Raw genomic sequence first — 57,671 nt, 5'->3', positions numbered from 1 at the left:
GAGGTCCGCAGCCTGGACGAGACCATCGAGCTTGATAAGAAGTTCAAACACACCATCGAGGTCGTGGTCGACCGTATCGTGATTCGCGAGACGAGCCTCGGCCGTATCGCCGAGGCCGTCGAGCAGGCAACCAAGCTCGCTCATGGCAATGTGAGCGTATATCTGCTGTCCGATCGCGATGCGCCCGAGGACGCCGAGGGCGACCTGCTCGCATATTCCCTCGCGCTCGCCTGCCCCGAGCACGGTCACTCTATCGATGACCTGCAGCCGCGCGACTTCTCCTTCAACGCGCCCTACGGTGCCTGCCCGGAGTGCGACGGCCTGGGCTTCAGGAAGGTCGTGGATGCCGAGGCCCTTATCGAGGATCCGAACCTTTCTATCGAGGAGGGCGTGTTCGGCGGTTTCTTCGGCAAGTCAAACTACTACCCGCAGATCTTCCGCGCCCTGTGTATCCATCTCAAAGTCGATCCGACCACGCCGTGGAAGGATCTGCCTGCTCGCGTGCGAAAAATCTTCCTCGACGGCTTGGGCGACAAGAAGATGCGCGTCGATTACAAGACGCAGGACGGCCGGGACACGCATTGGTTCACCAAGTATGCCGGCGTGCGCAATATCCTGTACGAGCGCTATGTCGAGACGACCAACGAGAACACCAAGGCAAAGCTTGAGCGTTATATCCGCGAGGAGCCCTGCTCGACGTGTCACGGCGCCCGCCTGCGCCCCGAGATGCTCGCCGTCACGGTTGGCGGTAAGTCCATTTACGAGGTCTGCTGCATGAGTTGCCGTGAGTCCCTCGCGTTCTTCGACGCCCTCGAGCTCACCGAGCGCGAGGCCTTTATCGGCCACGCCATCGTCAAGGAGATCGGCGAGCGCTTGCGCTTCCTGGTCGATGTCGGCCTGGACTATCTGACGCTCGACCGCGCCTCCGCGACGCTTTCCGGCGGTGAGGCCCAGCGCATCCGCTTGGCCACCCAGATCGGCGCGGGCCTCATGGGCGTGCTCTACATTCTGGATGAGCCCTCCATCGGCCTGCATCAGCGCGACAACGAGCGGCTCATCGCCACGCTCGAGCGCTTGCGCGATTTGGGCAACACCGTGATCGTGGTCGAGCATGACGAGGACACCATCCGCGCGGCCGATTACGTGGTCGACATGGGTCCCGGTGCCGGCGAGCACGGGGGCAAGGTCGTGTGCACCGGGACGGCTGAGCAGCTCATGGCGTGCCCTGACTCGCTCACGGGCGCCTATCTCTCCGGCCGCCGCATGGTGCGCCTGCCCGAGGAGCGCCGCACTCCCGGTCGTGGGGCCCTCAAGATCACAGGCGCCAAGGCAAACAACTTGCATAACGTCACGGCTGAGATTGAGTTCGGCACCCTCACGGTGGTGACGGGCGTTTCGGGCTCGGGTAAGAGCTCTCTGGTGACCGACACCATCGCGCCCGCGCTCACCAATGCCGTGCACAATTCGACCCGCGTCGTGGGACCCTACAAGACGATCGAGGGCATCGATCAGATCGACAAGGTCATCGATATCGACCAGAGCCCGATCGGCCGCACCCCGCGTTCCAATCCGGCGACTTACATCGGCCTGTGGGACGATCTGCGTGCGTTGTTCGCGAGCGTGCCCGAGTCCAAGGCGCGCGGCTACTCGCCGGGTCGCTTCTCCTTCAACGTTCCTGGCGGCCGCTGCGAGGCCTGCAAGGGCGACGGCCAGATCAAGATCGAGATGCACTTCCTGCCCGACATCTACGTGCCGTGCGAGGTGTGCGGCGGCAAGCGCTACAACCGCGAGACGCTCGAGGTACGCTATCGCAACAAGACCATCGCCGATGTGCTCGACATGTCCGTGACCGAAGCGCTCGCGTTCTTTGGCAACATCCCGCAGATCAAGCGCAAGTTGCAGACCCTCTACGACGTGGGACTGGGCTACGTGCGCCTCGGGCAGCCGGCGACGACGCTGTCCGGCGGCGAGGCCCAGCGCGTGAAGCTCGCCAAGGAGCTGCACCGTAAGCAGACGGGCAAGACGTTCTACATCCTGGACGAGCCCACTACGGGCCTGCACTTCGAGGACGTGCGCCAGCTCGTCGATGTGTTGCAGCGCTTGGTGGACGCGGGCAACACCGTGCTCGTCATCGAGCACAACCTCGATGTGATCAAGGTGGCCGACCGCATCATCGATCTCGGTCCCGAGGGCGGTGACGGCGGCGGGCGCATCGTGGTATCTGGTACGCCCGAGAAGGTTGCTGCGTGCAAGAAGAGCTATACCGGCAAGTTCCTGGCGCCTCTGCTTGAACGTGACCGAGCGCGGATGGCCGAGATCGATGGCTAAGGCGCCCAAGGTTCAAAAGACGAACGCAATGCGTGAGTTGGAGCGCGAGGGCGTGCCGTATATCCTGCACACGTACGAGGACGACGGCGAGGAGGCCCGCGGCCTGGGTGAGTCTATCGCCGCGCAGCTGGGAGAGGATCCCGGACAGGGATTCAAGACGCTCGTGACGGTGGCGCCCTCGGGCAACCATGTGGTGTGCTGCGTCCCAGTTGCCGAGGAGCTCGACTTCAAGGCCGCTGCGAAGGTGGCGGGGGAGAAGTCGCTCGAGATGCTGCCCACCAAACAACTGACGGCGGTGACCGGGTATGTGCGAGGCGGCTGCTCGCCCATTGGACTGAAACGGCCGTTCCCGGTGATCTTCGATGAGACATGTTGGTTGTATGATGCGGTCTACATTTCCGGGGGACGTCGCGGTATTCAGCTCGAAGTGCCGGTTGAACCGCTGTTGACCTGCCTGAACGCCCTTACAGCGGACATCTGTCGAAGGTAGCGGAAAATCGGGTGGAATATGGGGCGCTTTCGTGCCGCGCCGCTATGTCGCAAACATGAGACAGGGCCTCTACCTGCGGTCTTATTCCTTCAGGTTCAAGCTGACCTTGAGAGTTGCCTGTGCGTTCTGTGAGGATCGACTGGCATTTTTACACGGCCCATACAATAGTGAATGTCAATTGTTTGCAATCCGGTCCGCGAAAGGACTCGTATATGAGACTTCACCGCAGCCCTTCCTTCGGCGCTCGTTGCGCCGTGATCGCGGGACTGACATGTGCCATCCTGGGCACTTCCATTCCTGTTCCGGCATATGCCGACTTGAATTCCGACCTGGCTTCCGCCCGCGCTCAGCTTGAGCAGATTGGCGTTGAGTACGCTGCGATCAACAGCGAGATCGCCGCTCTCGGCGACGATTTGCAGAAGACGGTCCAAGAGATTGAGAAGACGTCCGGTAGGCTTAACGCCGCCAAGGACGAGCTCGCTGGCTATACCGCCATGGGATACAAAGAAGGCGGCATCTCGCTTACCAAGGTGCTCGTCAACTCTACGAGCTTGAGCGATATGATGTCTCGCCTGTTTTATGCCAGCAAGGTCTCCAACGCGCAGGCAGAGTTGATCAACGAGGTCAAGGATCTTCAGGCCGACCTGGAGAAGCAACAAAGCGAGCAGCAGGCCGCCATGGATAACGCGAGCAAGCGTCTTGCCGAGCAGGCCGAAAATCAGGCTCGCGCAGCTGCCGTCGTCTCCTCGCTCGATGCGCAGCTTCAGGAGCAGCTTGCGGCAGAGGCCGCCGCTAACGAAGCGCTCCAGCAGGGCATGAACTCCGCACAGGATAACAATCAGCCCGGGATTGGCGGCGGTGTCGGTGGCCAGGACGCAGACCAAGGCGGTACTGCGCAGCCCGATCCTCAGCCCAGTCCCCAGCCCGTTCCCACGCCTCCTCCGTCGCAGGGTGGCGGCAACGCCGGTTCCGGCAACGCGGGTGGAGGCAGCTCTGGCAACGGGGGAGTGAGCACTGTTGGGGCTGCAGCTCTGAACGTCGCACTTCGCTATGAGGGCGCCCCGTATGTGTGGGGCGGATCATCTCCCGAGGTTGGTTTTGACTGCTCTGGCCTGACCATGTATTCCTATGCCCAGATTGGCATTTCCATTCCCCGCACTGATGGCGCTCAGCTTGCCGCTCTTCAGCGCCGAGGCCGTTTTACGACCAAGATCAGTGAGCTTCAGTACGGCGATCTGGTATTTTTCCCCGGTCATGTTGCCTTCTACGTTGGAAATGGCAATTGCTACGGAGCCCGTCGACCGGGAGTCGGCGCGAGCACGACCAAGATGGCCTACTTTGGAACGTTCCTCGGCGGCGGCAATTTTTAGTGTATGGACACATGATCAACGGGATGCGCCATTTCATTTCTCACTGCTGCGATTGTATGTCGGGCGGGGGTTTGCGCCCCCGCTGTTTTATTACGACGCGACGTATGTATTGAGAGTGAATGGGGGCGCACGATCGCTCTCGCTGGTAAAATCTTTCTGAATCGTGACGCGCATTGTCGTCAGCAGTATTCGAACATGATGGGCAAGCCCATGAGGAGATACAACATGGCACACTTTAAACGCACCTCCGCTGCCATTGTCGCTTCCGTGCTTACCGGATCTCTTGTTTTCAGCATGACTCCGGTTGCCGCTCGGGCTGCGTCGTCGACTGAGTTGCAGCAGCAGCTCGGCGCAGCGCAGGACAGGCTCTATGCTCTTTACGCTGCGGCCGAGCAAGCGGGGAATAACTACGCTACGGTCAACAACGACCTGAACGCAACAATTGAGGCAATTGAGAAGACCTCGGCAGAGATTGCCGAGGAAGAGCGACAGCTTGCGGAATTTCAGGACGAGCTGACGGGTATGGCGGTCGCGCAGTACAAGATGGGTGGGCGATCCAATTTTATTTCTCTTTTGGTTGGATCGAATAGCCTTTCATCGCTGATGACGAGCCTGCATTATGCCGATAAGGCGGCAGAGCACAAGCAGAGTGTCATTACGACAACCCGCGAGTTGAGGGAATCGCTTGAGCAGAAGAGAAGCTCCCTTGAGGAGGACAAGGAGAAGCAGGAAAAGCTTGTTGCCGACCAGGCCAAGAAGCTCGCGGCGGCGCAGGCGGCCGCGGACGAAGCTCAGGGTTATTACGATCAGCTCTCTGATGATTTGAAACAGGCGATTGCGGCCGAGGAGGAGGCCGCTCGTCAGGAAGCCGAGGCTGAGGCCGATCGCGTCCAGGCGCAGGGAGGGTCGAATGCCGGAACATCCTCTGGGGGGAATGCGCCCAATACCGGCAATTCGGGCGGCGGCGGCAATTCTACTGGTGCTGGATCCAACAGCGGCAATGTGTCTGGCACGCCGACGGGGAGTGCATCTGCGATGGTTGCCCGCGCTCAAGGCGTGATCGGTTCCGGTTATAGCTATACCGGATATAAGTGGACCGGCGATCCTCGGACCTCGTATTTCACCTGCTCTGGTTTGGTTGATTACGCCATGGGTCTTGCTCCATGGTCCAACAGCCCCGCCTCCTACATGAACAAGGTGAAGGCTCGTGGCGCTTGGACCTCAAACGTCGACCAGCTCAAATACGGTGACCTTGTCTTTTTCACCACGAACACATACTGCGGGCACGTCGGTATTTATGTGGGTGGCGGCAGGATGATTGATTCGATTCCCGGTGCTGGTGTCGGCTATCGCTCCCTCAGCTATATCGGTGGATTCATCGGCGGCGGCGCGATCATTTAACGACTATTGCGATAATGGTTGATGTGGCCCTAAGGCGTTGTGCCTGGGGCCATTTGCTTAATAGGAGGACAGTTCGTGTCAGAATCTGGCAAAACCAGAAACGCTCGGAGCGATCTTGAGAGCGTCGGCAGGTCAACTGCAATGATGAGCGGCCTGGTTATCGTGAGTCGCATTACCGGCTTCATGCGTACATGGGCTCAGGCCTACGGGATGGGCGCAACGCTTGTCGCCAGTGCGTTTACCGTTGCGAATAATTTGCCAAATGCTCTATATGAGCTTGTTATGGGCGGAATGCTCGTTACGGCCTTCCTCCCTGTTTACATCTCGGCTAAGAAAAACTTGGGGCGAGAGGGCGCGAGCGCCTATGCATCGAATCTTCTTTCGCTCGTGACCGTGCTCATGGCGGGACTCTCGCTGCTCTCCTTTATCTTTGCCGGGGAGATTATTTGGACTCAGGCGTTTAACGCAACCGCGGAATTCGATTTTAATCTCGCAACGTATTTCTTTAGATTTTTTGCCATTGAAATTGTTCTCTACGCCTTGTCATCTGTCATATCGAGCGTGTTGAACGCTGAGCGCGATTATTTTTGGTCTACGGCGGCTCCCATTGCGAACAATATTGTCATTACAGGGGCCTTTTTTGTATATGGCTGGCTTGCTGAGGTTGATCCCCAATTGGGGATACTCGTTCTTGCAGTTTCCAACCCTCTTGGGGTTTTGGTTCAGGTCCTGCTTCAATTACCGTCGCTCAGACGACACGGTATCAAGCTGAGCCCTCGCATCGACGTACGTGATCCGCTTATTCGCGAGACGCTTTCAATCGGAATTCCGACCCTCGTTGTTACCGGTGTTTCGTTTGCAACTACTTCTGTTCAGAGTTCTTGTGCGCTCTCGGTCAACCCCGCAGGGGCGTCAATTACATACTACGCTCGAATGTGGTACATGCTTCCTTATTCAGTTTTCGCAATTCCGCTGACCACGGCAATGTTTACGGAACTATCTACGTTTGTTGCTAGCGGCAAGCTGCGTGAGTTTGCGGAGGGAGTTTCTCGGGGGTCTGGCCAGATTCTGTTCATCCTCATACCATTTGCCCTGTATCTCATAGTTTTTTCGCCTTGTTTGGCACATGTTCTTGGGTCAAGTAAAATGACGCCTTCCGACACCCGGGCGCTCGCAAATTACATCGCGTGGCTTGCGTTGTCACTCCCGGGGTACGGCTTGTCGACGTATCTTCAGAAGGCCTGCTCATCCTTGCGTAAGATGAAGCTGTTTGCCGTTGCGGAGTGCATTGCCGGTGCAATTCAGATTGCCATTTGCCTGGTGTTTACGCCGAAGTTTGGATTTAATGTCGTCGCGGCCTCCTCGACGTTCTTCTTTATTTCCATCGATGCTGTCACGCTTTTGTTTTTGCGCAGGGAGTTGGGTCGAATTGGCATTGGGGCGATGTTAAGGTCTTCTCTTCGTGCCGTAGTCTTCGGACTTGTTGGCGCTGCGGCGGGGGCTGCCCTATTGGTTATTTTTGAGACGGGCTTTATGCCCCTGTCCTCTGGCGGTACTTTCCTTGCCATCGCCTATGCGATTCTCGCCGGCTTGCCGGCGTTGCTTGTCACCTTTGGCTTTGCGTCCGCTCGCGGGGTACCCGAGGCCTCATTCATTTCCTCCGTGGTTGATCGTTTCAGGCGCTAGCATTCTTATACCTTTGGTTGTTTGGGAGAAATAATGCATCGTGGTCAGTATGAATACCGAATTGCGGAAATAATGGCCGAGAAGACCGGAACTTCGCCCGACGATTGGTATTGCGTGTATCGTGCCCGTGAGGGAATGCAGGTCGTATTTGAATCGATTCGCGCACATGAAGGGAGTGGCGAGGTCCTGACTCAGCTGCTGACGTGCTGCACTGCGGTTAACCCGATTATCGCGGCGGGTCTTATTCCCGTGTACGGCGATATATCTCGAGACACTGCGTCCCTCGATCCGCGTCGACTGCCTGAGTCCACATCTCTCCGGGCAATTGTTCTACAGCACACGTACGGCATCGTGGATGCCTCCGACTCGAGGGATCTGGTCCGCGCAGCGCATAGTCTCGGGGCCCTTGTCATCGAAGATTGCGCTCATGGCGTTACGCGAATGGCGACAGACGAGCAAGGGGTCCCTGTTGCTGACTTCTCCATCCATTCGTTTGGCGTTGAAAAAATACTGCATACCCAGTTTGGCGGGGCTGTGTGGGTGAATCCAGGTTTGTCGAAGGGGGAGGTTGCGCGAGACGTTCGGGACCGTCTCGGGGCCCTAAGGCCGGCAGGTGCGTATCTGACCGGCTTGACGGGCACTTTCTTGTTCTGGAATCGTGTCTTCAACCATCTTCCGGGCTGCGTGGCGCGCCCCCTTCGTCGCGTCGTTACGGCGGCTAGGCTATTCGAACCTGCCGTTTCCGATGCGGAGCGTATGGGTCAGATGGATCACGCGCCCATGAGGCCGAGTGAGAAGATTTCTCGGCGCGTTGTCGCAGCGTTTGAAGACCTCGACAGCGATTATGAATCGAGATCCCGGGTCGTTTCGATATATCATCAGGCCTTTTCCGGCATCTCTGGTGTTGGATCCTTTTCTGCCGCTGATGAGTTCGGTGCTCAGCCGCTCTTGAAGTTCCCGATACTTGTCGAGGGGCCAATGATCGCTGATGCCATTACTCGCGCTTGTTGCGCCGCTGGGTACTACACGTCGACGTGGTATCGTCCGGAACTCGGCCCCGGCGTTATTGACCCGTGCACATATCGTGTGCCTGTTGATCGAAGGGGCGTTCGAGTGTGCGATGACATTATTGATCGTCTTGTGACGCTGCCTACGGATTGCGGTGAGGAAGGTGCAAGGCGGGTTATCGAGATTGTTGAGGCTCATGTTGGCACCGCCGCCGCGGAATGCGAAGACGTGCGCATGTCGTGTGAATCGTTGGATGAGTCTGATCTCGCCTCCTGTCTGCGGCCCGTTGTTCTCGGGGGAGATGTCCTGGCATATTCATACGGTAGGTGCTTTTTTGAGGCCTATGGCGTTAAGACCCAAGTCATTTCTGCAGTGAATGTTCGCGTGACCTCATCGAGTAAGTTCATCGATTATGTGCTTGATTCGACTGTTGGCGGGTCAATTGAGGAACTGTATCTGATGCTTCGCCGTCGGGGCATTGAGATGCGTCGTGAGGGCAAGATTCCGCTGCTTCTGGGAAGTGCGGACTGGCAGGTTCGTTCGATCTGTGAGCTGAAGAACCGCCTTGCGGACCTGTACGTCATTCCTTATAACGATTTTGACGTTTTCGATCGGATTACTCAGAAGGGCAACTTCTACGCGCTTTGCGAGGAGCTTGGAATGCCGTATCCGAAGACATGGACATTCGATTGCTCGGGAGGGGCACAGCGGATCGATCCTGTGGGGCTTATGTACCCTGCTATTGCAAAGCCCTCCAATTCGGCGTGCTACGACACGATGGCATTCGATGGAAAAGAAAAGATATACACCGTCAGTTCTCGCGATGATTTGCAGCGCGTCTTTGATTTGCTGCAGAGGGTCGGTTATGACAAAGACCTTGTTGTGCAGGAGTTCATACCCGGCCCCGATGATTCTCTTTGCTCGCTTACTACGTTCTCCACTTCGGATGGGGATGTACGGGTCGTTTCGGGAGGTCGTGTGTTGCTGGAAGACCATGACCCAGCTCGAATCGGAAACCCTGTGGCTATTCAAATTGAGCGGCACGACCAGCTTGTGGACGACGCCAAGCGCTTTTGCATGCACGTCGGATACGTCGGTTTCGCAAACTTTGATGCCAAGTATGACGAGCGGGACGGTAAGTACAAGTTCTTCGAAGTTAACGCACGTCCTGGTGCGAACACCTACTATATGTCCGCTGCTGGCGTGAATTTCGTAAAGCCTTTAGTCGAGAGTTTTGTGCTGGGAAAGGATGTGCCATATCAGGAGGCGTATGACGACGTGCTCTACACGTTGGTCCCGAAAAGGGTGATTAGGGACTATGTGTTCGATGTCGATGCACGTCGTCGTGCCTTGGATCTTTACAAATCGAGGAGGGTCGCCAACCCGTTCGATTCTCCTGGTGAGACCCTTGCCCATAGGCTATGGGCAAGGGTGCGCTGGGTGCGCCAAATTGACAAATTCAAGCGCTATATGGGCTGATTTGCTTGCGGCGTCTTGTTGGGTGCCGCCTGGAATAGCTGGGACGGCAGCGCTCTGCCTTCCCATGCATTCTTGATAGAGCCTTGTTTGCTCAGCCGGCTGTCCGTTTCCGTGGGATATGATTAACCGCTGTATCGTGAGGGTATGGCATATATGGACCGGTGATTGCATGCAGGTGAAGACGCTATCGCGCGAGGAGTACGAGGTCGCTCTCGAGGCTCTTGGGGCCGACATCCCCGTTGAGCAGCTGCCCGTGTGGCAGGATTTCGAGTCGACCGTCGATGGCCGCTCCCTGTGGGGTTGCGTTGCCGTGCTTCGCGACGGCGAAACGGCGGCGCTCGCCTCTTTCGTGCAGTATGAGACGCATGGTTACCGTTACCTGCGCGCCCATCACGCCCCCGTGTGGGCCGCCGCGCCGAGTGCCCAGGACGAGGCGGAGGCTCTCGAAGCCCTCGTCGCGCATATCAAGCAGGCCGACCGTTCCCAGGTCTTCATGCGCTTGGCCGTCGACCATGAGCTCCCCATGACGCGTCCGTGCCTTTCTACGCTGCCGTATGACACCACTGTCGTCGTCGACCTGTCCGGCGGCGAGGAGGCCATTTTCTCTCGCATGAAGCCGCGCGGCCGCCGCGATGTCCGCAAAGCCCTGCGCGAGTGCCCCGCTTCGATGGCCGACGAGACCGATCTCGCCGCCGCATCCTTCGAGGAATATCACAAGATCATGTGCGATACCGCTGCGCGCGACGGGTTCGTCCCGGCTCCCTGCTCCTATTATGCGAGCATGGTCTGTGCGCTCGGCTCCGATCACTGCCGCGTGTATGCCGCGCGCATCGATGGTGAACTTGTGGGCTGGTCGCTCGTGACCATTTCCGGTCCAGTGGCAACGCGGTATTACGCTGCCACGGTCTCTGGCGTGGGTAAACTTCGCGTCGCCGACGCTCTGGTGCATTTTGAGATGATGCGCGTTGCCGAGCTCGGCTGCGCGTCTTACGACCTTATGGGCATCGGCAGCGAGTTCGCTCCAGAGACCATGAATCTCAATGAGTTCAAGACGAAGTTCGCCAAAGAGGGAACGGTTCGAATCGCCCCCGACCGCGATGTCCCCATCAAGGGTGGGTTCTACGCTGCGCTGCAGGGCGTCAAGAAGCTGCGCGCCCGCGCAAGAGCCGCGAGGCGGTAGACCGCCCATGAGAACGCTCGCTCCCAAGGGACGCCCTTCGCATGTTGCCATCGGGGCGGAATTCGGCCGGCGCGTATGTTAGGCCGCTCATCCGGCGATACCCCGCCCTCCCGCTCCATGCCTCTTGCGCCCTTTTCCGCCCGCGCCGCCTCCGAGCACGTGCGCGCCCAGGGGGGCGACCATGCCCCGAGCCTTGTCGAGCAGGTTGCCGAGGTGCCCGACGATCCCGGCTGCTACCTTTGGAAAGACGCTTCGGGCGAGGTCATCTACGTCGGCAAGGCCAAGAACCTGCGCGCTCGCCTGCGCCAGTACGTCACGCTGGCCGACGATCGTGCAAAGATCCCGCTCATGATGCAGCTCGTTGCGAGTTTCGACTACATCGTCGTCGAAAGCGAGCATGAGGCGCTCGTCCTCGAACGCGAGCTTATCGCCCAATACCATCCGTATTTCAACGTCGACTACAAGGACGACAAGTCCTACCCCTACATCGCAATCACGCGTGGCGATGTATTTCCCGCCATCAAGTACACGCGCGAGAAGCATCGTCCCGACACGCGCTACTACGGTCCGTACACGGACAGTCGCGCCGCCCGCGAGACCATCGACACGCTCCGCAAGGTTTGCCCGATCTGCACGGCTTCGTGTGCCGAGTGGAAGCGCGTCCGCCGCTTGCTTGAAAAACGCCCGGACGATGCCGATGTCATCGAGCTCATCTGCTCGAATCAGGGCCGTCCCTGTTTCGACTACCATGTCGGGCGCGGGCCCGGCGTGTGCGCTGGCATGATCGGCCGTGAGGAATACGCCGTGAACGTGCGTCGTGTCGAGCGATTCCTATCCGGACAACGCCGCGAGCTCGTCGATGAGCTTAAAGCCGATATGGCCGAGGCCGCCGCCGATCTCGACTTCGAGCGTGCGGGGCGCATCAAGCGTCGCCTTGAGGTCATCGATGGGCTGGACGATCGACAGCAGGTTGTGTTTCCCACGAGCGTCGATTTGGACCTCATCGGTTTCTACCGTGAGGAGACCATCGCCGGTGCCTGCGTGTTCGTTGTGCGCGAGGGGCGCGTGCAGAGAACCTGCGAGTTTATCTTGGACAAGGGCCTCGACGTCGATGAAGTCGAGCTGGCATCCGGCTTCGTCAAGCGTTACTACGATGAGACGGCCGACGTCCCCCACGAGGTCGACCTTGCGATCGAGCTGCCGGACGCGGACGTGGTGGGGGAGTGGTTGACGGGCAAGAGAGGGCGCGTGTGCCGCCTGCACCGCCCGCAGCGTGGCGAGAAGCATCGCTTGCTGCAGATGGCCGACCGCAACGCCCACCATGCCCTCATGCGCTATATGATGCGGACGGGGTACTCGGACGATCGCACCAATCAGGCGCTATTGCAGCTCGAGAGTGCGTTGGCCCTGGACGCGCCGCCCATGCGCATCGAGTGCTTCGACATCTCGACCCTGCATGGTGCTTTCACCGTCGCCTCCATGGTCGTATTCACGAACGGCAAGCCCGACAAAAGCCAGTACCGTCGCTTCAAGATCCGTGCAGAGTTGGATGAGGCCAACGATTTCGCCTCCATGTCCGAGGTTCTCGGACGTCGCTACGCCCCCGAGCGCATGGCCGACGAGCGGTTCGGCAGCAGGCCCGACCTGCTGGTGGTCGATGGCGGCCGTCCCCAGCTCACCGCGGCGATGAGGCAGCTCGAGGAGCTCGGTCTCGACATTCCGGTCTGCGGCCTCGCCAAGGCCGACGAGGAGGTGTTCGTCCCCTGGGACGACACGCCCATCGTGCTGCCGAGCGGTTCGGCGTCGCTCTACCTCATCAAGCAGGTCCGCGACGAGAGTCACCGCTTCGCCATCACCTTCCACCGCGAGCTGCGCGGAAAGGCTATGACCGTCTCGATTTTGGACGAGATTCCAGGCGTCGGCCCCAAGCGCAAGCGCGCCATCATGCGCCACTTCGGCTCCATGAAGCGCCTGCGCGCGGCGAGCGCGGAAGATATTTCTGCCGTTAATACGGTAAATTTAAAGCTCGCTCGCGAAATCTACGAGGCCTTGCACGCGCTGTCGCAGGACCCCGCTAAAGCAGACGGGTCGGATTCCGCATAAAAGCAAAGCATGCGCTTTATCTCAATCAAGTTCCTTAATAGCTCGTATTGTCAACAATTTGCCCGAACGGTCGGTTTTCCGTTTGGACGGCGGCGGAGCCGTTCGCCGAGCGTCTGGCGTTTATGGCTGGGGTGTGAGGTACCTTCTAATTGTATGTAAGGCGTATGGGACGCAGTGCGTCTCCATACCAAATGAGCGCGTGATTGGAGAGCTCATGAAAATGTCCCAGGGTATGTCTCGTCGTTCCTTCCTCACCCTCACGGGTGCTACGGCGGCTGTCGCGGGCCTCGGCCTCGCCGGCTGCGGTGGTAACGGCGGCGACGAGGGTTCCGCTCCCGCTGGCGGTACCGAGGGCGGCGGCGTGATGACCATCGGCTCCGCCTATGCCCCGTCTTCCTACGACCCCGCCAACTGCTCTTCCGCTTTCTGCCTGAGTGCCAACATGAACGTGGTCGAGGGCCTCTACAACATCGACTTCACTGATTACTCCGTCATCTCCGGCCTTGCCGCCGGCGAGCCTGCCAAGATCGACGACAACACCTATGAGGTCACCCTGCGCGAGGGTGCCAAGTTCTCCGACGGCACCGATGTCACCGCCGACGACGTCGTCGCTTCCTTCGAGCGTGCAAACGCCGAGGGCGGCCTGTACGTCTCCTTCCTCACCATGTTCGATGGCATTGAGAAGAAGGACGACACCACCGTTACGGTCAAGTGCAACATCGCGAACTTCGGCCTGCTGAAGGAGCGCCTCGCGATTGTCCGCATCACGCCCGCCGGCCTGTCCGCCGATGACGCCGCCGCCAAGCCCGTCGGCTCCGGCCCCTGGATGTATGACGAGATGTCTGACACCTACGTTGTGCTCAAGCCGAACGAGAACTACAATGGCGAGTTCCCGGCTACCGACTCCGAGCTCCGCATCGACGTGCTGACCGACACCACCGCCCGCACCACCGCCCAGGAGGAGGGCACCACGCTCATCACCGAGTCCGTGCCGCCCGAGTCCATCGACCAGCTCGAGGCCGCCGGCGTGTCCATCGACCAGGTCAACGGCTTCGGCACCCGCTTCATCATGTTCAACGTGAAGAAGGCTCCGTGGGACAACGTCAAGGCTCGTCAGGCCATCATGTACGCGCTCGACACTGAGAAGATGGTCGCCAACGCCTTCTCCGGCCTCGCTTCCATCCCGACCTGCTATCTGCCGGATTCCTTCACCAACTATCATGAGGCTTCCGTCACCTACACCTATGACGCCGACAAGGCCAAGGGCCTGCTCGACGAGGCCGGCGTGACCCCGGGCTCCATCGTCCTGCGCACCACCGACAACGCTCAGGTCGTTTCCATGGGTACCCAGGCCCAGCAGGACCTCCAGGCCCTCGGCTTCACCGTCGATCTCGTTTCCGACCAGTCTCCGGCCACCTATGCCGCCATCGACCAGGCCGACGACTCTTGGGACATCCTGATTGCCCCGGGCGATCCGTCCTGCTTTGGCGGCGACACCGACCTGCTGCTCAACTGGTGGTTCGGTGACAACATCTGGATGCAGACCCGCTGCGCTTGGAACACCTCCGAGGAGTGGAAGACCCTCAACGGCCTCATGTCCGAGGCTCTCGCCGCCGATGAGGCCGGCCAGCAGGAGGCTTGGAACCAGTGCTTCGACATCCTTGCCGAGAACGTCGTTCTGTACCCGGTACTCCAGGTCGTCACCCCGACGGGCGTTTGGCGTGAGAACCCCAACCCCGAGGGTGTTGCCGTCAGCTCCGACTTCAAGGGCATCGGCACCACCGGTGTCCAGGTTGTCGGCGTGAGCACCGTCACTGCTTAAGGCATCTTCCCATATTGATGGGATAGCGCGTCCTACGCGTATGTAGGCTGCGGGGCAGGGTGAGCTTCACGGCATCCCTGCCCCCGTTTGTTTTATTGGAACTGTTGGTACACCGAGGGGGAGTAATGAATAATCTCCTAAGACTCGTGGGAAGACGTTTGGTGGCGCTTCCGTTCATGGCGATTGCCGTGACGTTTCTGATCTTCTTCCTCATGTCGTTCTCGCCGATTGACCCTGCCTACAAGGCGCTGGGTGAGTCGGCCACGCAGGAGCAGATTCAGAAATACCACGAGGAATATGGTTTGGATGATCCCTGGCCAGTCCGTTACGTCCGTTATCTGGGCGACTTGCTTCACGGCGATTTGGGCACCTACAGCGCCCGTCGCAATTCTGTTTCCGACCGTATCGCCAAGGCTCTGCCCGTCACCATGCAACTGACGTTCTTCGGCCTGTTGATAGGAGCCGTCGTATCGTTCTTGCTGGGCATCATCGCGGCCCTGTATCGCGACCGTTGGCCGGATCAAGTGATTCGAATAGTCTCCATCGCGGGACTTGCGACGCCGTCGTTTTGGCTGGCAGTCCTCCTCATCCTGGTGTTCTCCTCGTTCATGCACCTGCTTCCCGCCTCGGGTGCCCTGCCCAATCCGGCGACGAACTTCGGCGGCTACATGGCGCGCATGATCATGCCCGCGATTTCGCTGGCGGTTCCGCTCACCGGTCAGATGACGCGCATCGTGCGTACCGCCATGGTCGAGGAGCTTGACAAGGACTACGTGCAGACCGCCAAGGGCTCCGGCCTTCCGCAGAAGGTCATCATTGCCCGCAACGTGCTGCGCAACGCCTTGATCACGCCCGTTACCACCCTCGGCATGAAGATTGGTTACCTCATGGGCGGCGCCGTCGTCATCGAGGTCATCTTCAACCTGCCCGGAATGGGTATGGCTATTCTCGACGGCGTCGCCGGCAACGAGCCCATGCTCGTTATGGGCGTCGTCATCGTCGTCGCCCTCTCCTTTATCATCATCAACATCGTGGTTGACATGCTGTACCTGCTTATCAACCCGAGGATTAGGAGCGTGTAGCCATGCTGACTCAAAGAAAAGAGGGCGCAGAGCAGCTCGAGGGCATGGCCAGGAAGTCCGGCGGCTTCAAGCTCTCGGGCCTCAAGAACATGAAGCTCTCCTCCAAGATCGCCTTGGGCATCCTGGTCGTCGTGGCGCTTCTTTCCATCTTGGCGCCGCTCATTGCGCCGTATGACCCGTATGCGATTGACGTTGCCCGTCAGGCCCCTGATGGCCTGCATCTCATGGGCACCGACGACAAGGGCCGCGACATTTTGTCCCGTATCCTGTTCGGTGGCCGCATCTCGCTCGTCATTGGCTTCGGCGCCACGCTCTTTGCGCTCGTCACGGGTTCCATTGTGGGCGCCCTTGCCGCGGTTACGCGCAAATCGATTTCCGAGTTCATCATGCGCTTGCTCGATGTCATCATGTCGGTCCCGGGTATCGCTTTGGCCGCCGTGCTCGTGACCATCCTTGGCAAATCCGTGCCGGCCATCATCTTCTCTATCGGTTTTATGTACATGCCTCAAATCGCCCGCATCGTGCGTGCCAACATCGTGTCTGAGTACGGCGAGGACTATGTGCGTGCGGTTATCGTCTCCGGTGCCCGCGCACCGTGGATTCTCGCCAAGCATGTGCTGCGCAACTGCGCCGCGCCCATCATGGTCTTTACCGTGACGCTCGTCGCCGATGCCATCATTTTCGAGGCGTCTCTGACGTTCCTGTCCGCGGGCATCGCCGAGCCGACGCCCACGTGGGGCAACATCCTGGCCGACGCGCGCGCCGGCGTCCTCTCCGGTCGCTGGTGGCAGGCGCTCTATCCGGGCATCGCCATCATGCTGACCTGCCTGGCGCTCAACATCCTCTCTGAGGGCATCACCGACGCCATGGCCGCCGCTCCCTCCGCGCCGGTCGACACCGAGAACTCCAGCTCCCGTCGCGAGGCCGACCTGCTGGTCGCCGATCCCGTCCGCGCTTACAAGGAGCAGGCGGAGTCCCTGGCCTCCCGTCTGGCGGCCCTGCGCGAGGTCGAACTTGCGCGCACCGATCGCCGCGTGCCCGACCACTCGGTCGAACCGTTGCTGCAGGTCAAGAACCTCTCCATCGGTTTCCCGCGCCACGGTGACGTGAACGTCGTGGACAACGTGTCCTTCGACGTGCGCCCTGGCCAGTGCATGGCGCTGGTGGGCGAGTCCGGCTGCGGCAAATCCATCACCACCAAGACCATCATGAATCTTCTGCCGCCCACGGCGCGCATCACCGGTGAGCTCCTGTACAAGGGCACCAACCTGCTTGACCTCAGCTCCGAAGAGCACCGTAAGCTCCTGGGCAAAGAGATTGCGATGGTCTACCAGGACTCCCTTTCCGCGCTCAACCCCTCGATGCTCATCTCCGCTCAGATGAAGCAGCTCACCAGCCGCGGCGGCACCCGCTCGGCCGAAGAACTGCTCGAGCTCGTGGGCCTCGACCCCAAGCGCACGCTTGAGAGCTATCCGCATGAGCTTTCCGGCGGTCAGTGCCAGCGCGTTATCATCGCCATGGCACTGACGCGCGACCCGTCACTCGTCATCTGCGACGAGCCCACCACGGCTCTCGACGTGACTGTGCAAAAACAGGTCATCAAGCTGTTGAACGACCTGCAGAAGAAACTCGGCTTCGCCATGATCTTCGTGAGCCATGACCTTGCGCTCGTGGCCGAGGTGGCCAGCGAGATCACCGTCATGTACGCTGGCCAGGTCGTCGAGTCCGCTCCCACCAAGGAGCTGCTCACCAACCCGATCCACGAGTACACGCAGGGCCTGCTGGGCTCCGTGCTCTCCATCGAGGCGCACGACGGTAGCCGTCTGCACCAGGTGCCGGGCTCCGTGCCGTCTCCGGCGGACTTCCCCGCGGGCGACCGCTTCGCCCCGCGCTCGAGCCATCCCACGGTCGGCCTCGACGTGCATCCGATCCTCAAGCCCGTCCCCGGCGTCCCCGATCACCTCGTTGCGGAGATCCCCGACGAGGAGCTCGCCAAGAACGGTCTCGTCTCCCGTTTGGAGGTGAGGTAAATGGCAGAGAATACCTCTCAGCAGCCGGTCATCTTCCTCGACAACATCTCCGTGACGTTCAGGACCCGCACCGGCTCCATCCTGCATCCTAACCTCGTCAAGGCCGTGAATGGCCTCACCATCAAGCTCATGCCCGGTGAGACCATCGGTATCGTGGGAGAGTCCGGCTGCGGCAAGTCCACGACCGCCAACGTCATGTGCGGCCTGCAGTCGCCCACCGACGGTCACGTGTACTTCAAGGGCGAGGACGTCACCAAGCGCACAGCGGACCTCCGCAAGAAGATCGGTCGCGTGGTCTCCGTGGTGTTCCAGAATCCCGCCACGGCGCTGAATCCGCGCATGTCCATCCACGACCAGCTGCTCGACCCGCTGATTGTGCACAGCGTGGGCTCGGATGCGGAGCGTGAGGCGCGCATCTGCGAGCTCTTCGGACTCGTGGGTCTGCCGTCCTCCGCGATGTACGCGCTGCCCGGCCAGCTCTCCGGTGGCCAGCGCCAGCGCGTGGCAATCGCCCGTGCGCTCTCGCTGCAGCCCGACGTCATCATTGCCGACGAACCCACGTCTGCCCTCGACGTGTCCGTGCGCGCGCAGATCTTGAACCTACTCACGGACCTCAAGAGGGAGCTCGGCTTGGCGATGGTCTTCATCAGCCATGACATCCAGACCGTGCGCTACATCTCCGACCGCATCATCGTCATGAACCATGGCCAGGTGATGGAAGAGGGCCCGGCGAGGCAGGTCTTCGACGACCCGCAGGACGCTTACACCAAGCTGCTGCTCGGCGCGGCGCCCTCGTTGCTCCACCCCAACCTGGGCGAGTAGGGATTTTCGTTCGAACGCGCGCTCGGGGGTTTCCGGGCGCGCGTTCCTACCTGGGAGCACTTGAGGAGGACGATGTTCGACGATACAACTTTGGAGCGTTTCCGCTCCTATCGGGGCATCGACGCATGTCCTGAAGATTTCGATGCATTCTGGGATGCCCGGGTGCGGGAGGCGGACGCCGTTCCCGTGAGCTATCGCGTCGAGCGCGCGGCGATGCCGTCGGGTAGCGCGTGCGACCTGTTCGATCTGTGGTTCACTGGTATGAGGGGCGCCGAGCTTCATGCCAAGTATCTCCGTCCGCGCACCGATGACCCGGTTCCGCTCGTGTTGCAGTTCCACGGGTATCCGGGGGCGTCGCGCAGCTGGTTCGAGCAGTGTTCGTTCGCAGGGATGGGCATGGCTCTCATCGCCTTCGACTGCCCCGGGCAGGGTGGTCCCTCGCAGGACCCCGGTGGATTCTTGGGGACCACGGTCGCCGGCCATATCGTCGCCGGCATCGACGGCCCGGTCGAGGAGCTCTATTACGTGCGTCTGCACCAGGACATCCGCATCCTGTGCAACGTCGTGCGCGAACTTCCCGGCATCGACCTTTCGCGCGTTTATGTCAACGGCGCCTCTCAGGGCGGCGCACTCGGGATTGCCACGTGCGCCCTCAACTCCGACCTCATCGTCCGCGCGGCGATTCTCTACCCCTTCCTCTCGGACTTTCATATGGTCTGGGACCTGGGGCTTGATGTGGTCGCATACGAGGGCATCGGCTACTTCTCGCGGTGGTTCTCCGCGGCGGGGGAGCGCATGGATGAGGCGCTCGGCAAGCTCGCGTATTTCGACAGCAAGAACTTCGCGCATCTTGTGCGCTGTCCCGTGCTGTTCGGCACGGGCTTGGAGGACACAGTCGTCCCCGTGCCCACGCAGTTCGCGGTCTACAATAATTTGACCTGCGAGAAAGAGCATCATCTCTATCCCGGTTTCGGACACGAGGAGATCCAGGAGTTCGACGACCGGATCATTTCGTTCCTGTGCGAGAGGGGGCGGCAGGCATGCTGAGCACGTCCAATCTCAAGGCGCTCATCGCGCCCGTTGCCATCGACATGCCCGGGACGACCTCCGGGCGTCTGGCGCCGTTGCTCGCTCCGCCCGTGGATATCACCGTTCCGGAAGGTGCGCGTGAGCAGGCCGATTGTCTGCTCGCCTCAGCCGCGGTCGAGTCGGTGGAGACGCACGAGGTCGATTTCGGCAATCCGTGTGCGACGTATCACCAGGTCGAACTCACCCTCACCGATGGTTTCAAGGTCTCCGCACGCCTGATCGAGCCGCAGGGGATTTGCCGTCCCAGGGCGGAAGTCCCGCTGGTCCTGATGCTTCACGATGCAGGACGTCCTGTGCGAGGATGGCATCACATGACGCGTTTCGCCGCCATCGGCTGCGCCGTTTTGGCGCTCGACGGGGGAGAGCATGCGTCTGAGAATGCCGAAGCGGCGTTCAGCTCGCTTATCGTACCCGCCCTCGCCCTCGTGCGTGTGGGAAGCGAGCTTCCCGGCATCGATCCCGCTCGCGTGTACACCTGGGGAGAGGGTCTCGGCGGTGCCTTGGCGCTCGCCGTGGCGGCCATCATGCCCGACCGTATCGCGCGCTGTGCGGCGTGCAACCCCATGCCGCTCGACTTCACGCGTGGTTCCTCCGCGGTCAATTTGGTCGCCTGGGCCCCCCGCGTGCAGTGCGCCGTGTTGCTCGGAACGGGCCTGCGCGACGAAGTCGCCCCCACGGAGGCGTGCATCGGGTTCGCGCATCGCACGGGCGGGGACACGCAGCTCATCGCGTACCCCGAGCATGCACATGAACGTATCAACGAATTTGAAAATAAGGTGCTGAGCTTCCTCGCATCTGAGTGACGGAACCGCCCGTCACTATAGTTAGACGGATGCGGACAACGGGTCCGCGTAGATACAAAGGAGTTTGTACATGGCAACCACCAAGTTTTCCGGCGTCATGCCTCCGGTCGTCGTTCCCGACACCGACGATCGCGAGCTTGATCTCGTCTCGTTTGAGCGTAGCATCAACCGCATGATCGACGCTGGCGTTGACGGCCTGTTCTTCCTGGGCTCTTCAGGTGAGGTCGTGTTCTCCACCGATAAGCGCCGCTATGAGGTCATCAAGGAAGGAATCCGCATCGTCGACCACCGCGTCCCGGTGTTCGTGGGCATCATCGACACCGAGACCGATCGCGTGATCGAGCACGGCCGCGTGGCCCAGGAGCTCGGCGTCGACGCCCTCGTGGCAACTGCCCCGTTCTACGCGCTCGGCGGCATGTGTGAGGTCGAGGAGCACTTCCGCATCCTGCACGAGGAGCTTGACCTGCCTATCTTCGCTTATGACATTCCTGTATGCGTGCACACCAAACTACCCTGGAAGCTCCTGGCCAAGCTCGGCGCCGAGGGCGTGCTCGCCGGTGTGAAGGACTCTTCGGGCGACGACGTCTCATTCCGCTACCTCGTTCAGGAAAACGAGAAGCTCGGTCATCCGCTCACGCTGCTCACGGGCCATGAGATCGTGGTCGACGGCGCGTATCTGGGTGGCGCCGATGGCTCCGTGCCGGGTCTCGCCAACGTGGATCCCGAAGGTTACGTACGCCAGTGGAAGGCCGCACAGGCGGGCGACTGGGCCGCGGTCAAGGCCGAGCAGGACAAGCTCAATGAGCTCTCCCACATCTTCGATTGCACGGACGGCGTGCAGGGCTACGGCGCCGGCGTCGGTGCCTTCAAGACCGCCCTGCAGCTCATGGGTGTCTTCGAGTCCAATCAGATGCTTCGTCCGGTCAAGGCTCTTTCCGGCGCCAACGTCGAGGCCATTCGCAGCGTTCTCGTCGAGTGCGGTCTGCTCTAATTGGAGGCAACTATGGCTGATACGCGTTATGTGTGCTCCGTCGATATCGGCGGCACCAAGATCGCCAGCGCCATCATGGAGTATCCGGCGGACGGCTCCCGTCCGTATCCCGTCTATTCTGCCGAGATTCCCACGAATCCCTCCGAGGGCGGGGAAGTTGTGTATTCCCGCATCGAGGGCGCGATTCGAGAGGCGCTTGCGAGCGATCCCGACCGCAAGGTGATCGGCGTCGGCGTGGCCGCCGCCGGTGTGGTCGACCCCAAGACTGGTTCCATCGCCTATGCAAACGAGATCATGCCCGGCTGGAGCGGCATCGAGCTCGGTCCTCGCCTGCGCGAGGCTCTTGGGATGCCGGTCGCCGTCGTCGGCGACGTTCAAGCTCATGGCTTGGGCGAGGCCCATTGGGGCGTCGGCCGTGACCGTTATTCCGTGCTCTGCCTTGGTATCGGCACCGGCATCGGCGGTGCCTACGTCGAGGACGGCCGTGTGATGCGCGGCTTCCATGGCGCTGCCGGTCATATGGGTCACATCGAGTCGACGAGCGCGCAGGGGATTCCGTGCGCCTGCGGTCGCTCCGGGCATCTTGAGTCCGTGTCCTCCGGTACGTCCATCGGTCGCATGTTCGAGGAGCGCTACGGACGCGTGGATGAGTCCCGCCCGACGGTCGGTCGCGATGTGAACGACCTTTGCCGCCAGGGCGACGAGCGTGCGATCTCCGTGATTCACGAGGCGGGCTTCGCGCTCGGTGCGAGCCTGGGCTCGCTTGCCAACATCCTCGACCCCGAGGTCATTGTGCTGTCCGGCGGTGTTATCCACCAGGGTCCCGACTGGCGCAGCGAGACGTGGAAGACGAGCGTGGCGGAGGGTTACGCGAGCCAGGCGCTCGATCCTCTTCTCGAGACCCCGATTTTGATCGGCGAGCTCGAGGGCGATGCCCCGCTGATCGGCGCAGCCGAGCATCTGCTGGCATCTCTGTAATGTAGGCGCCTCGGCCCGGTCGCATAGGTGCGATCGGGCCGTTTTGGCGCTTGGACCTTCAATCCGAAAGGGGAACGCATGCATCCCATCATTGAATCGCTCAAGGGCAAGCTCGTCGTGAGCGTCCAGGCCTACCCCGGCGAGCCCCTGCGCACGCCGGAGATCATGGCCAGCATGTCCCGTGCGTGCGAGCTCGGCGGCGCCGCGGCCATCCGTTGCCAGGGCCTCTCCGATATCGCGGCCATCAAGGGCCGCGTCGAGATTCCCGTCATCGGCCTGTGGAAGGACGGTCATGAGGGTGTCTACATCACGCCGACGCTCCGCCATGCGCGCGCCTGCGTTGCCGCCGGCGCCGACATCGTCGCCATCGACGCCACCGATCGTCCGCGCCCCGACGGCAAGACGCTCGAGGATACGGTGCGCCCGCTGCAGGAGGAGGGCGTCCTGCTCATGGCGGACTGCATGACCATCGAGGACATTCGTCACGCTGTGGAGCTGGGCTTCGATTTGGTTTCCACCACGCTCTCGCACAACAAGCCCGCAATCGACACCACGCTCGATGAGGGCCCGGATCTGCCGCTGCTGCGCCAGGCCACGGCCGAGTTCCCTGATCTGCCCATCATCTGTGAGGGCCATGTCCATACGCCCGCCGAGGCCCGCGCTGCAATCGATGCCGGGGCATGGGCCGTCGTCGTGGGTACCGCTATCACGCACCCCACGAGCCTGACCTCTTGGTTCAAGGCGGCGCTGGAGGAATAGCCGATAAGACCGTCCGCCCGCTGCCGGTCTAGCCGGATTCACCGGTTTTCCAAATCACGCACCCCGCCCATCACGGTGGGGTGCGCTGCTATCATGGGTGACATCGAAGGGGGCAGCGTGTTCGAAGGGAGGGAGGTGCCCGCATGATCGTCAACGTCCACGTGGTATCAACCGTCAAATTGGCGGACGCGCTCCGCGGCCGTGCGGGCTTTGCGGAGGACCTCATCCGCGCGCTTGCCCCGCGCTATGGGGCGCGCGTCTTGGATTCCTCGCTCGCCGAGGCGACGAGGCTCGAGGCGCTCGCCGCCGGTCTCTTGCTGCTCGATGTGTATGGTGTCGATACGGACGAGTGCCTCTCCATCGGCCCGGCGGGGAAGCCCTATTTGTTGGACGGTACCGTCTCCATCAGCATCTCCCATGGCGGATCGTGCTGTGTGGTGGCCTCCGCACCCGGAATCGATGGAGACCTGGGTGTCGATGTCGAGCCCGTCGACGGCTTCAACCGTCTGGTCGCGCATCGCGTGTTTCCCGTTGAGACGTGCGAGTGGATTGAGGCGGCGGACGAAGGCCCCGTTCGAGCCGGTCGCTTCGCCCGTGCCTGGACCGGCCTCGAGGCGATTCTCAAGGCCGAGGGTACCGGGTTCGAGCGCGACCCCCGGACGGAGGGCATACCCGACGGATGGCATGTCGCCCACATCGCCTGGCATGGACATTGCATCGCCGTCGCGACTGCCGCGCCCACGTCGATCGAGTTGATCGATCATGACCCTGCTGATCTGATGGCGCGGGCAATCGAGTGTCGCCGTGACGGACGGGAAGGAGACTGACATGTCGAGGGCAGCCGATGCCATGGAGACGTCGCGCCGCATAACCGATGCCGTGTTCGAGCTCATGGCTGCAACCGACATCCCCGATATCAAGGTGGTCGATGTCATCCGTCAGGCGCGTGTGTCCAAGTCGACGTTTTACCGGCATTTCTCGAGCGTCGACGATGTCGTGAAGCGATTCGAGGACGAGATCCTCGAGGGAATGGGGGAGATCAACGAGGTCGCCCTCAAGGCCCGCTTCGACGATGCGGAGCTCGATCCCACGCCCTCGATGATCAGGCGCATGGAGGTGCTGCAGGCCAATCGAGACAAGATCGTCGTTTTGAACGGCGTCCATGGCGACCCGGTGTTTACCCATAAGGCGACGATCTTCATGCACGATCACTTCAGGAAACGCCTGAGCACGCTGCCGTGCGGCGAGGATACCTGGGACCTTTATCTTTCCTTCGCGATCGCCGGACATCACAACCTCATCCAGTATTGGCTCGAGGAGCGTCCGGATCTGGAGCCCGTGGTCGTCGCCACGGCGCTCAACCGCTTCCTGTACGCGCCCTTCTTCCTCGAGCAGGAGGCCAATCGCCTGACTCCGCGTCCCCTTCGCTTGGATATATAGCCGCGAACGGCATGAAAAGCCCGGCAAGCGGATGTGCGCGTTGTTCGGGTGCGTCGATGGACCGCAATTGAATCATTTCCGATAAACGCAGTACCTGTGCAAAGAAACGGTTCGCCCCATATCGTCCCATTATGCGGGACGATATGGGGCGAACCGTCCCGTATGGGTGTGCGACGGCAACATACCATACAGATAGTTCCTAAGAACCGCTGCAGCAGTTCGCGAGTACCGCATCGGGGAGATCGGCTGGGCCCAGCCCGGCTGTCCGCCTCGTGCGCCCGTGTACACCTTTAAGTGAAAAAGGATGTGACTGTCAGTGGTTAAGCTTGGCAAGGACATGCGCAGCGTGTCGATCGTCGGCGTGGGCTGCACGCCGTTCAAGAACTTCGAGGACCATCCCGAGACCCGCGGCATGAGCGAGGGCGATGCCTTCGGGTACGCCGCGCTCGAGGCGATCGCGGATGCCGGCCTTGAGCCGCGCGATATCCAGTACTTCTATCACGGCGCCGCCAATCCCTTCATGATCGGCGACTCCCTGACGCCCAACATGCAGGTCGCGGACTGGTTCGGTGTGCGCGGCATCGGATCGGTCCATCATTCCGAGGCCTGTTGCACCGGTTATGTCGCGCTGCAGGAGGCCGTGATGGCCGTCGCGTCCGGCACGTATGACATCGTGCTCTCCGGCGCGGTCGATCTGGCCGCCTCGCTGCCCGTCGTGGGCGCCCCCGGTTGCTATCGCCGCGATTTCCCGCTCGAGGAGATGCTGCCCTCGATTCCCATGGTCTACGACCGCGCGTATGGCCGCCCGCTCGATTCCGCCTTCGGCATCTCGTTCGACAACTGGATCAACGATTACCGTTGGACCTACGACCTCACCGCCGAGAACATCGACGACGCGCTGAACGGCCTCTCCAAGAGCCTGCGCCGCGCCGCCGTCAAAAACCCGCTCGCGTTCTATGACGTCGACTTCGATCAGGTCGCCCTGGCCAACAACATGGCTTCCGCCGATGAGTTCCTGACCTCGATGATGAATCCCAAGGTCACGCAGTACCTGCGCGTCACCGGATTCGAGACCAAGTGTGACGGCGCCGCCGCGATCGTGGTCATGCCCACCGAGATGGCCAAGGCCCGCGGCTACGACCACATGCCCGTCGAGGTGCTCGGCACTGGTTCCGCCGCCTTCGAGGGCTCCACGCTCGCCAACGAGTACCACGGCACAAAGAACGCTGCCGCCGAGGTCTACGAGCTCACCGGTGTGAGCCCGGATGAGGTCGACCTCTTCATGTGCAACGACTTCTTTCTGGCATCCGAGATCGTCGCCGCCGAGGAGTGCGGCTTCATCCCGCGCGGCGAGGCGTGGAAGTATGCCATCGAGGGCCGCACCGCCTATGACGGCGACAAGCCCATCAACCCGCATGGCGGGCGTTGCAACTTCGGTCACGCCCATGGCGCATCCGGCGTCGCCGACGTGTACGAGGCGGTCAAGCAGATCCGCGGGGAGGCCGGCGCCACTCAGGTCAAGGTCAATCCCAAGACCGCGTTCCTGCGCGGTTTCGGCGGAGGCCAGAACGTCCGTGCCCAGATCATCCGCGCCATCGACTAGCGCCCCTCTCACACGATTCGATTTATAGGAGGATCTTCCATGCTTCTCGAGAATATGGAGCCCGTCGTAAAGAAGTTCTACGACGGCGTCGCCGAGGGCAAGTACCTCGGCCGCAAGTGCACCGAATGCGGTGCGATCGAGTTCCCGCCGCATCTCGGGTGCAACACCTGCGGTCACGGCGAGACCGAATGGGTCGAGCTCTCCGGCCACGGCACGCTCGTCTCCTTCGTGATCCCCGGCATTCAAAACGACAAGCCCTACCTCAAGGAAATCGCCCCCTACGGCTACGGCGCCGTTGAGTTGGACGAGGGCCCGATCTACACCTTCGTCGTCTTTTGCGGCAAGAAGAAGATCGTCAAGGGCCTGCAGGAGCGCCTGCATGCCGGCGAGAAGATCGGGGTGCACGCCAAGCCGATCCAGCGCGTGACACCGGTCAAGCCCGGCGAGCCCGAGACCATCGAGTGGTCGGAACTCTGTTTCGAGCTCGACGAGGCGGTAGAAGCCTAACAACCTCCATGCGCGGTCCGCGACGCCGCGGGCCGCGCGCTCATCAACCGGGGGAGCCCCGATTCCAGAGCAGGTCGGGCACCCCGGCGCGCCGCCGATTCGGCGCGCCGTACTGAGACACCGAAAGGATTTTCACCATGAACCAGGAACTTCTCGAGCAGATCGCCGGCTTTGCCAAGACCGCGTACGGCCACGAGGGCGACATCACCGCCGACACCACCTTCGACGAGCTCGGCAAGGGCTCCATGAAGATGATCGCCTTGACCTCCGCCATCGAGAACGAGCTCGACGCCGAGGTCACCATCCACGAGGTGATGAAGATGAAGACCGTCGGCGAGCTCGTCGAGCGCGTCGCCGAGGAGATCGAGGAGTAGCTCCATGAGCCTGATGGATCGACTGCGCGAGCGCGCCTGCGCCAACCGCATGCGCGTCGCGTTTCCCGAAGGCGACGATGAGACCATGATGCGCGCCGTCGCCGAGATCACCGCACAGGGGATCGCCGATTGCGTGCTCGTGGGCGATGCCGAGGAGCTGCGCCGCCTGGCGGATGAGCGCGGCATCTCGCTCGAGGGCATCGAGCTCGCCGACATCAACGACGAAGTCGTGAACGCCGATGTCGCCGAGCGCTACCTCGCCCTGCCCGACTGCCCCTTCAAGGCCAAGGGCGTCGCCCGCCGCCTCGCCCGCCCGATGGAGCACGCCTTCATCTTGCAGGCGCTCGGCGACGTGGACATCACCTTCGCCGGCATCGCCTGCTCCACGGGCGACGTCATCCTCGCCGGCCAGACCATCATCGGCCTCGCCGATGGCATCGACACCGTGAGCTCCGTGGGCATCTTCGACATCCCCGGGTACGAGGGGAGTGAGGGCAACCTGCTCGGCTTCGGCGACTCCGCCGTGTGCGCCAATCCCGATTCCGCCCAGCTCGCCTCCATCGCGATCTCGGCGTGCGAGACGATCTCCGCGCTCACCGAGTGGGAGCCCCGCTGCGCCCTGCTCTCGTACTCCACGTGCGGCAGCGCCGAGGGCGAGCTCGTGGACAAGGTCGTCGCGGCCCGCGACATCGCCAACGAGCGCCGCCCCGACCTGAAGATCGACGGCGAGTTCCAGTTCGATTCCGCCATCAACCTCCGCGTCGCGGGCCGCAAGGTCAAGCACGACAGCGAGGTCGCCGGCCGCGCGAACATCGTCATCTGGCCCGACCTCAACGTCGGCAACGTGGGCGTCAAGCTCGTCCAGCAATTCGCCCACGCCGAGGCGTACGGCCCCATGCTGCAGGGCTTCAAGAAGGTCGTCTGCGATTGCTCCCGTTCCGCCGGCGTCGCCGAGATCGTTGGCAACGTGATCATGAGCTGCGTGCGCGCGGCGGTTCTCAAGGGGGTGGCGTAGATGGAGGACGGCAAGAGCTGGCGCGTCCTGGTTATCAATCCAGGTTCTACGTCGACCAAGATCGGCCTGTTCGAGGGCGAGTACTCCGTGTTCGAGAAGACGGTCGACCATGACGCCGCCGAGCTTGCGGCCTTCCCGGGCATCTCCGATCAGCTGCCATATCGGCGCACGACCATCATGGAGGCGCTTGCCGAAAATGGCGTCGACCTGCTCAGCATCGACGCATTCGTGGGCCGCGGCGGCGGGCTGCTGCCGCTCGTGGGCGGCACCTACGCCATCGACGAGACCATCCTCGACCATGCGCGCCGCGGCGCCAACGGCGTGCAGCATCCCGCGCAGCTCGGCAGCCAGATCGCGCACGAGCTCGCCGTGGAGGCGGGCGGCAAGCCGGCCTTCGTGGTGAACCCGCCCGACACCGACGAGCTGTGCGACGAGGCCCGCATGACAGGCGTCGAGGGCGTCTATCGCCATGTCCATCTGCATGCGCTCAACCTGAAGGAGACCGCGATCCGCCATGCGGCCTCGCTCGGGCGGGCCTACGACGAGTGCAATTTCGTCGTGTGCCACATCGGCGGCGGCATCTCGGTGTCGGCGCACGACCATGGGCGCATGGCCGACGGCAACGACATCGTCGGCGGGGAGGGTCCCATGACGCCCACGCGATGCGGCTCGATGCCGGTGGCCGAGGTGCTGAATTACCTCGAGGGGGGCCATTCGCTCGACGAGGCCCGCGCGCTCACGCTCAAGAGGGGCGGCTTCGTGAGCCTGTGCGGCACCTCCGATGCGCGCGAGGTCATCGTCCGGGCCGCCGCCGGTGACGCGTCGGCGCGCCGCGCATGGGATGCGATGACCTATCAGGTCTGCAAGTGGATAGGCTCCATGGCATGCGTCCTCGGCGGCAAGGTCGACGGCATCTTGCTCGGCGGCGGCATGGTTCACAGCGACGAGCTCGTGAGGGCCATTGAGGAGCGCTGCGGATGGATTGCGCCGGTCACGGCGTATCCTGGCGAGTTCGAGCTCGAGGCGATGGCCGCGGGCGCATGTCGCGTGCTCGACGGCGTTGAACAACCGCTCACGTATTCCGGCATGCCGGTGTGGACCGGGTTTTCCAATTAGGAGAACGGCGCGGCGGCGATATGTGCCTCCCGCCGCCGCGTCTTCTCGACACGCTGTTTTATCGTAAGGATGTTCCCATGGACAACAAACTCTCATCCATCGGCCGCGCGTTTCTCACCGGCGGTCTCATCTGCCTGGCGATTCAGGTGATCATCAGCGCGCTCGGGGCGGTCATGCCGCCCGAGGTCCCCTTATCGCTGCGCGGAGCGGTCGCGCTGCTTCTCGCCGGTCTCATCACAGTGTTCCTCACTCTGTCTGGCGTCTACGCCAAGATCGCCGATTTCGGCGGCATGGGTGCCAATCTGCCGTTCATCGGCCTGGTTCCGGCGCTCACCGAGGTCATGTGCGAGGCTCGCGCCCACGGTGCCTCGCTGGGCGGCGCCGTCGTGGCGGCGCTCAAGGTCATGCTGGTCCTGTTCGGCAGCGGCTTCGCCTTCAGTCTTGTGTTCGCCTTCGCCTGCACCGCGTTCGGTGTCGGGATTTTTGCCTAGGAGTTGATCGACATGACGTTTTTGCTCGCTTTTCTGCTCGGCGGCACCCTGTGCGCCCTGGCCCAGGCCGTGTTCGTCGCCGCGAAGCTTCCGAACCCCATCCCGTGCCTCATCCTGTTCTTCTGCGCGGGCGGCGCGCTCGGCGTGTTCGGTGTGGTCCCCATGCTCGAGGAGCTGTGCCAGGCCGGCATGATGGCCACGGTGCTGGACCCGGGCTTCGGCATCCAGGCCGGGGTGTTCTCGGCCCTGGCAGGCGACCCCAAGGCGCTCGTCGCCCTGCTCGCCACCATAGCCATTATGATCGTCATGGGGCTTGTCGCGGGGGCGATCGCGTCGTCGCGCGCCGCTGGGAAATAGGGTTCGCGGCCTTTGTCGCGACCGGCGGCCTCCCTTTCGGATTTAAAAGTCGCTTCACCCCCCCCAGTGGAAGTATCATGGTGCATGCCCCGCGGCGCGTTGCCGCGAGGCATGCTGCTATGAGGAGGGTGCGCATGGATTCTTCAACCGACCTGCTGTTCATGGAACCGGTCTTTCACGGCAAGATCTGGGGCGGCCGTAAGCTCGAGGAGATGTACGGCTACGAGATTCCGGACGGCCCGGTGGGGGAGTGCTGGGGCATTTCCGCTCATCCTAACGGGGATTGTAAGATCGCCTCGGGCCCGCTTACCGGCATGTTCCTCTCTCAGGCATGGGATGAGCGTCGCGAGCTGTTCGGCGATCTCGATGGTGACCGGTTCCCCCTGCTGGTCAAGATCCTCGACGCCACCGACGACCTGTCCGTCCAGGTTCACCCGGGCGATGCGTATGCCGCCAAGTACGAGAACGGGTCCCTCGGCAAGACCGAGTGCTGGTATGTCATCGATTGCGATGACGGCGCCACGATCATCGTCGGCCAGCGTGCGGCCTCTCGCGAGGAACTCGCCGCCGCCATCGAGGAGGGCCGCTGGAACGAGGTCCTGAACGAGATCCCCATCCACCCCGGTGATTTCTTCCAGATCGACGCCGGCACGGTGCACGCCATTAAGCGTGGGACCGTGATTCTCGAGACGCAGCAGTCCAGCGATGTCACCTATCGTCTGTACGACTACGATCGCCGTCAGGACGACGGGTCCCTGCGCGATCTGCATATCGACAAGTCCCTTGACGTTGTCGATTATGAGGCGAAGGCCCCGGAGACGGGAGAGATCACGGCCCCCGAGGTCGATGGTGTCACGCATCTGGTCGATTGCCCCGCCTACTCCGTCGACCGTGTGTATCTCGATGGCGCCCTTACGTATCCCGCGGCGAGCGCTGGCAACCCGTTCCTCTGCGTGACGGTCATGGCGGGCGAGGGCTCGGTCAATGGCTGCCCGCTCAAGGCGGGGGACCACTTCGTTGCGACCTCGACGTGCGACGACCTCTCGTTCGAAGGTTGCATGACCCTCATCGTGAGCCACGTCTAACGTCTGTCTCCCGTAAGGCATGACTTCGCCGCGTCTGGGCTTCGGCCGAGGCGCGGTGTTTTCGTTTGCCGTCGCATGAGGGGATATACTCGTACCAATGATTCGCTAACGCTTCGATCCAGATGAAAGGCCCATCATGCCCGAGCGCCCAGATGCCATCTCGGCCGAGCACGCCGACCGCGTCCCCGATATCGTCATCATCACCGGCATGTCCGGCTCCGGCCGCACGCAGGCCATGCATGTGTTTGAGGACATGGGATATTTCTGCATCGACAACCTGCCCCCCAGCCTCATCATGCAGCTCGCCGAGATCATCGGCATCAACACGGGCGTGGGACGCCATCTGTGCGTTACGAGCGACCTGCGCAGCCAGGGGCTCTTCGATGAGTTGCTCGACACCATCGAGACGCTGCGCGACCATGAAATGACCTGCAAGGTGCTGTTCCTCGAGGCTTCGGACGAGGTGCTTATCCGCCGATACAGCGAGAATCGCCGCCGTCACCCGCTTGCGAAGCGCGGCGACACGATGGCCGACGCGATTCAGCGTGAGCGGATGGCGCTGGCGAGCATCCGTGAGCGCGCCGACCTCGTCATCGATACGAGCCGTATGCGCACGGCCACGTTGCGCAAGCGCCTTCAGACTGCATTTTCAGAGCTCAGCGACGAGCAGCTGATGGACGTCCACGTATTTTCCTTCGGTTTCAAACACGGGCTTCCTGCTGAGGCCGACCTCATGATCGACGTGCGGTTCCTGCCCAATCCCTTCTACGACCCCGAGATGCGCGCGCTCACTGGCCTCGATGAGAAGGTCTCCAACTTCGTGATCGACCATCCCAAGACGCAGGAGTTCCTCGACGCGTGGTTCCGCCTGCTCGATGCCGTCATGCCCGGGTATATCGCCGAGGGCAAGCCGAGGCTCTCCATCGCGATCGGATGCACTGGCGGTCAGCACCGCAGCGTAGCCATCGCTGAGGCGACCGGTCGCTATCTGGAGCGTCATCAGTACCATGTGAGTATCTCCCATCGCGACCTCGCCAAGGCGAATCTCAGGAGCTAACGATGCCCGATCAGCGCCTCAGGGCGGTTTCCATCGGCGGCGGCACCGGCCAGCCGCGCCTCATAGCGGCCCTCCGGCTCATGGGAGCGCATATCGACTCGGTGGTCGCCATGGCCGACGATGGCGGGTCGACCGGCCTCTTGCGCGAGCGGGAGCATATCGTGCCGCCCGGAGACGTGCGCAAGTGCCTGTCCGCTCTGGCGGCCGACCCCACCGCCCCGCTTGCTCGCGCGTTCGCCCATCGCTTCCCCTACATCGACGACCACGCGCTCGGCAATCTGTTGCTGGTGGCTCTTGCCAAAGAGACCGATTCGTTCGTCGGTGCGATTCGCACGTGCGAGCGCCTGCTCGAGTGCGTTGGGCATGTGCACCCCTCGACCCTGGAGCTCGTGAGCCTTTCCGGGCGCACGCGCGAGGGCGATGCGGTGCGCGGCCAGGCCCGCATCTCCTATGGTCTGCGCGTCATGTCCGAGGTGCGCCTGGAGCCCGCGTGCCCCGCGGCGAACGAGGAGGCCGTCGAGGCGATTCTCAACGCGGACCTTGTGGTTCTCGGTCCCGGTTCGCTGTTCACCTCAATCATTCCCAACGTGCTGGTCCCCGGGATCCGCGATGCGCTTGCCGCCACCAGCGCCACACGGGTGTTCGTCTGCCCCAAAATCGACTCGTTGGGGGAGACTGCCGGCATGAGTGTGGCAGATCATGTGGAGGCTTTGGTCGCCTGCGGTCTCGAGGGGGCGCTTGACGCGGTTTTGGTCCATCGGGCGCAAGGCCCCGAATTCGTCCATCCGTATGAGAAGCGCGCTTGGCAACGTATCGTCGAGCGTGCTGCGCGGGAGGCGGCCGAACATGCCGCAGAAGATGAAGGGCCGGTTTCGGCCTCGATGATCGACGCGGTCAAGCAGGCGCCGTTCGGCCCGATTGAGGCGAGCGCCGCGGACCTCGAGCGTATCGGATCGCTTGCCGGGCGCGTCGTCGTACGAGATTTCACGGGTGGGGAATCCCCAGCCGTCCATGATGTCGGGCGCCTTGCCGCTGCGCTCGCGGAGGTGATGAGGTAGATGTCCTTTACGGCAGAGGTTCGCGACGAGCTCGCGCGCTGCGCTCCCGAGTGCGCGTACTGCGACGTCTCGACGCTCGCCGCGCTCGTCCGGGTGTGCGGCACGCTCTCGATCAGCGGGCGCGGGGGATACCAGCTCCAGGTCGCCACGGAGACGGGTGCGGTTGCGCGCACGATGATCGAGCTCACGCACAAGATATTGAAGCTCAAGACGGACCTCACCGTCCGCCGCTCCGTCCTGCACCGCGTGCGCAATTACCTCATCGTCCTGCCCGATCAGCCCGATTTGGAAAAGGCCCTCATCCTGCTGGGCATTATCGACCGCTCGGGTGGTTTGGTTGCCGGCGTGCCCAAACACGTCGCGAACCGCGCCTGCTGCCGCCGCGCGTTTGTGCGAGGCAGCCTCATTGCCGGCGGCTTCGTGGCCGACCCGCGCGGTGACTTCCATCTCGAGATCGCCGTGCAAGGCGAGCAGTTCGCCCACGACCTGGCCGATCTCATCTGCGGCATGGGGGTCCAGGCTCGCGTCAACCCGCGCCGGGGCGCCTATGCGGTCTATATCAAAAGCGCCGAGGACATCAGGCGCCTGCTCGCGAAGCTTGGGGCCACGCGCGCCGTCGCGGAGATCGAGGAGGCTCGCGCGGTCAAGCACGTGAAGAACCAGGTGAACAGACGCGTGAACGCCGAGCTCGCCAACCAGACGCGCAGCGCCGGCGCGGCCCAACGTCAGCTCGAGCTTATCGAGGCCCTCGATGATTTGGGGTTGCGTCCCGGTCTGCCCGAGGCGCTCGAGACGTTTTGCCGCCTGCGCGAGAATCACCCCGACCTGTCGTTGCGCGATCTCGGGGAGATGGCGCAACCATCCCTGTCGAAGTCGGCTCTCTACCACCGTGTGTTGCGCCTGGAGAAGATGGTTGAGGAGGCAAGGGCGTCACATGAAGGGGATTGAAGCGTCTCAACTACCGATGACGACCCTGGTCTTAGGGGTCGATAGCATGGTGAAACGTTTCAAACTGGGACTTTTGTCCGAAAGTTGCCAATCACACGATTGAGCAAGCGGAAAAAAGGTATATTTGGTGAGTGGTTAGTTTTCGGACTTCAACGGCGGGCAGCCAGCCCGCGGGAGGTCCAATGAAAGGAGACACACATGGCAGTTAAGGTTGCTATCAACGGCTTCGGTCGTATCGGTCGTCTGGCCTTCCGTCAGATGTTCGGTCACGAGGGCTCCGAGATCGTCGCCATCAACGACCTCACCTCTCCCGACATGCTCGCGTACCTGCTGAAGTACGACTCCACGCAGGGCAACTACTCCCGCGATCACAAGGTCGAGGCCACCGAGGACGCCATCATCGTTGACGGCAAGGAGATCAAGATCTACAAGGAGGCCGACGCCAACAACCTGCCTTGGGGCGACCTCGACGTCGACGTCGTGCTCGAGTGCACCGGCTTCTACACCTCCAAGGCCAAGGCCCAGGCTCACATCAACGCTGGCGCCAAGAAGGTCGTCATCTCCGCTCCGGCCGGTAACGACCTGCCCACCATCGTCTACAACGTGAACCACGAGGAGCTCACGGCTGAGGACGACATCATCTCCGCCGCTTCCTGCACCACCAACTGCCTCGCCCCGATGGCCAAGGGTCTGAACGACTTCGCCCCCATCGTGTCCGGCATCATGACCACCATCCACGCCTGGACCGGCGACCAGATGGCTCTCGACGGCCCGCAGCGCAAGGGTGACAAGCGTCGTTCCCGCGCCTGCGCCGTGAACATCGTCCCGAACTCCACCGGTGCCGCCAAGGCCATCGGCCTGGTTCTGCCTGAGCTCAACGGCAAGCTCATCGGTGCCGCCCAGCGCGTTCCTACGCCGACCGGCTCCCTCACCAACCTCTACGCCGTCGTCGACAAGGTCGTCACCAAGGACGAGGTCAACGCCGCTATGAAGGCTTACGCCGAGACCATCTCCGAGACCTTCGGCTACAACGAGGACGAGATCGTCTCCACCGACATCATCGGTGAGACCCACGGCTCCATCTTCGACGCCACCCAGACCATGTGCGCCGACCTCGGCAACGGCCAGACCCTGGTTCAGGTTGTTTCTTGGTACGACAACGAGAACTCCTACACCTCCCAGATGGTCCGCACCATCAAGTACTTCGAGAAGTTCGTCGCCTAAGTTGCGCGGTTATTCTCGCATCTAGACCAAGCGTCTATAGGAGGGCGCGGCCTCATGGCGTATGCCCGGGGTCGCGCCCTTTTTCAAGCGGATGGACGCATCGTCCGCCGCTCGTCAAATAAGAAAGGAATGGACATGGCTTTCACCAAGAAGACCGTCCGCGACATCGACGTCGACGGCAAGCGCGTCCTCGTCCGCGTCGACTTCAACGTGCCGATCAAGGACGGCGTTGTCGGTGACACCACCCGCATCAACGCCGCTCTCCCGACCATCAAGTACCTGGTCGACCACAACGCCCGCGTCATCCTCATGAGCCACCTCGGCCGTCCGGACGGCACCGGCTTCCAGCCCGAGTTCTCCCTCGAGCCCGTCGCCGCCAAGCTCGCCGAGCTTTCCGGCCTTGATGTGACCTTCGTCGCCGACACGTACGGCGAGAAGGCCGCTGCCGCTGTCGAGGCTCTCGAGCCCGGCAAGGTCCTCGTTCTCGAGAACGTCCGCTTCGACAAGCGCGAGAAGAAGAACGACCCCGAGATCGCCAAGACGCTCGCTTCTTACGGCGACGTCTTTGTCCTCGACGCCTTTGGCACCGCCCACCGCTCCCAGGGTTCCGTCGTGGGCCCCGCCGAGTATCTGCCTGCCGTGGCCGGCTTCCTGCTCGAGAAGGAGGTCGATACCCTCACCGGTATCTTCGCCAACCCTGAGCGCCCGCTCGTCGCCATCGTCGGCGGTTCCAAGGTTTCCTCCAAGATCGGCGTCCTCGATCACCTCATCGACTCCGCCGACACCCTGATCATCGGTGGCGGCATGGCTTACACCTTCTTCCTCGCCCAGGGCATGACCGTGGGCAACTCCCTCAAGGAGGAGGACTGGGTCGAGCGCGCCGGCGAGATGCTGAAGAAGGCCGAGGAGAAGGGCGTCAAGATCCTGCTCCCCATCGACAACCGCGTCGCCGACCACTTCGGCGAGGACGCCGTGCCCGAGGTCGTTGCCTCTGACGCGATCCCCGATGACCGCGAGGGCATGGACATTGGCCCCAAGACCGAGGAGCTCTACGCCGAGGCCATCAAGGGCGCCAAGACCGTGTTCTGGAACGGCCCCATGGGCGTCTTCGAGTTCGACAACTTCGCCCACGGCACCCAGGCTATCGCCGAGGCCGTCGCCGAGGCCGACTGCACCTCCATCATCGGCGGTGGCGACTCCGTCGCGGCCGTTAACAAGTTCAACCTGGCCGATAAGATGAGCTGGATCTCCACCGGCGGTGGCGCTTCCATGGAGCTCGTCGAGGGTAAGGCCCTTCCTGGAGTGGAGGCTCTGAACGATGCCGAATAATCGCACCACCCTTATCGCGGGCAACTGGAAGATGAACAACGACCGCGAGGCCGCCAAGGCCCTCGCCGCCGAGCTCGTCGAGGCCCTGCCCGAGGTCCCCGCCGGTGTTGAGGTCCTCGTGTGCCCGCCCACCATCGACCTGTGCTGCGTCGCTCACAAGCTCGAGGGTTCTGCCATCGCCCTGGGCGCCCAGAACTGCTACTGGGAGGCTTCCGGCGCCTACACCGGCGAGACCTCCGTCCCGATGCTCAAGTCTGCCGGCTGCACCTACTGCATCATCGGCCACTCCGAGCGTCGTGACTATTTCCACGAGTCCGATGAGGACCAGAACAAGAAGGCCAAGGCGCTCGTCGCCGGCGGCATCGTTCCCGTCTTCTGCTGCGGCGAGCCTCTTGAGGTTCGCGAGGCCGGCACCTACGTGGAGCACGTCGTCGCCCAGGTGAAGGCCGGCCTCGAGGGTCTCGAGCTCGCCTCCGCCGACCAGCTCGTCGTCGCTTACGAGCCCATCTGGGCCATCGGCACCGGTATGACCGCTACCGCCGATGACGCCCAGGAGGTCTGCCACGCCGTGCGCGAGGCGCTCGTCGAGCTCTTCGGCGCCGAGATGGCCGATGGCATCCGCGTGCTTTACGGCGGCTCCGCCAAGCCCGGCAATATCGCCGAGCTCGTGGCCAAGCCCGACGTCGACGGCGCCCTCGTTGGCGGCGCGTCTCTCAAGGCCGCGGACTTCTCCGAGATGGTCGTGAAGGCCGCGGAGTAATACCCGTCTTGCAATCGGGCCGCGGCGCTCAGGCGCTGCGGCCCATTCTTTTTACTAGGGGAGAATTCACCATGGCTAACCGCCACCTTCCTGCACTGCTCGTCATCATGGACGGCTTCGGTCTGGCGCCCGAGGGCTCCGACAACGCCGTGAGCGCGGCCAACACGCCCTTTATCGACAGCCTGTATGCGAACTATCCGCACACCACCCTCGGTGCTTCCGGCGAGGACGTCGGCCTGCCCGACGGTCAGATGGGCAACTCCGAGGTCGGCCACCTCAACATCGGCGCCGGCCGCATCGTCTTCCAGGAGCTCTCGCGCATCAACAACGCCATCAAGGACGGCTCCCTCAAGGAGAATGAGGTCTTCGTCAAGGCGATGGATGATTGCGCCGCTACCGACAAGACCCTGCACCTCATGGGTCTTATGAGCCCCGGCGGCGTGCACTCTATGCAGAGCCACTGCGAGGCTCTCGTTGCCATGGCCGCTGAGCGCGGCGTGAAGACCGTTCGCGTCCACTGCTTCATGGACGGTCGCGACGTCGACCCGCAGTCCGGCGCCGGCTATGTTTCCGAGCTCGCCGCCTTCCTGGCCGAGGTCTCTGAGAAGACCGGGTGCGACGCCCGCATCGCCACCGTCTCCGGCCGTTACTGGGCCATGGACCGCGATAACCGTTGGGAGCGCATCCAGAGCGCCTACGACGTGCTGGTCAACGCTTCCGACGCCGAGGCCGATCCTGTCGCCGGCATCAAGGCCTTCTACGAGAAGGACCCGCGCGGTGACGAGTTTGTCGATCCGTTCGCCTGCCACAACGAGGGCATTCACGCCGGCGACGCCGTCATCTTCTTCAACTTCCGCCCGGATCGCGCCCGTCAGATGACCCGCGCCTTCACCGACGCCGACTTCGACGGCTTCGAGCGCGAGAAGATCGAGCTTTCCCACTTTGTGACGATGACCGAGTACGACCCGTCCTTCGACGTCGAGGTCGCCTTCCCCAAGACGTTCCCCAAGAACGTCCTGGCCGATGTCATCGCCGCCAACGGGCTCAAGCAGCTCCATACCGCCGAGACCGAGAAGTACGCGCACGTCACGTTCTTCATGAACGGCGGCATCGAGGAGCCCAAGGTCGGCGAGGAGCGCGTTCTCGTCGCGAGCCCCAAGGTCGCCACGTACGATCTCAAGCCCGAGATGAGCGCCCCCGAGGTCACCGAGAAGCTTGTCGAGGCCATCAACGAGGACCGTGCCGACTTCTACATCGTGAACTTCGCCAACTGCGACATGGTCGGCCACACCGGCGTGTTCGACGCCGCCGTGAAGGCCGTCGAGGCTGTTGACGAGGCCCTTTCCAAGGTTATCCCGGTCATTCAGGCCAAGGGCGGCTTTGCGCTGATCACCGCCGACCACGGCAACGCCGATCACATGTTTGACGAGGTTGATGGCGAGAAGAAGCCCTTCACCGCCCACACCACCAACCGCGTGCCGTTCATCGTCGTGAGTGACACCGCCAAGCTCGTCGGCATCGAGGACGGTCGCCTGTCCGACATCGCCCCGACCATGCTCACCATGGCCGGTCTCGAGCCCAGCGCCGAGATGACCGGCCGCGTGCTGGCTGTCGAGGAGTAGCGCTCGTCCATTCATTTGCGTCGATCGCATACAGAGGCCGTCGCCCGTTTAGGGCGGCGGCTTTTTCGCGCGTCTCCTGACTGGGATCCGTTCATCAGGGTAAAGTTGAGTGAAATTTCGCGGAAGGGCAGGGGAGTGTGCTACTATTATCCGCTGTACGTCTCTCTTGGTTAGAAGGAGTCCTCGTGGGTCCGTTGCAGATCGTTCTCTTCGCCGTGTGGGCGCTGTCCACGCTTTTGCTCATCGCGCTCGTTCTCATGCATTCCGGCAAGGGCACCGGCGTTTCCGACATGATCGCCAGCTCCCTGTACAACTCCAGCACCGCCACCGGCGTCATGGAGAAGAACCTCGACAAGCTCACGGTCATCGTTGCTTGCGTGTTCGCCGCCTGCGTCGTCCTGGCGATGTTCTTCTTCCCGCAGGGCATCGTCGGCCTGTAGGATTTGAGCTCATAAGGCTTTTGGACCCGATCGGCATCGTCCGGTCGGGTCTTTTTCATGAGCGGTCGCCCAGGCTATAGCGTATCGGCGGTTAATGGACGTCAGGAAATTGGCCGTCGGTCGATCTGCTTCCGTCAGAGGTATACGAGGCAGATTCTTCCGTTACACAGTTGAAACATTGTGTCGGGTATTCGGGTTCTCATCGCTGTTCTTTTATGCACTAAAGTGCCGTCCTACCTGCATATACTCCAACAGACTAAAGAAAATGCCAGGAATCGGGCAGAAAACTTGTACTCCATTATGCAAAAGTGCGCTATGGTATTGGCCATCGCGCGAAGCCGAACAGCCTAGCGGCATCGCGAAGCGCAACGGGGCAAGGCAACGTGTTCGCACCCCGGTCGCACCAAAGGGGTGCTCAACCGGCGTCGTGCTCCGTGAACCTGAATTATAAGGAGGATGGCATGGCTAATTTCAAGTTTTCCCAGCCCGTGATGGGTCGTCGTACCTTCATCGGTGGCGCCCTTGCTACCGGCGCTGTGGCAGCCCTCGCTGGCTGCGGTGGCGGCGAGAACGGTGGCGGTGACGCTTCCGGCAAGAAGGTCATGAACTTCTACCTCTCCGAGCCCGCGTTCATCGATCCGTATAACGCTCAGGAGAACCAGGGCACCGCGGTCGTCTTCAACGTGTTCGACGGCCTTATGGAGTGGGACTGGGATTCCGCTTCCGCCGTTCCCTGCTGCGCCGCCGAGGCCCCCACGGTCTCCGAGGACGGTCGCGTCTACACCTTCAAGCTCCGTGAGGGCATGAAGTTCCACAACGGCGACCCTGTCGACGCCGAGTCCTTCATCCGCGGCTGGAAGCGCGTTGCTTCCCCCAAGATGGAGACCCCGTCCGACATCTGCTACCACCTCGCCCCGATTGCCGGTTACGCCGAGTTCAACGCCGGCGACACCGACGAGTTCTCCGGCCTCAAGGCCGTCGATGAGCTGACCCTCGAGGTCACCCTGACCGACCCCATGGCCGACTTCCCGGCCGTCTGCTGCCACCCCGGCCTCGCCCCCGTGCCGGCCTGCGCTGATGAGGATCCCAAGGCGTTCCTCGAGAAGCCCATCGGCAATGGTCCGTTCATGATGACCGAGCCCTGGAAGCACAACCAGTACATCTCCCTGGCCCGCTTCGAGGATTACTACGGTGAGAAGCCCAGCCTCGACGGCGTGTACATGTCCATCCAGAAGAACCCGGACACCGCGTTCAACGAGTTCCAGGCCGGCTCCATCGACTTCGCTGCCATCCCGAGCGGCAAGATCAAGGAGTGCGTCGAGAAGTATGGCGAGTCCGAGGACGGCTTTACCTCCACTCCCGGCAAGCAGTGCCTGCTCGGCACCGAGCTCTCCACCTACTTCCTGATCCCGAGCCCGCAGGATCCGGTCCTCGCCGACCCGAAGGTCCGTCGCGCCATCTCCCTGGCCATCAACCGCCAGAACATCGTCGACACCCTGTTCGAGGGCTCCCGTATGCCGGCTACCTCCATCATGCCGACCTCCATCGACGATTCCCCCGAGAACGTCTGGGAGGACTGCAAGTACGATCCCGAGGCTGCCGCCAAGCTCCTCGATGAGGCCGGTTACCCCGCCAACGCCGACGGCAAGCGCGATGTCGAGATCACGCTGAACTACAACGGCGACGGCGATCACGGCGACCTCATGTCCGCCGTCCAGCTCGACCTCGAGGCCGTGGGTATCAAGGTCACCCAGGAGACCGTCGAGTGGGCTACCTACCTGCAGCAGCTGTCCGACAAGAACTTCAGCCTCGGCCGCCTTGGCTGGACTGCCGACTACCCGACCATGGACAACTTCCTGTACCCGAACTTCTTCACCGGTGCTGACAACAACTACGAGGAGTACAGCAACCCGGAGATGGACGCCGCCATGCTGGCCGCCCGTCAGATTCAGGACGAGGAGGAGCGCAAGGCCGCTTGCCGTAAGATCTGCGGAACCATCGGCAAGGACATGCCGGTCATCCCGATCATGTTCTACGCTCACAACTACATTGGCTCCGAGCGCATGAAGTCCTTCAACTACGACGCTCAGACCAAGCCGCACTTCGAGACCGCCGAGCTCGCCTAGTTTCGATCGCTCGTAAAGCGAGAAGCGCTATGAACAGCAGGACATCGCGCAAGCGGTGTCCTGCTTTTTGTGTAACGAGCTTTGGATTTGTATGGAAATGGGGGCGTGGACTGCATATCTACGCATAATCCCCGCAGTATTCAGTGACAAGTGACGTATAATCACAGTTTATGCTGCATGCTACTGCAGCTAGGTGTAGTGTCCATGAGACTAGGGAGGGTATCGCTGTGCTCAGGTACATCCTCAAGCGAATCCTACAGTTCATCCCGGTCTTCCTCGGCGTCACGCTCATTCTGTTCATCATGCAGAATGTCGTGCCCGGCGACCCGATCAAGCTGATCGCCGGCGAGAAGAAGATGGATCCCCAGACGGAGATGAACATCCGCGCCGCTCACGGTTTGATCGTGACGGACGAGAACGGCAATATCGTCTTCGATGAAGACGGTAACACCATCGAGACCCCGATGGTCGACCGTTATTTCAACTACCTCGGCAATCTGCTCCAGGGCGACCTCGGCACTTCTTATCAGAAGGGCCGCGCGGTCAAGGACATGATCTTTGAGGCGTATCCGCATACGGTTCAGATCGCGCTGGTCGCCATCGTGATCGAGGCCTTCGTGGGTATCGGCGCCGGCATCATCTCCGCCATCAAGCGCTACTCCTTCTGGGACATCCTGGTCACGCTCACCACGTCCATGCTCGTTGCGATGCCCGCCTTCTGGCTCGGACTGCTGCTGCAGCTGATCTTCGGCATCTGGCTTAAGAATGCCACGGGTGGCGCGGTCGCCCTTCCGGTCTCCGGCGTGCCCGGTCCGTTCCCGCAGTTCCCCGCGTGGACCTATTACATCCTGCCGGCCGTCACCCTGGCCGCCGTCTCCACCGCCTACACGGCGCGCATCATGCGCTCCCAGCTGGTCGAGGTTATGAACCAGGATTACATTCGCACCGCTAAGGCCAAGGGTCTTTCCAAGCGCTCCATCATCTTCCATCACGCGCTCAAGAACGCCCTCATCCCGGTCGTTACATATATTGGTATGGACTTCGGTGCCATGCTCGCCGGTGCCATCCTGACCGAGACGGTCTTCAACTGGCCCGGCATCGGTCAGATGACCTACGTCGCCATCACTCAGCGCGACTGGCCCATCGTCATGGGTTCCGTTACCGTCATCGTGTTCGTGGTCATGATCATCAACCTCATTGTCGATGTGAGCTACGCGTTCCTCGATCCGCGTATCCGCCTTGGCAGCAAGAGCGATAAGTAGGAGGGGAGTAGCGTGCAGTATCCAATGAGCAACATGGGCGATCAGGCCCGTGCCGTCGCGGCGGAGCATCATGTCGTCGCCGATAAGTCCGACAAGCCCACGCGCACCCTTTGGGGCGACGCCTTCAAGCGTCTGAGGAAGAACAAGCTCGCGATGTTCGCCGTCGTGTGGCTTACCATCACCATCCTCGTCGCGGTCACCGCCGATCTGTGGGTCCCGCAGGTTCTGGGCGATCCGACCGCATCCGACACGGCCACCATGGCGGCAAACTCCCGCCTTGCGCCGTCTCTTGAGCATCCGTTCGGCACCGACACCCTCGGTCGCGACGTGCTCTCCCGCGTCATCTACGGCGCCCGCATCTCCCTCACCGTCGGTATCGTCGCAACCGGTATCTCCACCATCATCGGTTTGGTGATGGGCGCCATCGCGGCGTACTACGGCGGTATCTGGGATACGATCATCATGCGTCTCGCCGATACCTTCCTGGCGTTCCCGTACACGCTGTTCGTCATCGCCATGATCGCGGTCATCGGCAACGGCATCCAGAACGTGTTCTTCGCCATCGGCATCCTCGGCTGGCCGCAGATCGCCCGCGTGTTCCGCTCCGCGATCCTCTCCGTCAAGGAGAGCGACTACATCGACGCCGCCCGCGCCATGGGTGCGTCCGATGCTCGCATCATCGCCCGCCACATCTTCCCCAACTCCGTTGCCTCCATAGTCGTGTACGCGACCATGAACATCGGCGGCGCCATTCTGACCGAGTCCGCCCTGTCCTTCCTCGGCATGGGCGTCATCCCGCCGGATCCCTCGTGGGGCACCCTGATCCAGGAGGGACAGAAGTTCCTGCAGACCGAGCCCTGGCTCATGATCCTGCCCGGTCTTGCCATCCTGACCACCGTTCTCGCGTTCACCCTGCTCGGCGACGGCCTGCGTGACGCTCTCGACGTGAAGATGAAGGACGCGTAAATCATGGCTAAGAAGAATGACAACTACGTCGATCTGAAGACCCAGCCCATTCCCGAGGGCCAGCACCTGCTGGAGGTCGACGATCTCAAGATGTACTTCCACACCGAGGACGGCGTCGTGCATGCCGTCGACGGCGTGTCCTACACCCTCGACCGCGGTGAGACCCTCGGCGTGGTGGGCGAGTCCGGCTCCGGTAAATCCGTGACTGCCATGACCATCATGGGCCTCATCTCCATGCCTCCCGGCAAGATCGAGGGCGGCTCCGTCACGTATCGCGGCCACGATCTGCTCAACATGTCCGAAGAGGAGATGCAGCACGTCCGCGGCAACGATATCGCCATGATCTTCCAGGATCCCATGACCTCCCTGAACCCGGTTTACAAGATCGGCCGTCAGGTGGGCGAGGGCCTGCGCCTGCATCGTGGCTACTCCAAGCAGGAGGCCCTGAAGCGCGCTACCGAGCTGCTCGACCTCGTGGGTATCCCCGAGCCTGAGAAGCGCGTCAACCAGTATCCCCACCAGTTCTCCGGTGGTATGCGTCAGCGCGTCATGATCGCCATGGCCCTTGCCTGCGACCCCGACATCCTGATCGCCGACGAGCCCACCACCGCTCTCGACGTCACCATTCAGGCTCAGATCATCGAGCTCATGCAGGAGATGCAGGAGAAGAACGGCAACGCGATCATCATGATCACCCATGACCTGGGCGTCGTCGCCGACATGGCCGACAAGATCATGGTCATGTACGCCGGTCACCCGGTTGAGTTCGGCACCGCCGAGGAGATCTTCTACGAGAGCCGCCACCCCTACACCTGGGGTCTGATCCGCTCCATTCCCGAGCAGGCGACTGACGAGAAGAAGCCCCTCACGCCGATCCACGGCAACCCGCCGTCGCTTGTGAACCTCCCCAAGGGCTGCGCCTTCGCACCTCGTTGCCCCTATGCAACCGAGCTCTGCCACAAGGAGCGCCCGCAGAAGTTCGTCATGGACAACGGCCACTATTCCGAGTGCCACTACGCCGACGACGATGCGTTCGTGAAGCGCTTCGCGCCCGATACGTCCCGTTCCCGCGGTACGGTTCCGACCGCTATTCCCGACGACGTGAACGTCGCCGCCACGAAGGGAGGCGAGGCCTAAATGGCAGATAACAACATGCCCCTGCTCAAGGTCGAGCACCTGCACAAGGAGTTCCCCACCGGCTCCGGCTTCATGGGTGGCAAGTTCTCCAAGAAGGTCGTCTCCGCTGTCAACGACCTTTCCTTCGAGATTCGTGCCGGCGAGACGTTCGGCCTGGTCGGTGAGTCCGGTTGCGGTAAGTCCACCACCGGCCGCGCCATCATGCACCTTGATCCGCCGACCTCCGGCAAGGTTTACTTCGAGGGTCGCGACATCTCCAAGATGAACAAGAAGGAGCTCAAGGCCATGCGCCGCGAGATGCAGTTCATCTTCCAGGATCCTTATGCATCCCTGAACCCCCGTATGACCATCGGTGAGATCATCTCCGAGCCTATGGTCATTCACGGCATCGGCACTCCCGAGGAGCGTATCGAGCGCGTTCGCGAGCTGCTTGACGTGGTCGGCCTCAACCCCGAGCACATCAACCGCTACCCGCACGAGTTCTCCGGCGGTCAGCGTCAGCGTGTCGGCATCGCCCGCTCGTTCATCCTTCGTCCGAAGCTCATCATCTGCGACGAGCCTGTTTCCGCCCTGGACGTCTCCATCCAGGCCCAGGTCCTGAACCTGCTGAAGGACCTGCAGAAGCAGTACGGCACCGCCTACCTGTTCATCGCCCACGACCTGTCCGTCGTGCAGCACATCTCCGACCGCGTGGCCGTCATGTACCTCGGCAAGATGGTCGAGCTCTCCGACTGGAAGAGCCTGTACGCCGAGCCGAACCATCCGTACACGCAGGCCCTGCTCTCCGCAGTTCCGATTCCGGATCCGGATGTGCAGCAGAACCGCAAGCGCATCATTCTCGCCGGTGATCCGCCGAGCCCGATCGATCCGCCGAGCGGCTGCCGTTTCCACACCCGTTGCCCGATCGCTCAGGCCAAGTGCTCCGAGGAGACCCCTGAGTTCCGCGAGATCGGCGAGGGCCATTACTGCGCCTGCCACTACGCGGCTCCGTTCCCCATCAAGGAGTCTCACATCGATCTGTAAGCCCGTCTGCCGACGCGCTTCACATCGAACATTCGAAGGACCCGCTGCAAGCGGGTCCTTCTTTTTGCCGAACTATGTGAAGTACCTCGACGGGTCGCCTGAATAGTGCGTGGAAAGTCGGTTCTTGCGCGCTCATTTCGTTTAGAGTGGATGCGATATGCAACCGCGCGAAAGCCGGGAGGACTTTTGATGATCGATAGACGAACCCTTTGCGGTGCGGCCATGGGTATCGCCGCGATGTCCGCGCTCTCCGCATGCGGGGGGCAGGAGGGCGGATCCCAAGGTGGTGCGGAGACCGTCCCCGCATCCTGGTTGAAATGCCGTGTTGGGAAGCTTTCCGAGATCGATCCTCTGCTGGTGGAAGATCGTGCGGGCTTGCAGGTGCTCTCCGCTGTTTTCTTGCCCCTGATGCGGTTCGATGCCAATGGGGGGCTCGTGCCCGGCGCTGCGCTGTCGTGCGCCGTCTCAGATGACGCGTGCACGTTCACGTTCAAGCTTCCGGAGCATGCTGTCTTTCACAATGGGGAGCGCGTGACCGCGTCGTCTTTCAAGATCGCATGGGAGCGCCTTGTGCGTGCTATTTCCAGCGATGAGGGCACGTCTGATGCCGAGCCCGAGTTCGGGCGGTGGGGTTCGTTGCTGCGCCTGGTGGATGGCTACGAGGCGCTGCGCGCTGGTCGGGCTTCGGAGATGGTCGGTCTTCGCTGCCCCGACGATGCCACCTTCGTGGTCACCCTCACCCAGCCGTGCCCATATTTCGACCACGTGACGGCTCATCCCGCGCTGGGTCCGGTCCCCGCCGCGGCATTGGCAGATCCCGAGGCATTCGCCTTGAAGCCCGTTGGCAACGGGCCTTTTGCCCTCAAGTACCCGTGGGAGCGCGGGCGCGGTGTGATGCTCGCGTCTTTTGCCGATTGCGTCATCGGAGCTCCGCTTGCCGCGGGCGCCTTGTTCGACCCCATGGCCGACACGGTCGCGGCGTACAAGCAGTTCCGCGCAGGCAATATCGATATCACCGACGTTCCCGTCGATCAGCTTTCCGATGCTGAGGATATCGCGAGCCCCGCTCCTGACGGCCACTCGATGACGGTGGATGCCCGTCTTGCGCACGGGGTCGAGGGCGGCTTGCTCTATCTCTCCCTCAACTGTGTGTCCGGGGCGTTCTCCCGCCCCGAGATGCGTCGTGCCGCCTGTCTTTCCGTCGATCGCGAGGCCCTGTGCCGCAAGGTGCTCAAATTCAGCGGCGAGCCCGCCCTCGGTCCCATTTCCCCTCGCGTTGCCGAGATGCAGCCCTGGGATGCGTGCACGTACGATCCTGAGGGTTCGCTTCAACTGGTCGAGGCCGCCAAGCTCGCGGCGCTGCAGAATGATCCTGTGGAAGGGGAGGGTTCTGCCGAAGGGGGCGCCGAGGCCGATGTGCCCCTGCCCGATCCGCTCGACCTCGACATCGATCTGATCTACCGCAAGGGAGGAACGGGCGCCCGGGTGGTGGCACATGTCGTGCGCGATCTCGAGGCCGCTGGGTTCTCGGTCAAGACCGAGGCGTTGGATGCGGATGATTTTGTGAAGCGCTATCGCACCGCCGAGTTCGATTGCGCGCTGAGGGCTCTCGAGCCGTCTGTGCCCGCTCTCGAGGCGATTGTGGATGAGCTGCTCGCATATGATCGATCGTCGGCTGGAATCAGCGTGTATCGAGACGAGCAGCTCGATCATGTTCTCGCCGAGGCGCGCCAGGCGACCGACGTCGCAACCCGTCGTGCGCTGATCCAAGATGCCCTGTCCATGGCGGGGGAGAGCCTGCCCCTCATCCCGCTCGCTCACCCGGCATATACCAAGATCGCGTCCGACCGTGTTGCCGCTTCTGCCGTCGACGCTTCCGGAAAGATCGATCTTTTTGCCTCTGACCTGGTGTAATGGCGTCTGGAAAAATATTTCAAACTTTTTTGGAAAAAAGACTTGCACAGTCGGCGGAATCCAGGTTAATATACTCCCTGTTGCGAACGTCGGAGTGGCGGAATTGGCAGACGCGCTAGCTTGAGGTGCTAGTGACCGATTTTGGTCATGCGGGTTCAAGTCCCGCCTCCGACACCACGTGAACAGTACCCAAACCCTTCGGGGTTTGGGTTTTTTACTATCTATCGCACGCGGTCGTGCGATGAGCGCGCCCGCGCCGTGTCGAGTCGGCGGGAGGATGCGCATGGAACGCATGCACAACGAGGAATTGAGCGATGTCGCCCGGCTCGTCGAGGTGACGAGCGACGCCGTCGCCATCTGCGACGCCGACGGCACGGTCGCCCATGTGAACCGCCAGATGCTCTCGCTTGGGAAGATCGGCAGGGAGCAGGTCGTCGGCGCCGACATCAAGGACTTGCTGTATAGCGTTTCATTTGAGCGCTCGATGGGCCACAAGGTGCCCTTCACGGCAGACGGTTCCGAGAACACGCTCATGCTCAAACTCGCGGACGGCTCCTTCATTCCCGTCCGCGTGCGCGCCATCGAACTTTCCGGGAGCCCCGAGGGCGAGGGAGGCCATACGCATCGCTATGTTGTGGCCATCAGGAGCCTCGAGGAGCAGTACGCTTACGACCGCAAGACGCAGCGCCTGCTGTCTGAGCTCAAGGCGGCGAACAAGCGCCTTTCCGGCACGTTGTCTGTGATCATGTCCACGGTCGGCTCCAACGATATGCCCACGTTGCTCGACACCGTTTTGAATCGCATGGCCGAGACACTCGACGCCGCGGGCACGACGATCTATTTCGCCGAGAGTGGCGGATTCAAGCTGCGCGGCGTGAGTCGCGGCCTCATGGGCTCCCGCGTTCCTGCGTTCATTCCCTATGGCGCTGGTGTGGCGACGCACGTCCTGCGCGAGCAGCGGGCGTGCCGTATCTCGCTCGTGCCCGGTGATCCGGACGACCCGACGGTCCCCGGATCGTTTTACGATCTGGATGCGCGCATCCGTCATAACGTCCGCAGCCAGGACATGCCGCCTTTCAAGACGCTCATCGCCGTTCCCGTCTACTTCGGCACGCAGGTGCTTGGCATCGTCGAGCTCGGATGGACGCGACCCTGTTCGCCACGGGTATCCGATGTGCGTGTGCTCGAGGTCATCTGCGACTACCTCTCCATCGAGTTGGTCGGCGTGGTGAGCTCCCTGCGAGCCGCCCGCACGGCCGGCCTCACGCGGTCGCTCACGCGTATTCGCGAGGCCTTGTACGCCGCAGGGTCGGATCCGGTTGCCGCATGGCGCGAGATGATCGAGGAGGTCCTCGAGCAACTCTCCTGCCGCTTGCTGCCCGTGTTGAATGACATGGAGCGTGGCGTCTACGTCATCGAGCTCGACGGCGGGCGCCGCATCGACCTGCCGTGCGACGCCGACGAGATGTTCTTCTCTGTGACCGCGCCAGCCGCTCGCGTGGGCGCCTCGTCGCGCTCCGACGCCTTCAATGCGGACACGGGCCCGCTTTCCGTCACGGAGGACCCCAAGCAGATCAGGCTGGCCCGTGTCGACCGCATCACGTGGATTGGCGAGTGGCTCGAGCGCCACGGTCTGCCGTGCCAGGGTGTGTTCATGGACAATGGTCCCAATTTGGAGGAGGCGGTGTTCGTCGAGGACGCGGGTCCCTTCTCCACGGTGCTTCCGCCGCGTCGCTTCCTCTTGCTGCGTGATGGCTCCCAAGAGCCCGTGGACGACATGGAATTCGATTACCTCACGCACGTCGCCCACGATTTCGAGCTCATCATGGAGGGCGCCCTGCAGCAGAAGAGCGAGCGCCGCATCGCGCAGACACTGCAGGCCGGCATGCGCAACGATCTCGGCTCCGTCCCCGGCATCACGACAGACTCGCTCTACTCGTCCGCCACGCGCCAGGCGCTTGTGGGCGGCGATTTCTACACGCTGATCCGCTTGCCCGATGACCGCGCCGTCATGATCTTGGGCGACGTGTCGGGCAAGGGCGTCGAGGCCGCATCGATGTCGGCCCTCGTCAAGACGGCGCTCACCGCCTACGCGTGGGAGGGCGCGAGCCCCGCGCGCATGGCGCGTTCACTCAACCGCATGCTCATGAGCTTCTCGAGGGTGGAGACCTTCGTTACGGTGTTCATTGCAAAGATCGATTTGCGTCACGGCAGGGCGACCTATTGCTCGGCGGGTCATCCGCCCACCATGCTGCTGAGGCGGGATGCGTCCGGCGGCGTCGAGGCGGAGCTGTTGAGCGTTCAGTCGGGCGTTGTGGGGGCGTTCCCCTCCATGGTGTATGAGAACGGAGCGTTCGCCTTCAATCCCGGTGACATCTTGTTCATGTACACCGACGGCGCCATCGAGGCCCGTGATGCTTCGGGCGGCTTTTTCGGCGAGGCCCGCTTGCGGGAGACTCTGCTGCGCTCCGCTTCCGCCGGTATCGACGGCCTGTGCTCAAAGGTCCTGGCGGAACTCGATACGTTCACCGGTTCCGCGCTCGACGACGACATCGCTCTCGTCGCGCTTCGCATGGACGAGTCCTAGGGTCGTGTGCGAGGCCGTCCCGCGGCGGGGCGGCGTATCGGATGGGGGAGTTTGGGGAACCATAGCAGCATGAATGAATGGAACGACATAGCCGTCATCGCGCCCACGACCGACATCGACCTCGCGTCGGTGCCGCGCCTGCGCGAGCAGGTCGACGCCCTGATCGACAGCGGCGTGCGTCGCATCTTGGTGAACTGCCAGAACGTGACGTTCATCGATTCGACGGGTCTCGCCTTCCTGCTGTCGCGCGCCCGCGCCCTCTACGGGCGTGAGGGGCTTCTGTCGCTCGTGAACGCATCTCCGGATGTCGCGCGCTTTTTGCAGATCGCGCGCCTGATAGACATCCTGCATGTATCGACCGTCGAGCGTCCCGCAATCCCGGTCATAGCACCCGATGTGCCGCCGCTGTGGAGCAAGAGCTTCACCATTCAGCGGGGTGTCGAGCACCTCGCCGAATACCGCCATCGCGCGGCGGAGCTTCTGGGTACGCTTCCGCTCACGCGCGAGGAGTGCTTCGATGTGGCTCTTGCGGCGGGGGAGGCGCTTTCCAACGCGTACGACCATGCCTGCGGCGGCGAGGGCGGCTCCATGAGCGTCTATGCATATCCCGATCGCGTGATCATCGAGGTGCGAGACTGCGGCTGCGGCTATGAGATCGCAGACGGGGAGGAGCCCGCCGAGAGCCTCGAGCGCGGTCGCGGCATCAAGCTCATGCGCATGCTCGTGGATAGTGTGGAAGTGCGACGTCGTGCGGATGCCCCGGGCACGCAGGTCCGTCTGATCAAGCTGGTGGGATAGGGGAAATAGGCGCCCTATGCAAAACGGGCGCCCCATGGGACGCCCGTTGATTCTGCGATGGAGGCGGCTCCCGGATTCGAACCGGGGGTAAAGGCTTTGCAGGCCTCTGCCTTACCACTTGGCCAAGCCGCCGTGATATGAAAAGAGCCGATTGAAACAACCGGCTCCTCAAATGCAATGGAGCGGACAACGGGGCTCGAACCCGCGACCCCAACCTTGGCAAGGTTGTGCTCTACCAACTGAGCCATGTCCGCTTGCGAAGAAGTACTATACGCAATCGACCGTTCAAGTGCAAGGCCCCATTTGAAAATAATGGAAACTGGTTTTCAGAGAGGCTTTCGTCGGACGGGGAGGGCCGTTAGTGGACGGTCGGATCTGGGCTCCGCATACGGCAACATGATGCGATGCACTCTGCAAAGAGGTGGGAAATTGGCTGATTCTCGCGTTCTACCAGGGAAAACCAAACGATTTCAAAAATTTTGAAAAATGTTGTTGCATCTGAAATTCTGCTCGGCTATAGTTAATCCCGCGCTGAGGCGCACACCTGAGACGGGCGATTAGCTCAGGGGGAGAGCACTTCCCTGACACGGAAGGGGTCACAAGTTCAAATCTTGTATCGCCCACCACATGCGGACATGGCTCAGTTGGTAGAGCACAACCTTGCCAAGGTTGGGGTCGCGGGTTCGAGCCCCGTTGTCCGCTCCATTGAATGTGCCGGGGCCGATTTCAATCGGCCCTTTGCATATACGGCGAAGTGGCCAAGTGGTAAGGCAGAGGCCTGCAAAGCCTTTACCCCCGGTTCGAATCCGGGCTTCGCCTCCATAGCATTGTAATCGGGCGTCCTTCGGGGCGCCCGTTATCTTATTGCGAGTCCATGTGGTCTCTTCGCGACCGGACCTCTGGCTCCGTTATCCGTGGGGGAGCTTGGTTGCGCGCCGCGCACAACATGTAGGCCGATCATGATTCGCCCAGTATGCCTCGAGGTGATCGCCCCGTGTCAAGCGGAGAAGTTATGGACACCCCGCCGGCCTTTTGCGTCGCTGTTTTTGCATCCGCGCAGGTTGGGCGCCTGCGCCTCGTTTGCGGCGTCCCGCAGGTTCGCAAATTTGAATGCGGGAAGAAGTCAGCACATTATCCCTGACCTGCTGAAACACAATATATAGTGTTAGTCTAAAAAATTGATACCAGATATTGATGCAAAAATGGCCTATCATACTGTTCCAGGCAACTATGGCCTCGGTTTGTCCGCGCGCTGTCATATCGTGTGGAGCCGAGGTTTTCCCATCATTGTGGCATGTACGGGTTAGTAGAGCGATTCGCGGAGGAACGCCATGAAGATCATCAAGCGCAGCGGTTCTGAGGTCACCTTCGACATCCAGAAGATCATCGACGCCATCAAGGGCGCCAACAGCGAGGTCAAGGAGGCCGAGCGCCTCACCGATCGCCAGGTGGTCTACGCCGCGCAGAACGTCGCCGATCGCTGCGAGTCTGCCGGCCACACTGTCTCCGTCGAGGAGATCCAGGACATGGTCGAGGATGAGATCATGGCCCTCGACCGCTTTGAGGTCGCCCGCCGCTACATCATCTATCGCTACGTCCAGGGCCTCAAGCGCCAGAAGAACACCACGGACGATAAGATCTTGTCCCTTATCGAGTGCAACAACGAAGAGGTCAAGCAGGAGAACTCCAATAAGAACCCCACGGTCAACTCCGTGCAGCGCGACTATATGGCCGGTGAGGTCTCCAAGGACCTCACGCAGCGCGTGCTCCTGCCCGCCGAGATCGTCGAGGCCCACAACGAGGGCATCATTCATTTCCATGATTCCGACTATTTCGCCCAGCACATGCACAACTGCGACCTCGTGAATCTTGAGGACATGCTGCAGAACGGCACGGTCATCTCCGGTACGCTCATCGAGCGCCCGCACAGCTTCTCCACCGCCTGCAACATCGCCACGCAGATCATCGCCCAGGTCGCTTCGTGCCAGTACGGCGGCCAGTCCATCTCGCTCACGCATCTCGCCCCGTTCGTCGAGGTGAGCCGTCAGAAGATCCGCCGTCAGGTCGATGCCGAGCTCAAGGAGCTCGGGGTCGAGGCGCCCGAGGAGAAGGTCTCCGAGGTCGTGGAGACCCGCCTGCGCGACGAGATTCGCCGTGGCGTTCAGACCATCCAGTACCAGGTCGTCACCCTCATGACCACCAACGGCCAGGCGCCCTTCGTGACGGTGTTCATGTACCTCAATGAGGCCCGCAGCGAGGCCGAGAAGCGCGATCTTGCCATGATCATCGAGGAGACCCTGCGTCAGCGCTACGAAGGTGTGAAGAACGAGGCGGGCGTGTGGATCACCCCCGCGTTCCCCAAGCTCATCTACGTCCTCGAGGAGGACAACGTCTACGAGGGCTCCGAGTACTTCTACCTGACCCAGCTCGCGGCCAAGTGCACCGCCAAGCGCATGGTGCCCGATTACATCTCCGAGAAGAAGATGCGCGAGTTCAAGCTCTCCAAGGGTGAGACCGAGGGCAACGGCGATTGCTACACCTGCATGGGCTGCCGCAGCTTCCTCACGCCCGATCGTACGGGCAACGGCTATGACAATGTCGCCCGCGCCAAGAATTACGAGCCCGGCAAGCCCAAGTACTATGGTCGTTTCAACCAGGGCGTTGTGACCATCAACCTGCCTGATGTGGCCCTCTCCTCCCAGCGCGACATGGACAAGTTTTGGGAGATCTTCGATGAGCGCCTGGAGCTGTGCCATCGCGCCCTGCGATGCCGCCACGAGCGCCTGTTGGGCACCCTGTCCGACGCCGCCCCGATTCTGTGGCAGTATGGCGCCCTTGCGCGCCTGGATAAGGGCGAGAAGATCGACAAGCTGCTCTTTGGCGGGTATTCCACCATCAGCCTGGGATATGCCGGCCTGTATGAGTGCGTGAAGTACATGACGGGCGCGAGCCACACCGACGAGCGCGGTACGCCGTTCGCCATGGCGGTCATGCAGCGCATGAACGACAAGTGCAACGAGTGGAAGGCCGCCGAGGATATCGACTACTCCATCTACGGCACCCCGCTCGAGTCCACCACCTACAAGTTCTCCAAGTGCCTGCAGCGCCGCTTCGGCATCATCCCCGGCGTGACGGACAAGGGCTATATCACCAACAGCTACCACGTCCATGTGTCCGAGGAGATCGACGCGTTCGACAAGCTCAAGTTCGAGAGCCAATTCCAGCGCCTGTCCCCGGGCGGCGCCATCTCGTACGTCGAGGTGCCCAATATGCAGGACAACCTCAAGGCCGTCATCCGCGTCATGCAGTACATCTACGACAACATCATGTACGCGGAGCTTAACACCAAGAGCGATTACTGCCAGGAGTGCGGCTTCGACGGTGAGGTCAAGATCGTGGAGGACGACGGCAAGTTGGTGTGGGAGTGTCCGCATTGCGGCAACCGCAACCAGGAGACGCTGAACGTCGCCCGCCGTACGTGCGGCTATATCGGTACGCAGTTCTGGAATCAGGGCCGTACCGAGGAGATTCGCGATCGCGTGCTGCACCTGTAGGGGGCGATCCTGGCAGGCTGTCCGGGCGCATACCATCCGCTGCTCGGGCAGTCCTGCTCACGACGAAGGCCCCACTGGGGCCTTCTGTTCGTGCGGAACTCGCGACGGATGGTATGCGCCCGGACAGCCCCTGCTCTTGCCCTGCAGTTGCTCTGGTTATGTGGGGCTGTGCTGCTAGGGCCTCGGGCTGACGAATGAGGGGCTCTTGAGGAGGAATCCGGCTCATGAATTACGCTGAGATCAAGCATTTCGATATCGCCAACGGTGAGGGGGTTCGTACGACGCTGTTCGTGTCCGGATGCCGCCGGGGGTGCAAGAACTGCTTCAACGAGGTGGCGTGGAACTTCGCCGCGGGCAAGCCGTTCGCGCGCGAGACCGAGGATGCCATCATCGAGAGCATGCGACCGGCGTATGTCGACGGCCTGACCATTTTGGGCGGCGAACCCATGGAGCCGGAAAATCAGGAAGGACTCGTCGCCTTTGTCGAGCGCGTGCGCGATGAGTTTCCGCGTGAGAGCGGCAAGACCATATGGTGCTTCACGGGGGATACCTGGGATGTGGAGCTCGTGGACGGTGGTTGCCATCACACCGAGTTCACCGATCGCATCCTAAGGTGCGTGGATGTTTTGGTGGACGGCCCCTTCGTGCAGGACCTGCATGACATCACGCTTCGTTTCCGGGGATCTTCGAATCAGCGCCTCATCGACATGCCCGAGACGCTCGAGGCCGTCGCGGCGGGGATTGCCCCTGCAAAGGCCGTGCGCCTATGGGGCGATGAGCGCGTCTACGCCACGCACACGATGGATTAGGCGGGGGTTTATCCTGTGGTACCATATCGTTCAGATGAGATGCGATACGGCACGGTTGAAAGCTGGTAGAGATGGTCGATCAGGATAAGGTGCGCGAGGCGGTTCGCCTGCTGCTCGAGGGTATCGGCGAGGACCCCACGCGCGAGGGGCTTGTCGAGACGCCCGACCGCGTTGCGCGCATGTATTCCGAGCTTTGCGACGGCATGGACCGAAGCGCTTCCGAGCATCTGTCCAAGACCTTCACCGTGCTGGGCGACGATCTCGTCATCGAGCGCGACATCACCTTCTACTCGCTGTGCGAGCACCATATGCTGCCGTTCTACGGCAAGGCCGCCATCGGTTACATTCCCAACGGTCGCGTGGCGGGACTTTCCAAGCTCGCCCGCACGGTCGAGGTCTTTGCCCGCCGTCTGCAGCTGCAGGAGCAGCTTACTGCCCAGGTCGCCGATGCGCTCATGGCTGAGCTCGACTGCAGGGGCGCCATCGTGTACATGGAGGCCGAGCATATGTGCATGACCATGCGCGGTGTCCAAAAACCGGGCACAAAAACCGCCACTCTCGCCCGTAGGGGTGCGTTCGTCGAAAACCCAGAGCTCGAGGCAAGATTTTTCCGTATGCTAGATAGGTAGGGTTGTTTTACCCGCTGAATCTGTTGAGGCGGCGCGTTGATGGGAGTACCCGCACGCGCCTCCTTATTCGCATATGCGAGGGGCCTCCAGCGGAAGAGGGGATCGAGATGGGGGAGAATTTGCCGCTCATCGAGGTGGTCGATGAGATCGGTTCGACCAATGCCGAAATGAAGAGGCGCGGTCGTGAGGGTGCGCCGCATGGCGCCGCCCTTCGTGCGCGTGTCCAGACTGCCGGTCGCGGTCAGCGCACCCATGTGTGGGCGTCTCCCGCCGGCGGCCTGTATCTCTCGGTCCTTCTCAGGCCCGATGTGTCCGCCACCGCGTTGCCCGCTTTGCCCGTTGCCTGTGCGATGGGCGCCATGGGCGCCTTGCGTGAGGCTGGTTGCCCGGGTGTGCGCCTCAAGTGGCCCAACGATATCGTCGTGGGTGGCCGCAAGCTCGCGGGTGTGCTCACGGAGCTCGCCATGTCCGACGAGGGCGCGTTCGCCGTGTGCGGCATCGGTGTGAACATCGAGACTCCCGAGCTTCCCGCGAGTGACGGCGCTTTGGCTCCGCTGCCGGCGACGGGACTGCGCGACGCCCTCGCCCCCGGGGCCTCCTGTCCCGATTTGGACGCTCTGGCCGATGCCATTCGCGATGGCATCCTCAAGTCCGTGGAAGGCTGGTCGGCGGCCGACCGTTGGAATCGCAAATACCCGAGCCCGGATAGCTCCGCGCAGCAGACGTCGAGCGCCGAGGTCGATCGTTGGATCAAAGATCCCGTGCGTGGCGGAGCCGAAGGCCCTCTGGCGCCGCTGCTTGCCGCATATAACGCTTCGTTGGCGTTTATCGGCACGCGGGTCCGCGTTATCACCATCGAGGGCGAGGAATTGGTCTGTGGGCTGTTCTTGGGCGTCGATGGGTATGGTCACGCACTCGTTTCGCACGACGGGGGCATCGTGGACACCTACGACGCCGTGGATGTCTGCATCCGTCCGGCGTAGACCCTACCCGCTTCATAGAACGTGGTCCGTGGCTCG

The 57,671-nt window shown here is 62.1% G+C and carries 47 protein-coding genes and 6 tRNA genes (1 of these 53 running past the window's edge); 51 read left to right on the top strand and 2 right to left on the bottom strand.

The window, feature by feature from the left end:
* The 44 genes from uvrA to FY258_RS05500 all read left to right on the top strand — a co-directional run.
* Nucleotides 1-2,328, top strand: the 3' portion of a protein-coding gene (gene uvrA / locus FY258_RS05715; RefSeq protein ID WP_118103875.1) for an excinuclease ABC subunit UvrA. It extends 549 nt beyond the left edge of the window; only the last 2,328 of its 2,877 coding nucleotides appear in the window; its start codon lies off the left edge, out of view; its stop codon occupies nt 2,326-2,328.
* Nucleotides 2,321-2,818 (top strand): Cys-tRNA(Pro) deacylase, encoded by a 498-nt coding sequence (gene ybaK / locus FY258_RS05710; protein ID WP_006723619.1) that lies wholly within the window; start codon nt 2,321-2,323, stop codon nt 2,816-2,818. Before uvrA ends, ybaK begins: the two co-directional genes overlap by 8 nt.
* Nucleotides 2,819-3,030: 212 nt before the next feature.
* Nucleotides 3,031-4,188 carry a C40 family peptidase gene (locus FY258_RS05705; RefSeq protein WP_118103873.1) on the top strand — a complete coding sequence of 386 codons (1,158 nt, stop codon included), beginning with the start codon at nt 3,031-3,033 and terminating at the stop codon, nt 4,186-4,188.
* 225 nt (nt 4,189-4,413) lie between these two features.
* Nucleotides 4,414-5,589: a coiled-coil domain-containing protein gene (locus tag FY258_RS05700; protein ID WP_182279433.1), complete on the top strand. Its 1,176-nt coding sequence runs from the start codon at nt 4,414-4,416 to the stop codon at nt 5,587-5,589.
* 75 nt (nt 5,590-5,664) lie between these two features.
* Nucleotides 5,665-7,275: a murein biosynthesis integral membrane protein MurJ gene (murJ, locus tag FY258_RS05695; RefSeq protein WP_220396011.1), complete on the top strand. Its 1,611-nt coding sequence runs from the start codon at nt 5,665-5,667 to the stop codon at nt 7,273-7,275.
* Nucleotides 7,276-7,308: 33 nt separating this feature from the next.
* On the top strand, nt 7,309-9,762 hold the full coding sequence (locus FY258_RS05690) for a DegT/DnrJ/EryC1/StrS family aminotransferase (RefSeq protein ID WP_118103870.1): 2,454 nt from the start codon (nt 7,309-7,311) through the stop codon (nt 9,760-9,762).
* Nucleotides 9,763-9,931: 169 nt separating this feature from the next.
* Nucleotides 9,932-10,942, top strand: a complete 1,011-nt coding sequence (locus tag FY258_RS05685) for a lipid II:glycine glycyltransferase FemX (RefSeq protein ID WP_259324458.1) — start codon at nt 9,932-9,934, stop codon at nt 10,940-10,942.
* 75 nt (nt 10,943-11,017) lie between these two features.
* Nucleotides 11,018-13,045 (top strand): excinuclease ABC subunit UvrC, encoded by a 2,028-nt coding sequence (uvrC, locus tag FY258_RS05680; protein ID WP_259324457.1) that lies wholly within the window; start codon nt 11,018-11,020, stop codon nt 13,043-13,045.
* A 214-nt stretch (nt 13,046-13,259) separates the two neighbouring features.
* Entirely contained in the window at nt 13,260-14,867 is a 1,608-nt protein-coding gene (locus FY258_RS05675) for an ABC transporter substrate-binding protein (protein ID WP_118104047.1), read from the top strand.
* 125 nt (nt 14,868-14,992) lie between these two features.
* Nucleotides 14,993-15,949: an ABC transporter permease gene (locus tag FY258_RS05670; RefSeq protein WP_118103866.1), complete on the top strand. Its 957-nt coding sequence runs from the start codon at nt 14,993-14,995 to the stop codon at nt 15,947-15,949.
* A 2-nt stretch (nt 15,950-15,951) separates the two neighbouring features.
* Nucleotides 15,952-17,979, top strand: coding sequence for a dipeptide/oligopeptide/nickel ABC transporter permease/ATP-binding protein (locus tag FY258_RS05665; RefSeq protein WP_118103864.1), 2,028 nt, complete (start codon nt 15,952-15,954; stop codon nt 17,977-17,979).
* Nucleotides 17,980-18,801 (top strand): ABC transporter ATP-binding protein, encoded by an 822-nt coding sequence (locus tag FY258_RS05660; RefSeq protein WP_118103862.1) that lies wholly within the window; start codon nt 17,980-17,982, stop codon nt 18,799-18,801.
* Between the two features lie 72 nt (nt 18,802-18,873).
* Nucleotides 18,874-19,848, top strand: a complete 975-nt coding sequence (locus tag FY258_RS05655) for an acetylxylan esterase (RefSeq protein ID WP_118103860.1) — start codon at nt 18,874-18,876, stop codon at nt 19,846-19,848.
* Nucleotides 19,842-20,693 carry an acetylxylan esterase gene (locus tag FY258_RS05650; RefSeq protein ID WP_118103858.1) on the top strand — a complete coding sequence of 284 codons (852 nt, stop codon included), beginning with the start codon at nt 19,842-19,844 and terminating at the stop codon, nt 20,691-20,693. Before FY258_RS05655 ends, FY258_RS05650 begins: the two co-directional genes overlap by 7 nt.
* Nucleotides 20,694-20,763: 70 nt before the next feature.
* Nucleotides 20,764-21,684 (top strand): dihydrodipicolinate synthase family protein, encoded by a 921-nt coding sequence (locus FY258_RS05645; RefSeq protein ID WP_118103856.1) that lies wholly within the window; start codon nt 20,764-20,766, stop codon nt 21,682-21,684.
* Nucleotides 21,685-21,696: 12 nt separating this feature from the next.
* On the top strand, nt 21,697-22,662 hold the full coding sequence (locus FY258_RS05640) for an ROK family protein (protein ID WP_118103854.1): 966 nt from the start codon (nt 21,697-21,699) through the stop codon (nt 22,660-22,662).
* Nucleotides 22,663-22,740: 78 nt separating this feature from the next.
* On the top strand, nt 22,741-23,421 hold the full coding sequence (locus FY258_RS05635; RefSeq protein WP_118103852.1) for an N-acetylmannosamine-6-phosphate 2-epimerase: 681 nt from the start codon (nt 22,741-22,743) through the stop codon (nt 23,419-23,421).
* A 143-nt stretch (nt 23,422-23,564) separates the two neighbouring features.
* The gene (locus FY258_RS05630; protein WP_118103850.1) at nt 23,565-24,248 is read left to right on the top strand and encodes a 4'-phosphopantetheinyl transferase family protein; all 684 of its coding nucleotides are present in this window, start codon (nt 23,565-23,567) and stop codon (nt 24,246-24,248) included.
* A gap of 1 nt (nt 24,249) precedes the next feature.
* A complete protein-coding gene (locus tag FY258_RS05625; RefSeq protein WP_118103848.1) occupies nt 24,250-24,861 on the top strand; it encodes a TetR/AcrR family transcriptional regulator in 612 nt (203 codons plus the stop codon).
* A gap of 316 nt (nt 24,862-25,177) precedes the next feature.
* Nucleotides 25,178-26,464 carry a thiolase family protein gene (locus tag FY258_RS05620; RefSeq protein WP_259324456.1) on the top strand — a complete coding sequence of 429 codons (1,287 nt, stop codon included), beginning with the start codon at nt 25,178-25,180 and terminating at the stop codon, nt 26,462-26,464.
* A gap of 39 nt (nt 26,465-26,503) precedes the next feature.
* Entirely contained in the window at nt 26,504-26,971 is a 468-nt protein-coding gene (locus FY258_RS05615) for a Zn-ribbon domain-containing OB-fold protein (protein ID WP_118103844.1), read from the top strand.
* Nucleotides 26,972-27,108: 137 nt separating this feature from the next.
* On the top strand, nt 27,109-27,345 hold the full coding sequence (locus FY258_RS05610; protein WP_118103842.1) for an acyl carrier protein: 237 nt from the start codon (nt 27,109-27,111) through the stop codon (nt 27,343-27,345).
* A 4-nt stretch (nt 27,346-27,349) separates the two neighbouring features.
* Nucleotides 27,350-28,360: a phosphate acyltransferase gene (locus FY258_RS05605; RefSeq protein WP_118103840.1), complete on the top strand. Its 1,011-nt coding sequence runs from the start codon at nt 27,350-27,352 to the stop codon at nt 28,358-28,360.
* Complete coding sequence (gene buk, locus FY258_RS05600; RefSeq protein ID WP_118103838.1) at nt 28,361-29,476, top strand: butyrate kinase; 1,116 nt, start codon at nt 28,361-28,363, stop codon at nt 29,474-29,476.
* A gap of 77 nt (nt 29,477-29,553) precedes the next feature.
* On the top strand, nt 29,554-29,967 hold the full coding sequence (locus tag FY258_RS05595; protein ID WP_182279431.1) for a SpoVA/SpoVAEb family sporulation membrane protein: 414 nt from the start codon (nt 29,554-29,556) through the stop codon (nt 29,965-29,967).
* Between the two features lie 12 nt (nt 29,968-29,979).
* Nucleotides 29,980-30,324 carry a hypothetical protein gene (locus tag FY258_RS05590; protein WP_118103834.1) on the top strand — a complete coding sequence of 115 codons (345 nt, stop codon included), beginning with the start codon at nt 29,980-29,982 and terminating at the stop codon, nt 30,322-30,324.
* A 134-nt stretch (nt 30,325-30,458) separates the two neighbouring features.
* On the top strand, nt 30,459-31,409 hold the full coding sequence (locus FY258_RS05585; RefSeq protein WP_118103832.1) for a type I phosphomannose isomerase catalytic subunit: 951 nt from the start codon (nt 30,459-30,461) through the stop codon (nt 31,407-31,409).
* Between the two features lie 136 nt (nt 31,410-31,545).
* Nucleotides 31,546-32,466, top strand: a complete 921-nt coding sequence (gene rapZ, locus FY258_RS05580) for an RNase adapter RapZ (protein ID WP_118103830.1) — start codon at nt 31,546-31,548, stop codon at nt 32,464-32,466.
* Nucleotides 32,467-32,468: 2 nt separating this feature from the next.
* Nucleotides 32,469-33,524 carry a gluconeogenesis factor YvcK family protein gene (locus FY258_RS05575; RefSeq protein WP_118103828.1) on the top strand — a complete coding sequence of 352 codons (1,056 nt, stop codon included), beginning with the start codon at nt 32,469-32,471 and terminating at the stop codon, nt 33,522-33,524.
* The gene (gene whiA, locus FY258_RS05570; protein WP_118103826.1) at nt 33,525-34,472 is read left to right on the top strand and encodes a DNA-binding protein WhiA; all 948 of its coding nucleotides are present in this window, start codon (nt 33,525-33,527) and stop codon (nt 34,470-34,472) included. It abuts the gene before it with no gap.
* 198 nt (nt 34,473-34,670) lie between these two features.
* Nucleotides 34,671-35,696 (top strand): type I glyceraldehyde-3-phosphate dehydrogenase, encoded by a 1,026-nt coding sequence (gap, locus tag FY258_RS05565; RefSeq protein ID WP_006723640.1) that lies wholly within the window; start codon nt 34,671-34,673, stop codon nt 35,694-35,696.
* A 135-nt stretch (nt 35,697-35,831) separates the two neighbouring features.
* Entirely contained in the window at nt 35,832-37,025 is a 1,194-nt protein-coding gene (locus tag FY258_RS05560; RefSeq protein ID WP_118103824.1) for a phosphoglycerate kinase, read from the top strand.
* Nucleotides 37,015-37,785 carry a triose-phosphate isomerase gene (gene tpiA / locus FY258_RS05555; protein ID WP_006723642.1) on the top strand — a complete coding sequence of 257 codons (771 nt, stop codon included), beginning with the start codon at nt 37,015-37,017 and terminating at the stop codon, nt 37,783-37,785. The genes FY258_RS05560 and tpiA overlap by 11 nt, the downstream gene beginning before the upstream one ends.
* A gap of 71 nt (nt 37,786-37,856) precedes the next feature.
* The gene (gene gpmI / locus FY258_RS05550; protein WP_118103822.1) at nt 37,857-39,407 is read left to right on the top strand and encodes a 2,3-bisphosphoglycerate-independent phosphoglycerate mutase; all 1,551 of its coding nucleotides are present in this window, start codon (nt 37,857-37,859) and stop codon (nt 39,405-39,407) included.
* A 185-nt stretch (nt 39,408-39,592) separates the two neighbouring features.
* Nucleotides 39,593-39,847, top strand: a complete 255-nt coding sequence (gene secG / locus FY258_RS05545; RefSeq protein WP_039910422.1) for a preprotein translocase subunit SecG — start codon at nt 39,593-39,595, stop codon at nt 39,845-39,847.
* 461 nt (nt 39,848-40,308) lie between these two features.
* Complete coding sequence (locus FY258_RS05540) at nt 40,309-41,973, top strand: peptide ABC transporter substrate-binding protein (RefSeq protein ID WP_118103820.1); 1,665 nt, start codon at nt 40,309-40,311, stop codon at nt 41,971-41,973.
* A gap of 227 nt (nt 41,974-42,200) precedes the next feature.
* Nucleotides 42,201-43,235 carry an ABC transporter permease gene (locus tag FY258_RS05535; protein WP_039910423.1) on the top strand — a complete coding sequence of 345 codons (1,035 nt, stop codon included), beginning with the start codon at nt 42,201-42,203 and terminating at the stop codon, nt 43,233-43,235.
* A gap of 24 nt (nt 43,236-43,259) precedes the next feature.
* Nucleotides 43,260-44,201: an ABC transporter permease gene (locus FY258_RS05530; protein WP_118103818.1), complete on the top strand. Its 942-nt coding sequence runs from the start codon at nt 43,260-43,262 to the stop codon at nt 44,199-44,201.
* 3 nt (nt 44,202-44,204) lie between these two features.
* Nucleotides 44,205-45,338 (top strand): ABC transporter ATP-binding protein, encoded by a 1,134-nt coding sequence (locus tag FY258_RS05525; RefSeq protein WP_118103816.1) that lies wholly within the window; start codon nt 44,205-44,207, stop codon nt 45,336-45,338.
* Nucleotides 45,339-46,361 (top strand): ABC transporter ATP-binding protein, encoded by a 1,023-nt coding sequence (locus FY258_RS05520; RefSeq protein ID WP_118103814.1) that lies wholly within the window; start codon nt 45,339-45,341, stop codon nt 46,359-46,361.
* Between the two features lie 189 nt (nt 46,362-46,550).
* Nucleotides 46,551-48,275 (top strand): ABC transporter substrate-binding protein, encoded by a 1,725-nt coding sequence (locus FY258_RS05515; protein ID WP_182279430.1) that lies wholly within the window; start codon nt 46,551-46,553, stop codon nt 48,273-48,275.
* 88 nt (nt 48,276-48,363) lie between these two features.
* A tRNA-Leu gene (locus FY258_RS05510) sits at nt 48,364-48,452 on the top strand.
* Nucleotides 48,453-48,558: 106 nt separating this feature from the next.
* Nucleotides 48,559-50,862 (top strand): SpoIIE family protein phosphatase, encoded by a 2,304-nt coding sequence (locus FY258_RS05505; RefSeq protein ID WP_118103810.1) that lies wholly within the window; start codon nt 48,559-48,561, stop codon nt 50,860-50,862.
* A 69-nt stretch (nt 50,863-50,931) separates the two neighbouring features.
* A complete protein-coding gene (locus FY258_RS05500; protein WP_118103808.1) occupies nt 50,932-51,660 on the top strand; it encodes an anti-sigma factor antagonist in 729 nt (242 codons plus the stop codon).
* 58 nt (nt 51,661-51,718) lie between these two features.
* Here FY258_RS05500 and FY258_RS05495 read toward each other — a convergent pair.
* Both FY258_RS05495 and FY258_RS05490 read right to left on the bottom strand, forming a co-directional pair.
* Nucleotides 51,719-51,792, bottom strand: a tRNA-Cys gene (locus FY258_RS05495).
* 46 nt (nt 51,793-51,838) lie between these two features.
* A tRNA-Gly gene (locus FY258_RS05490) sits at nt 51,839-51,914 on the bottom strand.
* A 297-nt stretch (nt 51,915-52,211) separates the two neighbouring features.
* Between FY258_RS05490 and FY258_RS05485 the strand changes: the two genes are divergently transcribed.
* The 7 genes from FY258_RS05485 to FY258_RS05455 all read left to right on the top strand — a co-directional run bounded on the left by FY258_RS05485 (nt 52,212) and on the right by FY258_RS05455 (nt 57,635).
* Nucleotides 52,212-52,286, top strand: a tRNA-Val gene (locus tag FY258_RS05485).
* A gap of 3 nt (nt 52,287-52,289) precedes the next feature.
* Nucleotides 52,290-52,365, top strand: a tRNA-Gly gene (locus FY258_RS05480).
* Between the two features lie 43 nt (nt 52,366-52,408).
* Nucleotides 52,409-52,482, top strand: a tRNA-Cys gene (locus tag FY258_RS05475).
* A 509-nt stretch (nt 52,483-52,991) separates the two neighbouring features.
* Entirely contained in the window at nt 52,992-55,214 is a 2,223-nt protein-coding gene (gene nrdD, locus FY258_RS05470; RefSeq protein WP_118103806.1) for an anaerobic ribonucleoside-triphosphate reductase, read from the top strand.
* 224 nt (nt 55,215-55,438) lie between these two features.
* The gene (gene nrdG, locus FY258_RS05465; RefSeq protein WP_118103804.1) at nt 55,439-56,023 is read left to right on the top strand and encodes an anaerobic ribonucleoside-triphosphate reductase activating protein; all 585 of its coding nucleotides are present in this window, start codon (nt 55,439-55,441) and stop codon (nt 56,021-56,023) included.
* A 71-nt stretch (nt 56,024-56,094) separates the two neighbouring features.
* Nucleotides 56,095-56,652, top strand: a complete 558-nt coding sequence (folE, locus tag FY258_RS05460) for a GTP cyclohydrolase I FolE (protein ID WP_118103802.1) — start codon at nt 56,095-56,097, stop codon at nt 56,650-56,652.
* A 107-nt stretch (nt 56,653-56,759) separates the two neighbouring features.
* Nucleotides 56,760-57,635: a biotin--[acetyl-CoA-carboxylase] ligase gene (locus FY258_RS05455; protein WP_118103800.1), complete on the top strand. Its 876-nt coding sequence runs from the start codon at nt 56,760-56,762 to the stop codon at nt 57,633-57,635.
* Nucleotides 57,636-57,671: the final 36 nt, after the last annotated feature.

The sequence above is a fragment of the Collinsella intestinalis genome (genome assembly GCF_902364775.2).
GTDB lineage: Bacteria > Actinomycetota > Coriobacteriia > Coriobacteriales > Coriobacteriaceae > Collinsella.
This window is presented reverse-complemented; position numbering and strand designations above follow the sequence as displayed.

What these genes read in the sequence shown, in the direction of transcription:
- ybaK (WP_006723619.1), top strand. Translation starts at nt 2,321, where the DNA reads ATGGCTAAGGCGCCCAAGGTTCAAAAGACGAACGCAATGCGTGAGTTG.
- FY258_RS05705 (WP_118103873.1), top strand. Translation starts at nt 3,031, where the DNA reads ATGAGACTTCACCGCAGCCCTTCCTTCGGCGCTCGTTGCGCCGTGATC.
- FY258_RS05700 (WP_182279433.1), top strand. Translation starts at nt 4,414, where the DNA reads ATGGCACACTTTAAACGCACCTCCGCTGCCATTGTCGCTTCCGTGCTT.
- FY258_RS05690 (WP_118103870.1), top strand. Translation starts at nt 7,309, where the DNA reads ATGCATCGTGGTCAGTATGAATACCGAATTGCGGAAATAATGGCCGAG.
- FY258_RS05685 (WP_259324458.1), top strand. Translation starts at nt 9,932, where the DNA reads ATGCAGGTGAAGACGCTATCGCGCGAGGAGTACGAGGTCGCTCTCGAG.
- uvrC (WP_259324457.1), top strand. Translation starts at nt 11,018, where the DNA reads ATGTTAGGCCGCTCATCCGGCGATACCCCGCCCTCCCGCTCCATGCCT.
- FY258_RS05675 (WP_118104047.1), top strand. Translation starts at nt 13,260, where the DNA reads ATGAAAATGTCCCAGGGTATGTCTCGTCGTTCCTTCCTCACCCTCACG.
- FY258_RS05670 (WP_118103866.1), top strand. Translation starts at nt 14,993, where the DNA reads ATGAATAATCTCCTAAGACTCGTGGGAAGACGTTTGGTGGCGCTTCCG.
- FY258_RS05665 (WP_118103864.1), top strand. Translation starts at nt 15,952, where the DNA reads ATGCTGACTCAAAGAAAAGAGGGCGCAGAGCAGCTCGAGGGCATGGCC.
- FY258_RS05660 (WP_118103862.1), top strand. Translation starts at nt 17,980, where the DNA reads ATGGCAGAGAATACCTCTCAGCAGCCGGTCATCTTCCTCGACAACATC.
- FY258_RS05655 (WP_118103860.1), top strand. Translation starts at nt 18,874, where the DNA reads ATGTTCGACGATACAACTTTGGAGCGTTTCCGCTCCTATCGGGGCATC.
- FY258_RS05650 (WP_118103858.1), top strand. Translation starts at nt 19,842, where the DNA reads ATGCTGAGCACGTCCAATCTCAAGGCGCTCATCGCGCCCGTTGCCATC.
- FY258_RS05645 (WP_118103856.1), top strand. Translation starts at nt 20,764, where the DNA reads ATGGCAACCACCAAGTTTTCCGGCGTCATGCCTCCGGTCGTCGTTCCC.
- FY258_RS05640 (WP_118103854.1), top strand. Translation starts at nt 21,697, where the DNA reads ATGGCTGATACGCGTTATGTGTGCTCCGTCGATATCGGCGGCACCAAG.
- FY258_RS05635 (WP_118103852.1), top strand. Translation starts at nt 22,741, where the DNA reads ATGCATCCCATCATTGAATCGCTCAAGGGCAAGCTCGTCGTGAGCGTC.
- FY258_RS05630 (WP_118103850.1), top strand. Translation starts at nt 23,565, where the DNA reads ATGATCGTCAACGTCCACGTGGTATCAACCGTCAAATTGGCGGACGCG.
- FY258_RS05625 (WP_118103848.1), top strand. Translation starts at nt 24,250, where the DNA reads ATGTCGAGGGCAGCCGATGCCATGGAGACGTCGCGCCGCATAACCGAT.
- FY258_RS05615 (WP_118103844.1), top strand. Translation starts at nt 26,504, where the DNA reads ATGCTTCTCGAGAATATGGAGCCCGTCGTAAAGAAGTTCTACGACGGC.
- FY258_RS05610 (WP_118103842.1), top strand. Translation starts at nt 27,109, where the DNA reads ATGAACCAGGAACTTCTCGAGCAGATCGCCGGCTTTGCCAAGACCGCG.
- FY258_RS05605 (WP_118103840.1), top strand. Translation starts at nt 27,350, where the DNA reads ATGAGCCTGATGGATCGACTGCGCGAGCGCGCCTGCGCCAACCGCATG.
- buk (WP_118103838.1), top strand. Translation starts at nt 28,361, where the DNA reads ATGGAGGACGGCAAGAGCTGGCGCGTCCTGGTTATCAATCCAGGTTCT.
- FY258_RS05595 (WP_182279431.1), top strand. Translation starts at nt 29,554, where the DNA reads ATGGACAACAAACTCTCATCCATCGGCCGCGCGTTTCTCACCGGCGGT.
- FY258_RS05590 (WP_118103834.1), top strand. Translation starts at nt 29,980, where the DNA reads ATGACGTTTTTGCTCGCTTTTCTGCTCGGCGGCACCCTGTGCGCCCTG.
- FY258_RS05585 (WP_118103832.1), top strand. Translation starts at nt 30,459, where the DNA reads ATGGATTCTTCAACCGACCTGCTGTTCATGGAACCGGTCTTTCACGGC.
- rapZ (WP_118103830.1), top strand. Translation starts at nt 31,546, where the DNA reads ATGCCCGAGCGCCCAGATGCCATCTCGGCCGAGCACGCCGACCGCGTC.
- FY258_RS05575 (WP_118103828.1), top strand. Translation starts at nt 32,469, where the DNA reads ATGCCCGATCAGCGCCTCAGGGCGGTTTCCATCGGCGGCGGCACCGGC.
- whiA (WP_118103826.1), top strand. Translation starts at nt 33,525, where the DNA reads ATGTCCTTTACGGCAGAGGTTCGCGACGAGCTCGCGCGCTGCGCTCCC.
- gap (WP_006723640.1), top strand. Translation starts at nt 34,671, where the DNA reads ATGGCAGTTAAGGTTGCTATCAACGGCTTCGGTCGTATCGGTCGTCTG.
- FY258_RS05560 (WP_118103824.1), top strand. Translation starts at nt 35,832, where the DNA reads ATGGCTTTCACCAAGAAGACCGTCCGCGACATCGACGTCGACGGCAAG.
- tpiA (WP_006723642.1), top strand. Translation starts at nt 37,015, where the DNA reads ATGCCGAATAATCGCACCACCCTTATCGCGGGCAACTGGAAGATGAAC.
- gpmI (WP_118103822.1), top strand. Translation starts at nt 37,857, where the DNA reads ATGGCTAACCGCCACCTTCCTGCACTGCTCGTCATCATGGACGGCTTC.
- FY258_RS05540 (WP_118103820.1), top strand. Translation starts at nt 40,309, where the DNA reads ATGGCTAATTTCAAGTTTTCCCAGCCCGTGATGGGTCGTCGTACCTTC.
- FY258_RS05530 (WP_118103818.1), top strand. Translation starts at nt 43,260, where the DNA reads ATGAGCAACATGGGCGATCAGGCCCGTGCCGTCGCGGCGGAGCATCAT.
- FY258_RS05525 (WP_118103816.1), top strand. Translation starts at nt 44,205, where the DNA reads ATGGCTAAGAAGAATGACAACTACGTCGATCTGAAGACCCAGCCCATT.
- FY258_RS05520 (WP_118103814.1), top strand. Translation starts at nt 45,339, where the DNA reads ATGGCAGATAACAACATGCCCCTGCTCAAGGTCGAGCACCTGCACAAG.
- FY258_RS05515 (WP_182279430.1), top strand. Translation starts at nt 46,551, where the DNA reads ATGATCGATAGACGAACCCTTTGCGGTGCGGCCATGGGTATCGCCGCG.
- FY258_RS05505 (WP_118103810.1), top strand. Translation starts at nt 48,559, where the DNA reads ATGGAACGCATGCACAACGAGGAATTGAGCGATGTCGCCCGGCTCGTC.
- FY258_RS05500 (WP_118103808.1), top strand. Translation starts at nt 50,932, where the DNA reads ATGAATGAATGGAACGACATAGCCGTCATCGCGCCCACGACCGACATC.
- nrdD (WP_118103806.1), top strand. Translation starts at nt 52,992, where the DNA reads ATGAAGATCATCAAGCGCAGCGGTTCTGAGGTCACCTTCGACATCCAG.
- nrdG (WP_118103804.1), top strand. Translation starts at nt 55,439, where the DNA reads ATGAATTACGCTGAGATCAAGCATTTCGATATCGCCAACGGTGAGGGG.
- folE (WP_118103802.1), top strand. Translation starts at nt 56,095, where the DNA reads ATGGTCGATCAGGATAAGGTGCGCGAGGCGGTTCGCCTGCTGCTCGAG.
- FY258_RS05455 (WP_118103800.1), top strand. Translation starts at nt 56,760, where the DNA reads ATGGGGGAGAATTTGCCGCTCATCGAGGTGGTCGATGAGATCGGTTCG.